This window comes from Pseudomonas sp. HMWF032 (assembly GCF_003060885.1).
Classification (GTDB): Bacteria; Pseudomonadota; Gammaproteobacteria; order Pseudomonadales; family Pseudomonadaceae; genus Aquipseudomonas.
Map to the genome: position 1 here is coordinate 148,103 of NZ_QAIG01000006.1, position 57,671 is coordinate 205,773.

Below are 57,671 nucleotides of genomic sequence, written 5' to 3' on the forward strand. Positions count from 1 at the left end.
GCTGCACCAGCATCGGTGCCTCATAAAATTCCGTCACCGGTCCCAGGCACAGCACCGCCAATGGCTTGCTGCCGGTCGGCATGCCGAGCAGATCCGCCAGGGCCTGGGGCTCGAACAGCGACACCCAGCCCATGCCCAAACCCTCTGCACGGGCCGCCAGCCAGAGGTTCTGAATCGCGCAGGCCAGGGATGCCAGGTCCATCTCCGGCAAGGTGCGGCGGCCAAACACATGGGCCTCACGGCCCTCCATCAGGGCCACCACCAACAGCTCGGCACAGTCGCGAATACCCTCGACTTTCAGCCGCATAAATTCATCACTGCGCTCGCGCAACGCCTCGGCAGTGCGCGTGCGCTCCTCCTCTACCAGGCCGTGGATCGCTTCGCGCAAGGCCGGACGGGTGATGCGAATAAATCGCCAGGGCTGCATCAAGCCCACGCTGGGCGCCTGATGCGCGGCTTCGAGCAAGCGCGCGAGCAACTCGGGAGCCACCTCGCCACCGCTGAAATGGCGCATATCGCGGCGCTCAGCGATGACGCGGTACACCGCCGCGCGCTCCTCAGGGCTGAAGGCCTGCTCGCTCATGCCGGCGCACCAGGACAAAACAGCGCAGCAGCGGCAACCGGGTCGGACGGCAGATAGAAGTGAATATAGGAGGCAGTCATCCGCCCCTGGCGATAGACCGCTTCACGGGTGCGCTTGTAGTTCGGGCACTCACCACGGGTCAGTGGTTGTAGTTCGCTGCTGAGCGCCGAGTAGTGAAAACTGTGGCCGCGCAGCAGCCCTTCTGGTAGCTCCGCCTGCTGCAGAGCCATGGCGGTCATGCGTGGTTGCAGGGTCGCCTCGCCGTTTAACAAACCGAGCATCTGCCCGCTGGCGCCCTGCTTGTCGGTCAGTTTGTCGAGTAGATAGAGCATGCCGCCGCACTCGGCGTGTATCGGTTTGCCTGCCTCGTGGTGAGCGCGGATTGCCTCGGCCATGGGCTGGTTGGCTTCAAGTGCGGCCAGGTGCAGCTCCGGGTAGCCACCAGGCAGGTACAGGCTGTCGATATCCGGTAACTGCTCATCTGTGAGCGGCGAAAAAAACTTCAATTCAGCGCCCAGTTCGCTCAGCAAATCGAGGTTGGCCTGGTAGAGAAAGGCAAAGGCACTGTCGCGCGCTACGCCAATGCGCACCCCTTTGAGCAAGGGTTCAATACCGCAAGACTCAGGCGCGGCGAAGCTGACTGGCGGCGGCAGACTGGTATCGGCACTGGCAGCCAAAGCATCGGCGGCGGCGTCCAGACGGGCATCCAGGTCGAGCAGTTCGCCCGCCTGAACCAGGCCGAGATGGCGGCTCGGTAAACCGACCTCGGCGCTGCGTGGTAATGCGCCGTACCAGCGGATCGAGGCCGGCAGCGCATCACGCAGGATATCGCCATGCCGCACACTGCCAACCCGGTTACCGAGCACGCCAGAAAACGGCAGATCCGCTTGGAAGGTCGCCAGGCCATGGGCCATGGCGCCGAAGGTCTGCGCCATGGCCGAACCGTCGATCACCGCCAGCACCGGCACACCAAAGTGCCGGGCCAGGTCGGCCGCCGAAGGCGTGCCATCGAACAGGCCCATCACCCCTTCAATCAGAATCAGGTCGGCCTCACCCGCCGCCTCCCAGAGCAGACGACGGCTCTCGGCCTCGCCAACCATCCACAGGTCGAGCTGATACACCGGCGCACCGCTGGCGCGGGCAAGAATCATCGGGTCGAGAAAGTCCGGGCCGCATTTGAACACCCGCACGCGCTTGCCCTGGCGTGCATGCAAACGCGCCAAGGCAGCGGTCACTGTGGTCTTACCCTGGCCGGAGGCCGGTGCAGCGATCAATAACGCGGGGCAAGAGCGGGCGCGGATCAAAATTCGACTCCCTTTTGCGCCTTAACCCCGGCCTTGAACGCATGCTTGACCAGGCTCATCTCGGTCACGGTATCCGCAGCCTCGATCATCCCCGGCAACGCGCCGCGACCGGTTACCACCACATGCTGCAGCAGCGGCCGCGCTTCAATGTCGGCGAGCACCGCGTCGAGTTCCAGATATCCGTATTTCAGGGCGATATTCAGCTCGTCGAGCACCACCAGGCCAATGGCCGGATCATTCAGCAGCTGCGCCGCCACCGTCCAGGCTTCGCGCGCCTTGTCGATATCACGCTGGCGATCCTGGGTCTCCCAGGTAAAGCCTTCGCCCATCACGTGGTAGCTGACTTCATCGGGAAAACGGCGAAAGAAGGCTTCTTCGCCAGTGCTGGCTGCACCCTTGATAAACTGCACCACGCCCACCTTGAGGCCGTGGCCCAGGGCGCGAGCAACCATGCCGAAGGCGCTGCTGCTCTTGCCCTTGCCATTGCCGCTGTGCACCAGCAGCAGGCCGTACTCATCCTGGGCCTGGGCAATCTTTTCATCGATAAGGGCTTTTTTGCGGGCCATGCGCGCCTTGTGCCGGGCGTCCCGTTCAATCGATTCAGTCATCGCACTGCTCCACCGCCACAGGGCGATCTGGCTGGAAAAAGCATGCGGGGATAGGGAAAGCGCGGGCCTGCGCACAGCGCACACCACACGCCAGCCATCGCCCTCCGCGATGCCGTGGACTGCAGCAGGCCGGTCTCCGGGCTTGTGAGCGAGCCGAATGGCTCACGACCGCACCTTCCCATGCATCACGCACAGTGGCTCTTGCGGCGTTTGACTCACTTACCGTTGCGGGGGCAGCGTCGGAATAGCGGGCGTTCACACGCACAGCGCACCGACTTCCCTGTTTCACCCCGCACACGCAATGCGTTGGGGGCACCTGCTACAAGGCGCGAAGGTTAGAGAGTTCATGATTAAGCGTCAAACGAATGCGCCGCCCATTGCGTCACGTGTACACAAACAGCGCAGCTCAGTGCCTCGGCATAAAGCCCGCAGGCTTGTTCGCCAGCCATTCGACAAAGGTTCGCAAACGCTCATCGCTGAGCAAGCTGTCGCGGTTGTTGTAAGTCAACGCCAGCTCCTTTTCGCTGAACAGCCGGTGAATCTGGTTGTGGCAGGCGCGGCAGACCCAAAGCGTGGCGCTGATGCGCTCACTTTTACCGAAGCGTTTCTGCACATAAACCTTGTTGTGCAGCGCCTTGGGGATCAGATGGTGACGCGTCAACGTGGCAGCGCGGGTGCAGAGCTCGCAGGCATCAGGTTGTTCGGGCAGACGAATCGGTTCAGGCATACGGGTTCAGCGTTTACGGCAAAGACTCAGGCCGTCGCCCAACGGCAACAGGGAGAGGTCGAGGCGCGGATCATCGCGCAGCGCCAGGTTGAGCGCCTGAATGGCTCGGGTGTCGGCGCTTTCGGGGTTTTCCTCAAGCACACGCCCGCTCCACAGGGTGTTATCGAACAGGATCAGCCCGCCCTGGCGCACCAGACGCAGGGCATGTTCCAGATAGGTTGGGTAATTGACCTTGTCGGCGTCGATAAACAGCAGGTCAATACTGCCAGCCAGACCTTCAGCCTCCAGTGCTGCGAGGGTTTGTAAGGCCGGAGCCAGGCGCAGCTTGATACGCGAGCTTAGCCCGGCCTCAAGCCAGTAACGCTCGGCCGTGGCGTTGTACTCGCCGGGGATATCACAGCAGATCAACCAGCCATCCTCGGGCATGGCCTGGGCCATGCAGATGGCGCTATAGCCGGTAAAGGTGCCGACCTCAACAATCCGCCGCGCCCCAGTCAGCTGTACCAGCAAGGCCATGAACTGTCCCTGCTCGGGGGCAATCTGCCAGCGAGCAGTACTGAACTGTGCGGTTTCCTCACGCAGGCGCTTGAGCAGCGGTGTTTCACGCAGCGAGACATCCAGCAGGTATTGGTACAGGCCGGTATCGAGATTGAGTGTTTGATTAGTCATGCCTACTCCCTCTGCAAACCAAGGCTGTTAGGGGTTGCGCGCCAGTTCCGGGGAGAACACGCGCTTGGCATTTAGATAAGTGCGCTGCCAATACGAATTGCTCAGGCTATCCAGGCGCACAGTGCCGCCGCTGGAAGGTGCATGAACAAAACGGCCATCGCCGACGTAGATGCCAGCATGGCTGACCTGGCTGCCGCCATTGGTGGCAAAGAACACCAGATCACCGCTTTGCAGGCGGTCGCGGCCGACAGCCGGGACGCGCATGCTGATCAGATCACGGGTCGAGCGCGGCAAGCTGATGCCCGCGGCATCGCGGTAGACATAACCAATCAGACCACTGCAGTCGAAGCCACCATCCGGAGTGTTGCCGCCGTAGCGATATGGCGTACCGACCAAGCCCAGGGCGCGAAACAACACGTCATCAGCATTGCCGTTAAAGTTGCTGTTGGGTGTTTGCATAACGGGTGGCGGGATTGGAGCAGGTGCACGACTGGAGCAGGCGCTGAGCAGCGCGACGACGACCAGCAGGCTGAAACGGGCAATAGCGGTCATGGATAAGGCGATCCTGAGCCGGGATGCGCCCTACTCTGCCGGCTTGCACATCGTAGTGCAAGCTTTAGCTTTACTTGGCAGGTTATTGAAAACTATCGAGATGCATCAGATGAGCAAACCTGAGAAGCGACTGCACATTGGACAGTCGTCCACAGGCTCAGGGGTGACGCACCAGGTTATCGCCGGGTGCCATGGCCAATGCACGCTTGGCCTCGATGAAAGTGCGCTTCCAATAACGGTCTTCCAGGCTGTCGACCCGCACACCGCCGCTGCGGCTGCTGCTGGAGTGGATGAACTGGTTGTCACCCATGTAGATGCCGGCATGACTGACGCGATTTCGCCCACTGGTACTGAAGAACAGCAGATCGCCCGGTTTCAACTCGTCACGTGATACCAGCGGAGCATCAATATTGATCATGTCCCGCGAAGAGCGCGGCAACTGCATGCCCGCTTCTTCTTTGAACAAATAACCAATAAAACCGCTGCAGTCGAAACCGGAACTGACCGAGACACCACCAAAGCGATAACGCGTCCCTACTAGTGACAGACCATGGGACAGGATGCTGTCAGCCAGCTGTGGCAGTTTGTAGGATTTTTCTTCGGTGAAATCGCCGAGAGCGGCTTCTTTGGCTTGTTCATCAAAGCCGGCCAGATCTGTTGAAGAGAAGACTTCGGGCTCACTACTCAATACGGATTGAGGTGCGTGGTTGGCACAAGCGGCCAGAACCATGGAAAGTGCGAGAGGCACGAGGGGTGCGAGGCGTTTGAGCATGGGCACGACCGTGTCGATGAATTTCACAAGTAAACGACTATGCCCTCTATGGCATACATTTGCAAATTCTATGGATCTAAATGTGACTCAGAAGTGCCGGCAAAACATCTAACGCCCGCCCTTGTAGATGCACGTCCACCCGCTCGCTCAAGTCGGTGCGCTGCGGGTTGATCTCCACGGTGAAGCCGCCCGCCTGGCGGGTGCGCAGCAGCGGCTCGACGATATACGGAAAGCTCGCGCTGGTGCCGATACTGATCACCACTTCAAAGCCTTTGCGCACTTCGGCATAGAGTGTGGTGATGGCCTGCTCAGGCAGCATTTCTTCGAACAACACCACCGGCGGACGCAGCACCCCGGCGCATTGCCGGCATTTGGGTGGCAGCGGCCGTTCAAGGTGCTCCGCCAGTTCGGCGTCGACAGCGCCGCAGGACTGGCAATACAGCGGCGCCAGCTCACCATGAATCTCGATAACCCGCTCCATCGGGCTACCTGCAGCGCGGTGGTAGCCGTCGATATTTTGGGTCAACAACCAGCACTGCGGTTTTCTGCGCTGCAGCTCGGCAATCGCGTGATGCCCTGCATTGGCTTGCGCGCCCAGGCAGGCCCTGCCCAGCTCCGCCAGGTATTTCCAGCACAACGCAGGATCACGCTGCAGCATCGAACCGGAGAGTGCCGCCTCAATCGGCAAACCTTCCGCTGTGTGGCCGTTATACAGACCGCCGAGGCCGCGATAGGTGGGCAAACCGGAATCGGCAGACAGCCCGGCACCGGTAATCAGCAAGATGCGATCAGCCGCTACGACTGCCTGGGCAACGCGGGCAATAACCTCGTCCATCTCGATCCCTCATGCATAGACAGCGCTCTTTTCGTCCCCTGCAACAGCGCCATGGCGGATGGAAACGCCTCATCCACCCTACACCTATCTGTTCAGTGATTGACCGTATGTGCCAGCATTACCGACAGCTGACACAACGGCCGCCCGCTTTGAGCCTGCCACTGGTTGAACGCAGCCTGCACTGCAGCCAGCTCTTTCAAGCTGGTCGGTGCCTTGTCGATGATCTGCTGCGCCTTCAGCGCTGCGACCACATCATCGGTCGGGACGAAGGTGTCCTTGCCGACCATGCGCAAAAAACGCGGTGCTGACAGCCCGCCCAACTGACAACCGTGCTTGGCCAGGTACTTCCACAACCCGACCACATCGCTCACCGGCCAGTCGGCGATCAGCGCACCAAAACTGCCCTTATCTTTTTGCACATCAAGAATAAACTGGGCGTTGCGCGGCACACTCTTGAGCTTGCCCAGGTGGCGAATGATGCGCGCGTCCTGCATCAGGTTTTCCAGGCGCTCAGCGCCCATCAGCACGACTTTCTCCGGGTCGAACCCGAAGAACACCTGCTCGAAGGCCGGCCATTTGGCGTCCACCAGACTGTGCTTGAGGCCAGCGCGGAAGATCCGCAGGCTGAGCACCGACAGGTAGCGATCATCAGTGATCGCACGCAACTCCTCGACGCTGCGCGGCTGCGGCAGGATCGACTCCAGCGCAGCGGCCGAGCCAAAGCGGTTCAGGCAGTATTCGTTAAGCCATTTGTAATCGCGCATCAAGCAATCCTTGAGCCGGGAAACCGCTGGATCAGAGGTTCATCACATCGAGGAAGCGCGGCGTGGCACTGTCGTCGATCTTCAGGCTCTTAAAGTCGAACAGGTTGCGGTCAGCCAGCTGCGAGGGCACCACGTTCTGCAGGGCGCGGAACATGATCTCGGTGCGCCCCGGCGACTTGCGCTCCCAGTCCTGCAGCATTTCCTTGACCACCTGGCGCTGCAGGTTTTCCTGGGAACCACACAGGTTGCACGGAATGATCGGGAATTCCTTGAGCTGGCTGTAAGCCTCGATGTCGCTCTCGCTGCAGTAGGCCAGCGGCCGAATCACCACGTTGCGGCCGTCATCGGCGCGCAACTTGGGCGGCATGGCCTTCAACGTACCGCCATAAAACATATTGAGGAAGAAGGTTTCCAGGATGTCGTCTCGGTGATGCCCCAAGGCCATCTTGGTCGCGCCGATCTCATCGGCAAAGGTGTACAGGGTGCCGCGACGCAGGCGTGAACACAGCGAACAGGTGGTTTTGCCTTCCGGAATTTTCTCCTTGACCACCGAGTAGGTGTCCTTCTCGACGATGTGGTACGGCACGCTGATGGACTCCAGATAGGCCGGCAGCACGTGCTCAGGAAAACCCGGCTGCTTCTGGTCCATGTTCACCGCAACAATCTCGAACTTGATTGGCGCGACTTTTTGCAGGTGCAGCAGCACATCGAGCATGGTGTAGCTGTCCTTGCCGCCGGACAGGCAGACCATGACCTTGTCGCCATCCTCGATCATGTTGAAGTCGGCAATGGCTTCGCCAGCCTGACGACGCAGGCGTTTTTGCAGTTTGTTCTGGTTGACCGAGAGGGTACCCATGGTGCGCTGGAATCCGGAAGTCGTTGAGGATGCGGCATTTTACGCAGAAAGCGTGACGCGCCCTACCCCACCGTGACGGAAATGCTAGGCTCGGCCGATGAACGACGATTTCGACACCAGCTTCGAGCTGCCCGAACAACTGCATGAGCTGCTGCGCACGGCCCCTGGCGGACTGGGCGAGTACCAGTTGATCCAACTGCTGAAAGCCCGCCAGTGCACGCATATCCCTAACCAGCCCCTGACGGACAAATTGGTGCTGTTTCGCACTCATTTTCTCCTGTTCAACGCCCTCTATCGCCTGCGCGACCAGCTCTTGGCCAGCCAGAGCGGCTACCTGCAGATCAGTGCGCTGAAGATCCAGCTGCTGCCCTATCAGCCCGGCAGCTGCGAACTGAGCGAACACGACCCGCTGCGCGACTATTACCTCAATCTTAGCCAGCTCAACGACACCGATGAACAGGATGTGGCCAACCTGCTGCTGAGCTTCTGGACGCGCATGCACGGCAGCGAAGAGAAACAGGCGGCACTGGAGCTGTTCGAGCTCGAAGGCCGCGAGCAGACGCTCAATCTCGCCACAATCAAACACCGCTACCGGCAACTGGTGAGTCAGCATCACCCGGATCGCGGCGGCAGCACAGCGCGCCTGCAGTCGATCAACAAGGCCATGGAAATCCTAGAACGCTATTACGGCCGCACTTGAGAGCACGATTTGCTCTAACCCAACCCCTTTGCCAATGCTTTTGGCTGCCTATACTGCGACATACGGTCGCACAGGTTTGGTACAGCACCTGACACCGCTGCACATGCGGCTCAGGCGTTCTACTGGGGGACGGCCGCTATAACAACAGGAGGTCTGACATGATCCATCATGTTTTGGGGCTGTTTACCCATCCCGATCAGGAATGGCAGGAAATTCGTGGCGAAGAAGAAACCATCAGCCACATGTACCTCACGCACATCCTGGTTCTCGCGGCCATACCCACCGTCTCTGCCTATATCGGCACCACCCAGGTTGGCTGGGCCATTGGTGATCGAGCACCGGTGATGCTGACCGAAGCGAGCGCGCTGCAAATGACCATCATGACTTACCTGGCGATGCTGGCTGGCGTAGCCGTGATGGGGGGGTTTATCCACTGGATGGCACGTACCTACGATGCCAGCCCTAACCTCACACAATGCGTGGTCTTCGCGGCCTACACCGCCACCCCCTTGTTTATCGGTGGATTGGCAGCGCTTTACCCGCACCTCTGGTTGGCCATGGTAGTGGGCACGGCGGCCATCTGTTACACGGTGTACCTGCTGTATGTCGGCATACCGACCTTTATGGGCATCCCCGAGGATGAAGGCTTTATGTTCTCCAGCTCGGTGCTGGCTGTAGGCCTGGTGGTGCTGGTGGCGATGATTGCCGCCTCGGTAATTCTCTGGGGCTTTGGAGTAGGACCGGTCTACACCAGCTAATACAACAGCTAATGACACAAGACGAAACCACCCGCGGGTGGTTTCGTCGTTTCAGGGCTGTGATCGCTGCGCGGCTTGGGCATAATCGCTGCCCCAGCCGCGATAGCCGCACTTATGCCCGAACACCTCCTAAACCGCGTAGAACACTGCTACCAACAGGCTGAAGCCTTTTTCAAGCGCCCCTTTGCCCGCGCCGAGATCAGCTTCAAGCTGCGTGGACAAAAGGCCGGCGTTGCGCACCTGACGGAAAACAAGCTGCGCTTCAACCCGCAGCTGTACCGGGAGAACCGCGAAGATTTTCTCAGGCAGACCGTTCCCCATGAAGTGGCACACCTGATCGCCCATCAGCTGTTCGGACTGAAGATTCAACCCCACGGCGAGGAATGGCAACTGATCATGCGCGGCGTGTATGAACTGCCGCCCAACCGCTGCCACAGTTATGCGGTACAGCGGCGCACGGTCAGCCGCTATATCTACCGTTGCCGTTGCCCGCAGGGGGAGTTCCCGTTTTCCGCCCAGCGCCATGCCCTGGTCAGCAAGGGCCGGCGCTACTACTGCAGACGTTGCAAGGTGACCTTGAGCTATACCGGCGAACAGCGCGTCGAATAACCCACTGGGCAATCAAAGAACGTAACGCTGCACCGCGACAAAGTGCATCAGACTGCCGCCCATGACGAACAGATGCCAGATGCCATGCCAGTGACGAAAGCGGCTGTCATAGGCGAAAAAGACGATCCCTACCGTGTACAGCACCCCGCCGCCGGCCAGCCAGATAAACCCCTCCATACCCAACGCAGCAATCAGCGGCTTGACCGCGATCAGCACAATCCAGCCCATCACCGCGTAGATCACAATCGACAGCACCCGCGCCTCAGAACGCGGCTTGATCTCCTGCAGCATGCCAATGACTGCTAGCACCCAGACAATGCCAAACAGCGTCCAGCCCCAGGCACCTTCGAGGGTCACCAGGCAGAACGGCGTATAGCTGCCGGCAATCAACAGATAGATCGACAGGTGATCGAGCTTGCGCATCAGCACTTTCGCCCGGCCCTGCACACTGTGGTAGAGCGTGGATATGCTGTAGAGCAGCACCAGCGTCAGACCATAGATTGCCACGCTGATGATCTTGCGCAACTCGCCATCCAGGCTCGCCAGCACTAATAGCCACACCGCCCCGGCGCAGGCCAGCACCGCGCCGAGCAGATGAGTCCAGGCATTGAAACGTTCGCCGTGATACATATTTCCGACCCCAATACACCCGTAGGCAAAATGCCCCAGGCTTATGCCGGAAAAATCAGCGTTTTACGAGCAACCTTTCAATCGGCACGAGCAAACCACACACCAGTCGACTTGAAACGTGTGCGCAAACTCAAACGACGACCTTGGCCGCCCTGAGCTGGTCAATCTGCTCAACGGTGTAGCCCAGCTCTCCCAGCACTTCGCTGGTGTGCGCACCCAAAGTGGCGCCGATATGTCGAGGTTCAGACAAGCCGCTGGAAAACTTGATCGGGCAGGCAATCTGCGCCTGCGGCTTATTGCCCGCACGCGGCACCTCGGTGACCAGACCGCGGGCCTTGATCTGCGGGTGCTCGACCGCCTCGCTGAGATTGAGCATCGGCTCCACGCAAGCGTCAAGCCCGGCGAACACCTGACTCCACTCGGCAAAGTCGCGTTTCTCGAACTCGATTTCGATCTCGTGCTTGAGCGCCTGCTGATCTTCCGGCTTCTGCGACAGCCCGCGCGCGGCCAGTTCAGGGCGGCCAATTGCGGCGCAGAACTGCTGCATGAATTGAGGCTCCAGACTGCCAACCGAGAACCAGCGAGCATCGCGGGTGCGGTAGTAATCGTAGAAACTACCGCCGTTCAGCGCCTGGGTTTCCATCGCCGGCTCCACCCCAGCTGCCAGATACCCTGCGCCGGCCATACCGTGCAGACTGAAGGCGCAGTCGGTCATGCTGATATCCACCTGCTGGCCCAGCCCCGTGGCCTGGCGTTGAATCACCGCCGCGAGCAGGCCGATCACCCCGTGCAGTGAACCACCTGCAATATCCGCCGCCTGAATCCCCAGCGGCAGCGGCCCGGCTTCACGGCGCCCGGTGTAGCTGGCGATACCGGCCAGGGCCAGGTAGTTGATATCGTGGCCGGCGCGGTCCTTGTACGGGCCGCTCTGGCCGTAACCGGTGATCGACACATAAATCAGTTTCGGGTTAATCGCTTTCAATGCCTCATAGCCTACGCCGAGCTTATCCATCACCCCGGGGCGGAACTGCTCCAGAACGATGTCGTATTCGGCTACCAGCTGTTTGACCATCTCCACCGCTTCAGGCTTTTTCAGGTCGAGGGCGATGCAGCGCTTGTTGCGGTTAAGGTAAGCATGACTGGCCGATACGCCGCCGTCATGCGGCGGCAGCACACGCACCAGATCCATACGGCTCGGCGATTCGACACGCAGTACTTCAGCCCCCATGTCAGCCAGCAATAAAGAGGCAAACGGCCCTGGCAACAGGGTGGAAAAATCCAGCACTTTCAATGACGACAGCGGGCCTTGCATAACAGCTCCTCAGGGAACTCAATCCCGTAGCCCGGATGCAATCCGGGGAATATCAACAAATTCCCGGATTGCATCCGGGCTACCCAGCGCTCACTGCCAATGCAGTGGCTGCCTGGCATCCAGTGCCGCCAGCTGATCGGCGAAGCGCGCTTCCAGTACGTTACGGCGAATCTTCATGGTCGGGGTCATGCAACCGTTGTCTACGGTCCAGGCTTCGCGCACCAGTACAAAGTGACTGACCCGTTCATGCGCCTGCAACTGCGCATTGAGCTGTTGCAAGGTCTGCTGCAAATCCGCCGTGATCTGCTCACGCGGTTGCTCACGCGCGGCGGGCGAGAGTTCAATCAACGCCAGCGGCTGGTCGAGATTACTGCCCATCAGGCACACCTGCTCAACCCACAGATTTTTGGCAATCTCGCCCTCAATCGGCGCCGGGGCGATGTACTTGCCCTTGCTGGTCTTGAAGATATCCTTCACCCTCCCGGTGATTTTCAGGTAACCGGTCGCGTCGACCTCGCCCTTATCGCCGGTGTGCAGCCAGCCGTCGGTGATGGTTTCTGCGGTTTTCTCCGGGTCCAGGTAATAGCCCAGCATCAGGCTCGGGCAACGCAGGAGAATTTCGCCATTCTCGGCGATACGCAGCTCATTACCCGGCATCGGTCGGCCCACCGTGCCAAAACGCACTTGCCCGGGACGATTGAAGCAACCATAGGCCAGGTGCTCGGTCATGCCGTAGCCCTCGCAGAGAGTCATGCCGATGCTTTGGTACCAGTCGAGCAACGCTCGTGGTATCGCCGCCGCACCACTGACCAGAATGCGTGCGCGGTCCAGCCCAAGCCCCTTGCGAATCTTGCGCGCCACAAGACCGCCGAGCAGCGGGATGCGTAGCAATCGCGCCAGCTTGGCCTGCGGCAGCTTTTCCAGCACACCCTGCTGAAAGCGCGTCCAAAGACGGGGCACGGAGAAGAACACCGTTGGCCGTACACGCTTGAGGTCGCTGGCAAAGGTTTCCAGGGATTCGACAAAGGCCACCCGAGCGCCACTGAACAGGCTGTTCATCTCCACCAGAAAGCGCTCGGCGGCATGCGACAGTGGCAGATAGGAGAAGAACTGATCCTGTTCGGTGATCTGCAGCTCCTTCACCGAACGCCCGCCGGCAACCGCAAAGGCCTTGGCCGAGAGCATTACGCCCTTGGGTTGGCCAGTCGTGCCGGAGGTATAAAGGATGCTCAGTAACTCATCCGGCGACTGTGCGTGGCCATCATGCAAGGGCTGATGCGCCGCCAGCAAGGCATGCCAGCCATGGTTGGCATCGATAGTCGGGTATGGCATGGCGATGCGCATTACCTCGGCCGGGATACCCGGCGCGAGCTTGGCCGGCTCATCCAGCTTGCCGAGGAAGATCACCTTGCACTGCGAATGACGCAGCACGTAGTCGATGCTCTCGGCCGATTGCAGCGGGTACAACGGCACGCTGATCAGCCCGGCGAGCATGATCGCCAGGTCGGCGATAAACCACTCGGCGCAGTTCTTCGCCAGCAGTGCTACGCGATCCCCCGGCACGCAACCCAGAGCGTGCAGAGCGCTGGCCATGCGCCGCGCCTGGTCATCGACCTGCGCCCAGGTAAAGTCATGCCATTGGCCGTTGGCCGGCTGGCTGAGCCAGACCGCATCCGGGCGTTTCTCGACCCAGAGCGCGAAACGCTCCAGGGGCAGTTGCTCGTTCATCGCATTCCCTCGTTTTTATTGTTTTCCAAGCATCACCCCTGATGCTCGGATTGCCTGTTGTAACAGACAACCACCACGCAGGGTCAAGATCGCCTGGCAGGGCCAGCGCCTTACAGTTTCATTCCGCGGCTGATGATCTCTTTCATAATTTCCGAGGTGCCGGCGAAGATGCGCTGAATGCGCGCGTTTGCGTACATCTTGCAGATCGGGTATTCCCACATGTAACCCCAACCACCATGCAGCTGCACGCCTTCATCGACCACCTTGCACAGCAGTTCAGTGGTAAACAGCTTGGCTTCGGCAGCCACTTCCGGGGTGAGTTTCTTCTGGTTATGGTCCATTACACAGCGATCGACGAACACCTGCGCCACATCGATTTGTGTGCGCATTTCCGCCAGTTTGAAGCGGGTGTTCTGGAAGTGTGACACCGGTCGGCCGAAGGCCTGACGCTCCTTCACATAATCGATAGTGGTCTGCAGCGCGGCTTCGGCACCAGCGACAGCGCCGCAGGCGTTGGTCAGACGCTCCTGGGCCAGCATGTTCATCAAATAGAAGAAGCCGCCCTTGGCGTCACCCAGCAGGTTGGCCTTGGGTACCTTGACGTTATTGAAGAACAGCTCAGCAGTGTCCTGGCTCTTCATGCCAAGTTTTTCCAGGTTTTTGCCGCGCTCGAAACCTTCCATCCCGCGCTCGACCAGGAACAGGCCCATGGCGTGCTTATTATTTGGATCGGTCTTGGCCGCGACGATCACCACATCGGCCAACAAACCGTTGGAGATAAACACCTTGGACCCGTTGAGCAGGTAGTGATCCCCCTGATCCACCGCGCTGGTACGCATGCCGGCCAGGTCGGAACCAGCGCTCGGTTCGGTCATTGCCACCGCGAGAATCAGCTCGCCGCGGATGATGCCCGGCATAAAGCGCGCCTTCTGCTCGGCATTGCCGTACTCGGCGATGTAGGGGCCGCAAAGTGCCGAATGCAGCGGAATCATGAAACCTGGCTCGTTAATCTTGGCCAGTTCTTCACACATGATCTGCTCATAGCGGAAGTCCTTGAGGCCCGAGCCGCCGTATTCCTCATCTGCCCAGGGCAGCAGAAAGCCCATGTCACCCGCCTTCTTCCACACTTCGCGGCTGACCACTCCCGCCGCTTCCCACTCATCCTGATAGGGCACCACTTCCTTTTTCAGAAAGGCGGCAAAAGCGTCGCGAAACATCGTGTGTTCGGTATCGAAAATAAGGCGCTGCATGCGAATGTGCTCCCTGGGGAATTGAAGTCGTGCTGCAGGTTAGGCCTCCCCCTGGCGCGCCTCAATGACCCATGCGCTCAGCCTGGATTGACCCATTCGGTCATCTCGCTGAAAGAGCGCCACGGTTTACAGGGCATAAAAAAGCCCGCCAAAAGGCGGGCTGAATTGCACCATAAAACTATCAGCTCAGTTCGGGCTTGGCCGTTACTGGCACAGGATTTTCCTTGCCACCGCTGGCCAGCTCGCGCTGTAGGGTGTCTTCGTCCAGCTCCTTGCACCACTTGGCGACCACGATAGTCGCCACGCCGTTACCAATCAGGTTGGTCAGCGCGCGAGCTTCGGACATGAAACGGTCGATCCCGAGAATCAGCGCCAAGCCGGCAACCGGCAGATGACCCACTGCCGACAGCGTGGCCGCCAGCACGATAAAGCCGCTACCGGTAACCCCCGCCGCCCCCTTGGACGCCACCAGCAACACCAGCAACAGGGTGATCTGATGGCCGATGTCCATCGGCGTATCGGTGGCCTGGGCGATAAACACCGCCGCCATGGTCAGGTAGATCGAGGTGCCGTCGAGGTTGAACGAGTAACCGGTCGGGATTACCAGGCCGACCACAGACTTCTTCGCGCCAAGCTTTTCCATTTTGTCGAGCATGCGCGGCAGCGCCGACTCGGACGACGAGGTGCCGAGCACGATCATCAGCTCTTCGCGGATGTACTTGATGAACTTGAGGATGCTGAAGCCATGGGCGCGGGCGATACCACCGAGCACCACCAGAATGAAAAACACGCAGGTGATATAGAAGCAGATCATCAGCTGGCCCAGCTGCACCAGCGACCCGACGCCGTACTGGCCGATAGTGAAGGCCATGGCGCCGAAGGCACCGATGGGCGCAAGCTTCATGATCATATTGATGATGCCGAACATCACTTGGGCGATACGCTCGATAAACTCCAGCACCGGGCGGCCGTAGTCACCCATGCGCTGCAGGGCGAAGGCGAAGATCACCGAGAAGAACAACACCTGAAGGATATCGCCATTGGCAAAGGCACCGACCACGGTGGCCGGGATCACATTAAGCAGAAAGCCGATTGTGCTCTGCTGCGCGCCTGCCTGGGCATAGGCGGCAATCTTGCTGGCATCCAGGGTGCTGGCATCGATGTGCATACCCACGCCCGGCTCCGCCAGATTGACCACAATCAATCCGATCAGCAGGGCAATGGTGGAGACGATTTCGAAATACAACAGCGCATAACCGCCGGTCTTACCGACTGTTTTCATGTCCTGCATGCCGGCGATGCCGCTGACCACGGTGCAGAAGATGATGGGCGCGATGACCATCTTGATCAGCTTGACGAAGCCGTCACCCAGGGGCTTGAGGGCAACACCGGTTTCCGGGTAGAAGTGGCCGAGCAAAATACCGATGGTGATGGCAACCAGCACCTGAACATAGAGCATTTTGTAGAACGGTTGACGGGCAACGTCGAGCGTCGTAGCGGTCATGGCAGAGTTCCTCAGCGGTGTTGCGGCGCATCATCCATCGACACCCGCAGCACCCTAATAAGCACTAACCCCCCTTGGCTGAGGGGACTTGTTGTAGGTGCGTCCAGCGCAGCCTTACATCGCCTATCGCAAGCCTTGTGCCATTTCTTTAAAACAATAAAAATCCTTATAAATCATATATATAAAAAATAAGCCCGGAAATCTTAGGCATGATCTGGCGGATTTCCGCACGCCCCATCCATCGCCGTTGGCGGATATCCCCCAACGGGTGGGTAGCGCACCTGTCGCGATCAAACCGAAGGGCCTGCTTGTTACACAGGCTGTCGCATGTCTACCATCGGCCCGCCTTCTTTAATGAGCGACCCCCATGCGCGAACGCACCATCGCCAGCCATTTTGTCCGTGCTGCCTTACGCGGCGCCGAACGCCAGGGCCACGACTGCACACCGCTGCTGCGCCAACTGGGGATTCAACCCGCCCTGCTCGATGAACCGCGCGCGCGAGTCGCCCCAGAGCAGTTCGCCCGCCTGGTGCAGCTGCTGTGGGAAAGCCTTGACGACGAATACCTGGGCTTTGGCCGCATGCGCAGTAAGCGCGGCACCTTCGCCATGATGTGTTACGCGATCATCCACTGCCATTCGCTGGAAAAAGCCCTGGGCCGCGGCGCGCTGTTCTACAGCCTGTTCCCCGCAGCCCCGGCCATCAGCATCCAGCGCGAAGGCGACTGGGCGCGGCTGAGTGTGGATGACTCGACCCTGTGGGACCCGGATCATTTCCTGGTGGAAAGCCTGTTGGTGATCTGGCATCGCCTTGGCAGCTGGCTGATTGGCCAACGCATCCGCCTGGAAGAAGCCACCTTTACCTACAGCCAACCGGCACATGCCAGCGAGTACGAACTGCTGTTCCCCAGCACCCGGCGCTTTGGTGCCGGGCGCACCAGCCTGCTGTTCCATGCCCGCTACCTGAGCATGCCGCTGCTGCAAGACGAACGCACGCTCAAGCAATTCCTCCAGCACTCTCCCGCCGACCTGCTGGCCCGCCCGGATGGCGGCGACAGCCTGATCAGCCAGATCCGCCGCCTGCTCGGCCGCGACTGCAGCAACTGGCCGGACTTAGATGCCGTCGCTCAGCAATTGCATATGAGCCCGCAAACTCTGCGTCGGCACTTACGTGAAGAGGGGTCGAGTTTTCAGGAGTTGAAGGATCATCTTCGCCGGGATTTGGCGATCTATCACCTGGGGCGCGATGAATTGACGATCCAGGATATTGCCGAGCAACTCGGTTTCTCGGAACCGTCGGCATTTCATCGTGCGTTCAAGAAATGGACAGGACTTACGCCAGGGGCATACCGGGCGCAGGAAGGCTAAGTCCAAGGGCCACGCAAAGATACGATCACTATCCCAGTGTCTGGCGAACGCCCGGCATGCACACCACCTGAGATGCCAGCAAAACAGTGTGGCGGCTGAACAATCAGGTGCCTGAGTCAAAAATGAATCAAGGCACCTGTGACTTAATCTGGACCTGCCATCACAAATCTTCGTTAGCACGAAGAACACACTCATGGCGTAAAGTCGCGTTCTCTGGCATGGACGCCCATCAATGCAACTGCGGATTAAAATTGCCGGCCAGCCCCGAAAATCAGCGCGAATATCTACCCTCTACTCATGCCCGTAAGGCGTGATGACAATGCTTGCATGGCACTGCTGACCTGATCGAGTGCCTGAGCGTCTCGTGCATTTTCTTCGCTGATACTATGAATACGAACCGCAAGCTCGTTTATTTCCTGAGTAACATGGCTCTGCTGCTGCGCAGCCACGGCGATTTGCTGAGCACGCTGTGAAATATCATCAAAACTCTGCACTGAACTCGACAACGCCGAAGCTGCGCCCTCTGCTTCAACTACCGCATGCTGAGTACGTGCCTCACCCGCTTGCATGGCCTGCACTGCCTGACGCGAAGCCTGTTGCAAGGCATTGATCATGTTGCCTATCTCATTGGCGGAAGACTGTGTTTTCCCCGCCAGCGTACGCACTTCATCAGCCACTACGGCAAAGCCACGCCCTTGCTCGCCAGCACGCGCGGCCTCAATGGCAGCATTCAATGCGAGCAGGTTTGTCTGCTCGGAAATTGCCTTTATTACATCCAGCACTGCACCAACCTGTTGGCTGTCTTTCTCCAACCGGCTGATCACCGAAGCAGCGTCAGCCATCTCCGCCGACAGCGCCTGAATCGCCGCACTATTGGAAGCAACTTTCTGCTGCCCCTGCTGCACCACCACCAATGAGCTCTGCGCTGTAGTGGCACAGTCATTGGTATTTTGAGCCACTTCATGAGCGCTGGACGACATCTCGGTAATAGCAGCTGCCAGTTGCGTATTTTCTTGCCGCTGCTGCTCCGCGCGGCCGGCCAGCGTACTGCTCAAACCGCCCAGTTGTGCAGCTTCAGCCTGCAGGTGTTCAGCCTCCTCGGCAATGCGCTGCAGCATGGTACGTAATTGCCCAGCGTAGCGGTTGACCGCATGGCGCAACGCGCCAATTTCATCTTCACGCTGCACGATAAGCGCAACATCGCGGCTGGCCGATCCACGGCCCAACGAATCAATCTGAGCGGTGGTCTCCTCCAGTTGGCCAATCAACTTACGCCCGGCTAACCAGGCCAACACCAGCACCCCTGCCAATAACGGCAGCAGAAATAGTAGGATTTCCCGGGTTAGCTCATGGGCCAGCCCAGTCACTCGATCTTGCGGGGTTGCAAGACCTATTACCCAACCGGTATCGGGCATCACGAACAAACTGATACGGCTTGCTTGATCGAGTTGCTCATCATATTGCAGATCCAGGTTTCGAATGGCCCCTGAGCTGCCACTGGCCAGCGCCTCCTGTACCGGCTTCAGCCAATTATGCTGCTGCACCAGGTCGTCGAATTTGATCATTGCACTGCCTTTGCCACCGGCCATGTTCGGGAAATGCAGAACGTTGCCTGCCTGATCAAGGGCAAAAGCATAGCCATCAGTCACTTGGCCCTGCTCGGTCAAAAATCGCGCAAGGTCATCCAGCAGCAGGTCTAAGGTAGCGACACCTGCAAATCGCCCCTCAAGCTGATAAGGCACACTACAAGTGACCATCGGGACACCCGTCACAGCATCCTGGTAAGCCTCCGACCACAGGCACTCCCCCGCCTTACTGCTGCGCGCGCCGGTATACCAGGCATCATTGTGATAACCGGGACCACTGTCAGCGTTGTAATCATCGGAATAGGCCAAACGACCATCTGCGCCGCGTGCCCAGAAGAAACTTCGACGTACAACCCCGTCACTGAATGCATTTGGCTCCGGCCAAACACCTCCTCCTGCAATCGCTCTGTCACCTTGACTGTCGATCAAATTCGGCAGGCTATTGAGGTAAAGCGCCTCGTCACGCGGCAGCACCTCTGCAAGATGCGCCAGGCTGGCCGTCACACCTTCAATGCGCGCCAGTTGCAAAGCAAGTTGACGCACGATGGCGCTACCGGTCTGTTCAATCAACTCGCCACTGGCTGCAACAACACGCGGCTGCCCTCGCAACGCCATCACAGCAAAGACGGCAATTGCCGTGAGAATCAGCAGAACGATACACCCAAGGGTCAAACGTTGAGACAGTCGAACGGGAACTAGGGCCATGCCATCACTCCTGCTTGTATTAAACGTTACGTAGGGACGACCAGAACTGCTTTTAAACTGCTCCTCATTCCAACAGCAAGATCAGGCACCACATCAACCCTGTAGGCAGAACCGTACAAAGGGTGACAAAAATCAGGCAACGTGCTCAATCTTTTATGAAGCGGGCTGCTGCACGGGTTACTCTCCTATCGGCTTGGCTGCGCTTGACTTTAAGCAGGCTCAAGCTTGACGCACATAGAAGGTAATCTGGATGCCATAGGCTAGCGCTGTAAACACTGAGCATTAGCTTAGTGACCCTCACGGTTTTATTTGAGCATAGCGAGTATTTCATTTACCCGTGGTATGGGCTTAAAAATCTACCCTTCAAGGCCTCAACCCCAAAGAGGATGTTTCGAGGCGATTCATCATCAGACCAAGCAGCATGAACTGGGCAGTAGTTGTTGGGGGTAAAGGTGAATAGCTGGTTCTTACGAGTCGTACTGTTGCTGATGTTTTTACCACTGACGTCACAGGCATCCACCTTGAGGTATGCCGTGACCAACGAGAGCTGGGAGCCTTACTGGATTGTTCGCGACGGGCAGGTAAGTGGCATTCTCAGTGATGTCATGCAGGCTCTCGACGCGCACCTGGACGAGACCTTCGAGGCGGACAGCCCACAACCGCCTCTACGCGCGCAAAAACACTTTCAAGAGGCCCTGGTTCTGATTGAGTGTTGCGTCAATATCGCGTGGCGCGCCTCCCCCGAGCAAGCAAAGGTTTCACTCTGGAGTGATCCACTTCTCAGCGCAGAAGAGGTGATTATTTTTCCTCGGGGACGCCAGTTCGCCTTCACCAGTCTGCAAGACCTGCAAGGGCGCACCATTTCAACAGTGAGAGGCTACGGTTATGCCGGCAACCAATACTTCACCCGTATAGACAGCCCTAACAGTATTGCCCAAGTCAATAGTGTGGCTTTAGCTCGAACAGAAGCAGGCATCATTGATCGTCTTGAACTGGCCTACCTCCTCGTCAGCCACCCAGAAATTCGAGGGCACGCTGTAAGGATTGAACAAGGGCCAGTGGTGAATCGCTCTGAGCTGCGCATTCGCCTGCACAGTTCTCGCGCCGATATGCTTAAACCCCTCAATGCAGCTATTGCCCGCATTCGAGCCGATGGAACACTGGCGAAAATCGTACTGCGCTATACGCACCCAATTAGGTCATAGATAGACATAAAAATGCCTACTGAGCATTCAACCGGGCGTGAGACTATTTCAGAACCCCAAGCAGCTTCCATAACCGCCGTGACTCAGCATCGGCACTGATCAGCTCATCCAGCAGATCACCCAGCGGTTGGTTACCCCATTCAACAGCGCGGCGAATTACGTAAGGAACCGGACTGTGAGGCTCAGTACGCGCCAGGAAATCAGCAATTAGCGAAAGCTGCCGGTAGGCCTGCTCACGGTTGAGGGGGCCGCCATTAACAACCACCGAAACGCTAACACCATTCGAATCAGCTTCCGTCACATCAGCATCGGCACTCAGATTTGGGGATAAGCCTTGGTCTGCCATGGGAACAAACTCCTCCATCTGCGTGCGGACAGTTTCCAATGTTTGACGCAATGGTCCAAGGCTGGGTGCCAGGTCCGCCAGCCAATCGTTGCACCATCGATCTAATCGTTCCAATGCCGCCAGAGAAGCTTGTATAGCTGTGTCTGCCTCAACGAAGCGAGTTGCAGTGGTTTGCTTAAGAGCTGCATGAAGCTTGCGATAGTCTGCGCGAGCCTTCTCCGCAGCGGCTTTGTCCTGCTTGCTCTCCGTAACCTGTACCTGACGTTGATGTAATTGCAGCCAATCGTGCAGGGTCACAGAATCAAACTCAGCGGCCTCAATGCCGAATAATGGAACCTCAGTCATCAAGCTACTGCTGTATTGACGCGTCATCCACTCCAAAGGGAAAACACGCCATGACCGATCCCCTTCCACAGGCTGTGGATGCAGCGTATCGGGATAGCGCGCGCATAACTCAATAATCAATTCAAGCGCAGAGGCCAGACCTGCCAGCTTATAACGCTGTATCCACGCTTCTCCGAGCCAAACTGCAATCATCAAGTCTTTACTGCGATCCTTCAGTAAAGCCCCGGCAAGCTTTTCAAGTTCAGCCCAATCGGCGCGCTTAAGATCACTCTGCCAGACACCCGTGGGCAAACTCGCGTCATCCTCTCTGCGAAGCTCTCGTAAACGATCCCATTCACTTTCGTAACGCAAACTGGGCCCACAATCAGCCTCGCCTGCAATAGGCTGTAAAAATGGCTCAACGGAAAAAGCTGTCATGGCAATACCGCACCGCTAGAAAAGTGGCTGTTTGTAAAAGGCGAACTGGGTGCCACAACCGGTAGCGGCTGTATCGCAAGAGGCAGCTTACTTCCTTGGCTCAAGAGCGAAAGACGCATAAACATTTGCGCAGACTCATTCGCATCCAACGTTCCCCTTACAGGCACCTGCAAGGTCAAGGGAAAATCGGTGTAATCCATATTCAGTAGGCGTTGTGGGATCACATGGGTTCGCAGCAGGCGTAATAGTGACCAGGCCCCCTGATACTCCCAGCCAGCCTCGAGTTCATTCACAGCCATGCTCGGCTGCAGCGGATCACTAGCCGGGCGCTGGTTGCTGTCACGCGCCCACCGGAGAGCCAACTGCAAAGGATCTCCCACTAGCCAACGCAATCGTTCTCCAGAGTCACCGGGATAGCCAAGCTTCTGGCTTGCGCCGCGAATGGTCCACGCAATAACTTGATCAGCGCCTCGCTCCTCTTCCCTATCCGTTCGCCAACGAACCTCTAGTTCAACCCCGAGAACGCCCGACTTATCACGGATGAGTAAAGGCCCCAGCCAACTTCTGGCCTGCTTCATCCTTGAAAGGAAGTCTTGTGCCGCAAGACGGTTATTGGCGGGAACCAATTGCAGCCCTTTTTCAGCCGACTCCACATGGGTGTCGATCAGTTCCAAAAGATGCTTAACACGGGCAGGATCTGCATCGGAGCTTTCTAAGGAGTAGGCGAAAGGAAAACGCCCTGCCAGGTACTGGTTGAAATAACTCGTCAGCGTGTCCCAAGATTCAAAAGCACTCTGCAATTGCAATTCATGGCAGCGTGCCAGCGTCTGGTTAAGCAAGCCGTTGGCATAGCGGGAAAAATCACCCTCGCCTTGTGGCAAGCTGGCAGTCGACAGCACTTGATTACAACTGCTCAGATCAATATCAATCAGGTCACGCGTGACCAATTGCGAAAACAGCGCTGGCGCGCTGGCAGGATTCTGAGCTTTATACTTAACCATCTCTTCCTGGATAGAAGCCAGCCGCGCAACCTTATCCTGGATGGCCAATGGAAGATTGCGTTGACTGCGCAGCCAATTCAACTCTTGCACTACAGCGTCGCTGCTATTACTCACCGCAACAAACTGACTATCCAAAAATGACTTCAAATCTTGGACATCTGTTGCACGATACAATTGCAGGCCTAGGTTTGGACTCCCATTCCAGTCTGAAACTTCAACTCGTTGCTTAAAGAGCGCAAGCGAGTCAATTGAGCTCAGTGCCGATTCAACATTGGCCATGGCCTGCAGTGTCAACTGCATTTGTATGTCACTCGACAGGTCACTTCGACCCAACTCAGTTAGCCCTTGAATGACGTACATGGCTTGCTCACCGAATGCGCTGGTGTCATGCATACCCGAGTCGTATGTCCGTTCAGATGAACGTGTGAGCGCCGACCAAATAGCCAGAGCCGCAGTATCTCCGGCCGCCTTAAGCATTCCAGCGCGATAGTCGGGGGATATAAGAGCTAACTCTTTAGCAACGTAATCGCGATAGCTTTGTTGATAAGCCAATGCCTGAGCGATTCGCTGTTCAGTCATGACAATGGGCGAACCTCGCCTGAGTAAGGCTTCAGGATCACGAAGCGCGACAAGAGCAAAATCACGCTTGAGCAGAGAATCAATGCTGCGTGATAGATCGCTGATTGACTCTTGTAACATTAAAGTGCCGCCAGCTTGGCGTTGCAGCAAGCTTCCTCGACTTGCAGTGTGCTCAATCCACTGAGTATGAAAGTCTTGGCGTAATTTTTTAGCTTGCTGATCCAACGCATCCGCCGTTGCAGGGCCTAACAGGCTGCTTTGCCGTACATCCTCCATAAGCGCACGGTAACCAGGCGTCAGTTCATCATTGTTACCGTGACTCCATGCAGAGTTGGTCAACACAATCAAATCTTCGAGATAAGCGATATAGGCATTAATCTCTTCGAGTCGATTGAGCGTGATATCTCGGCCACCCTCCATATCACTTAGGTAGCGTTTTAGGTAGCCAGCAGGTTTAACAAAGTTATCGGCCAGAAAATATTGCGCTAACCAATACTTCATCAACCCCTGAAATTGATCGGCAATCTCTACACGCATCGACTCCAGATCAGGTGGAGCCAAGTTCGATGAGCTAAGGTCACGCAGTGTACGGTCGTAAAAGGCCCTGTTTCTTAAGCTGGTGGGGTCTAGGTTCAGCCCCAATGAATCGTTACCCAATTGAGCCAGCGGCTCCACCACGCCCTGTTGACCAAGTAACAAGCTGTTAAGAAGACGGTTGTCTCGCTCCAATTTCATTACGCTGTTTACCAGCATGCGTGCTTTCACAAAACTTGGCCATTGATCGGGTATTGCACCTTCAACATTCGAACGACGGTCGGTAATACGAATGGCCTCAACACGACTCAATTCATCGACTTGAAGTTGCCTGAGCGGCGTAACAACTGACCGTTTCGCCATGGCGCTGAGTAACCGATCAAGCTGATCATCAATAGAAGTGCCCCACGAAGTAGGGTATACAAGCGATGCGTAATGCCAGCGCGGTGCTTGTTGCAATAGCAACCAGAAGCTTTGAACGTTGTGTCGTGTGTAGGCCTGATTGCGCTCACTGGAGACAGTACTGATGCTTTGGTGCGTCGCATGGGTCTCTTGTAACAAGCGACTGAGCACACGTGCATCGGCAAGCCTTTCTTGCCAGACCCAAAGCATCGCCACACCCCATCCGATGCCTATAACTATTGCACTGAGCGCCACTGTCTTCTGCCATCGCTGACGTAACTGCAGAATACGCGGCACAGCTTGAGCTAACCCTTGTTCAGCTTGAAAACGCTCGATCCATAGCTGACGGGTAAACACGCCACGAAGCCCGCTCTGGTCGACAGCGCTTAGCGGGTCATCCTCTAGAGTTGCACGCGCTCCACTGAGATAGATGCCACGTAAGCGTGGTGCCTCACCTTGAGCATTACCCTGGAAAATGGGTTCTAACAGCATGCGTAGGCTGTTCTTGAGGTCGATCAATTGGTCCGGTAAGCGGTACAGATCCTCATTCAACTCGCCACGTAGAGCAGCAGACTCTAAAACAGCCGCTTGCGTGGCCTGGACCAACTGATCCGCTGCATCATCCAGCCAGTAGCTTTGCCAATTGGCATCGAGTGCATATGGTGATGACCAACCAAACGCCTGATCATGGCTATCTTCTGGCAAAACACTCAGCAACTCCTGAAACCCAGGTAGGGCTTCAAGGCCGCTGACAATCACATAAACAGGCAGGCTTAGCCCTAAGCGTTGCAACATCTCAGCAAAGCGGCGGCGCATGACCAAAACATCCGCGGCCAGTTGCTCTTCATCTTGGAGCTGAGCAAGGGGGATAACCCATATCACGCCATCTAGCGGGCGCTGACCGCGCAACCGCTGCAAAATGCCCAGCAATCTGCGCCAGATGAATGTCGGTGCCGTGTTGTTGTCGTGGGGGAGAAAGATGCTTTGTGGCACCACCAATACAGCGCCGTCAGGATCAGCCCACCATCGTCCAAACCAGGATGAACGACCTACTGGGGACAGCTGCCAATCCGCACAAAGCTGAGTGCCCTCACGAGGATCTCCCAGCAACATAAACCACGGAACCTGGTAACGGGATTCGATACCGTGGTCATGCTCCATTTTGCGCACAGCCGCATAAAAACTACGAATTGCAGTACCTGACTGGGTGCGCAGCCACCAGAACAACGCAATTAACAAGACAATTATCAGCAATGCGCCGAGTACGTAGAGACCAATCGAGACTGCACTCATTCGACCGAATTCTCGGTCTGTGGGGCATTGAACAAATAAAGTGCCGGGTCAAGCTCAGAGCCAATATCAAGCCATAACACATGGCCAGCAAGCGTCAACAACAGCACCAGGCCCATAACGCCGAGCATCAGTCTTAGGCCGTCAGGCAATGCACGTCTAAATGGCAAACGCATCGGCGGTGTAATGGCCGGACCTTCCAAACTGGTAATGACCCCAGACATACTTGGTTCATGTTGCCAGGCCAAGGTAAATAAGGCTTGAAGCCAGCGAGCATGCAGCGCCCGACCACGCTCACTTCGTAAAGCCCCATAAAAACCCAACAACAAACACTGCAAGTAAACGTTGGCAAGATCGCGGGTACTGGGTGAGCGATTTTTAAGCAATTCATGAATGGCTTTTGGTACGCGCTCTCCAGCACTACGCGAACCATACAGCCGGGCCTCCAAAGGCCTTGACTGCCAAGCACCGCGACCTTGCCAATCGTCGAACAGTAAGCGTTCATCAAGCAATGCAACAAAGGCATAGACCATGGCTTTGACTTGGCCGGGCGCGGAAGCCCCGACGCTGGCAAAGGCGTCACGCCAAAGATGACGAACCGTGCGTGTCGCGAGCTCAGCGGTCAGCTCGACCAACTTCGCTTCATCTGTCGCACTTTCTTTTATCGACTCGCGCGCATCGCACCACGTCAACCACGCTTGGCGAAACGCAAGACTTAAAGGCGCTTCACCGAAAGAAGAGGGATAAAGGTTCATGCTCCTTGCTGACATCTAAGCATCCTTGGCTGACTAGGAGAGTCAATCTGAGCTATCTGTAAAAAGAACGACCTGCCAGGGTGCAACCACTCCTGCTTGTGCAGACACGACTAAGCAGAGTGGTATCTCAGGATCAAACCACTCGCCCCAAGCTTGGATAACAAATAAATGGGTGTCCTCTCCGAGGCCATAAGAGACTTGCTCTTTGCGGCTCATGGGTTGATGAGGAAGCCCCGACATTCGTTGCCGGCTCAGCGTCGCAATGTGATTTTCAGACGCAATCACAGCGTGCCCTAACCATTCTTGTGCGGCTTGTTGACCAAACCCTGCGGACATTCGTAGCCCAATCACCAAACGCTGTCGTCTTGTGGCCGTGTCAGGTAAGTGAATCGAAAAGCCTTGGTTTATGGCGATAAAGGACAGGCAACGATAACCAACACGGACATTGTCGAGTATCTGAACAAGCCATTGAATGATCTCGTCGAAGCCTCGTTTTAGTTCAAGAAAATCAAGGGGGGCAAATGCCGGCACGCCGCTGGCTAAATCAAGTGCACTCCAGGATCCGGCCATACCGGCCAGTAAGCCGTGGAGACCAAGAGGCGGAGCGACTCTCGAATTTAGCAGCGCTTCCACCTCTGGAAGACGAGCCCAAAGAGCGGCAAGTTGGCGGCGAATTTCCTCGACATCGTCAGAGTTATCCGCCAGCTGCGCCTGACGCAGGCGCCCTGCCAGGAAAATACATTTCTCTCGTCCGCGCGCGCAAAGCTCTGAAATCTCCTGTCCAATCAAAGATTCAGGAAGCACAAGCGGGCACGGTGGCGTGTAAGGCTGGCGAACAAACCCTCCACCTTCCTTACTGATTTTTAAGAGAGGCAGGCAGACAGAATCGGCACGCTCTGTTTCTGGCACCAGGCGCAGATTTGGGTGCCACACAGTAAGAGGTTCCGGGTGCTCCCCGCTGGCAAGATCAGGCATCGCCTCACCGACAACAGATCGCAAACGCCCTTGCAATGGAAGTATCTGACCACTTCGCGTCAGCGGGCTAACGGCCAGGTATACAGTGACGGTATACCCCTCCGAAGTGGCAACGGATGCACTGATGTCTAACTCAAGCTTAGTCCCGCTACCGGGTTCCAGCCTCACAGGCAGCCCGTCAGGCAAAATCGCATCAACATACTGTATACGCACCAAGCCGGCACAGAGCGCGACGGGGTCAACATCAAGTTGGCTTACGCCCCAGAACCAAGGATTAGTGGTTTGAGCGAAATGTGCCGCCAACATCTCAGACCGCAAAGCTTGTAACTGAAAATGTTGAGGTAATAACTGCATTCCCTCATGCCAGCAAACTGCGTCCGGCAATACCTTCATCCCACTTCCCTCAACGTCCGATGTTTAAAAAGCAAGCTCTTATCCGGTCCAATCTAGCGATTCTGATCAGTCAGAAGTCGCATCTCCCTGCTGTCGAAACGAAGCCAGACTCTACCCGACTCATTGAGGCGCAAACGGTGCGCACCTGGAGTGTTATAGCCGGCAAACACTAAAAGTCCAGAAGCCTTATCCCCTGAAAAAGGGAATTCCCGAACATCACGAAACTGTCCCGGCACAAGCTCTAGACTCCAGACTGAGAATAGCTGCCGGTAATCGCGTTGGTACTGTTCACGCTCTGAAAACCATTGGCTCGCGGTGATGCCTGAAAGCAGCTTAAGCAAAGCAGGGTCTCGTATGGCAACAAAATCGACGGCGATTGGCGTGTCGTTATTGGCACGCTCAGCAACGTCTAATGTGAGGCTACTGAGGCCCACTCTCTCCGACCGAAAAGAGCAGCCACCCAGCAGCATCAAGCCGAACAGAAGCGCCAGTAGCGTTGGTGTCAAACGTCCTTGTGTCATCGCATCCTCACAAAAATTCGCATTTGCAAATTTATAGACCTGATCTAGCGTCTATGAAAGTTCGTTGTCACGACGAGCGCGGATGGATCGCCAAGGACGGGCACGCTGCTAAAACTGCCCCGTATCTTTCGTGGTCCTGCAAGGGAGTGCGAACACGGAGTTTGTCCGTTGCATTGCGCTCCAGGTACTGTCCCGGAGTTCAAACAACATGGCAGAAAGTACGCAGCACAAGCTGGATCGGATTCGTCCTCCACGAGTTCAAATCACCTATGACGTTGAGATTGGCAGCGCTATCGAGAAGAAAGAACTGCCTCTCGTTGTCGGAATTCTTGCAGACCTTTCGGGAAAGCCCGAACAGCCCCTTCCCAAGCTCATTGACCGTCGTTTTACCGAAATCGATCGCGATAACTTCAATGAAGTACTCGCTTCTATTTCGCCACGCAGCACCTTGCAAGTGGAGAACACGATCACGGGTGATGGCAGCAAACTCAACATCGAGTTGAATTTCAGGCACGTTGACGATTTCGACCCTGTCAACATCGTCAAGCAAATCACCCCACTGCGCCGCCTTTATGAGGCTCGCCAACGGCTGCGTGATTTGCTCACCAAGCTCGATGGAAACGACGATCTCGACAAACTCCTTCAAGACGTTGTGAGTAACACCCAAGGCTTACAAGAAATCAAAGCGACACGACCTGAAGCTCAATCGGCTTCAGCTGAAAGCACCCCAAGCAGTGCCAATGCAGCTCCAAAATCTGAGCCGGAGCCAGCGCCTGCTGCTGCCCCAGACGCGGATACTCCGACAGAACCGCAGGCCTAAAATCCACCACCTTCCGGAGATAACGTAATGGCAACACAAACAGGTGCTTCCAGCGAAAGCTCGACTCAAACCCTGAGTTTGCTTGACCGCATCATCGCGGATGGCCGGATGGCTCACGATGAAAGCCAACAAGGCTATGCGCGCGACATGCTGGCTGAATTTGCTACACAGGTCCTTGATGAAGGCATGGCCGTCGATAAGGACACTGTGGCGATGATTAATGATCGAATCAGTAAGATAGATAAGCTAATCAGCGACCAACTCAATGAAGTTTTGCACCACCCAGAGATGCAAAAACTCGAAGCCACATGGCGTGGGTTGCACATGCTGGTCGACAAGACCGAAACCAGTACTCGCCTGAAATTGCGCTTGCTGAACGTCACCCAAAAAGAGCTGCAGAACGACCTGGAAAAAGCTGTTGAGTTCGACCAAAGCGCACTCTTCAAGAAAATTTATGAAGAGGAATACGGCACGTTTGGCGGGCACCCGTTCAGTCTTTTGGTAGGTGACTATAACTTCGGTCGGCACCCACAAGACGTGGCGCTTCTTGAGAAACTCTCCAATGTCGCCGCTGCAGCTCATGCGCCATTTATCGCTGCCGCAAGCCCAAAACTGTTCGACATGAACAGCTTCACTGAATTAGCTGTCCCACGTGACCTAAGCAAGATTTTCGAGAGCCTAGAACTGATCAAATGGCGCAGCTTCCGTGAAAGTGAAGACTCACGCTATGTATCCCTGGTATTGCCAAATTTCTTGCTTCGCTTGCCATATGGCCCGGATACCAAACCAGTTGAAGGCATGGACTACGTGGAGGACGTCAATGGCACTGACCATTCCAAGTACCTGTGGGGAAATGCCGCTTGGCTGATGGCGATCCGTATCACCAATGCATTCGCCAAGTATGGTTGGTGTGCTGCAATTCGTGGTGCTGAAGGCGGTGGCGCAGTTGAAGGCTTACCAGCGCACACGTTCCGAACCCTGTCAGGGGATCTGTCGCTTAAGTGCCCGACCGAAGTCGCCATCACTGACCGCCGTGAAAAGGAGCTCAACGACTTGGGCTTTATTTCCTTGTGCCACAAAAAGAACACCGATATTGCGGTTTTCTTCGGCGGCCAGACCACAAACAAGGCCAGGCTTTACAACACCAACGAAGCCAACGCCAACGCACGCATCTCGGCAATGCTGCCCTACGTGCTAGCAGCCTCACGCTTCGCCCATTACCTCAAGGTGATCATGCGCGACAAGATAGGCAGCTTCATGACGCGTGACAACGTGCAGACCTACCTCAATAACTGGATCGCTGATTATGTGTTGATCAATGACAACGCACCTCAGGAGATCAAGGCTCAGTACCCGCTGCGTGAAGCACGTGTGGATGTCTCAGAAGTCGCGGGAAAACCGGGCGTTTACCGCGCCACAGTATTCCTGCGACCTCACTTCCAATTGGAAGAACTGACTGCCTCGATCCGCCTGGTTGCGACCCTGCCGCCGCCGGCAGCCGCCTAGTCATTAACCTCCGCCGGTATGCCGGCGGAGGTCTTAGCACAGATGCTTATTTCAGTTTTTAGACTCAGGAGTTTTCCGCGATGGATGCCATTATTCTCGACTTTGGTGACGACATTAAAGGCGACAGCCTGCTTGAGGGCTACACCGACAAGATCGAATTGATGTCTTACAGCCACAACGTGGCCATGCAGGTCACCAACGATGTGAGTAACTCAGAACGTACCTCGGGTAAACCACATATCGGCGAGTTCACCGTCACCAAATTTGTCGATACCTCGACCCCCTCGCTCAACGAATACTGCTGCGCCGGTAAACCCATCACGAAAGCCACCATCACCATCGGCCGCAACGCCTCCGAAAGCGACGGCAAGCTGCTGCCATTTATCGTCTATACCCTCGACAACGTGGTGCTCTCCAACGTCAGCGTCAGTGGTGGGGCCGGCGGTAAACCGGTGGAAACCCTGTCACTGAATTTCACCAAGATCAAATGGGAGCTTACCGCGCAGAAGGACGATGGCACCAAGGAAGGTACTGCTGCGTCTACCTGGGATCTGGCAGCCAACAAGCTTGTCAAGTAAGAAGGTCACGCTGTGCGTGCGCCCCTTCTCGAGCGTCTCTCCGCCCAGGCGGATGAGGCGCCGATCTTTGACCACAAGGTCTTGGCCGAATCCGTTTGCCAGGAGTTGATGCGCTTGCTCAATACCCGTCGCCCGCAGCGTGTTGCGGGTCAACCACTGACGCTGCTCGATTATGGCATTGCCGACTGGGCCGCCCTGCAAGCCTTGCGCGCCGATGATCGGCGTCTTCTGTTGCGCGAGGTACGTGCCGCCGTGCAACACTTCGAGCCGCGCTTGCAACTCAGCAACATCGACGTCGAGCCCCTGCCTGGCCAACCTCAGCGCTTGACCATTCGCCTGACTGGAAAACTGCGCAGCGGACAACGCACCTGGCCGGCCTTGTTTCTCCTCAGCCCGGGCGAGGACGGCATGGAAGTCCGCCATGAGTGACTCGATCGATGCCGAACTGCTCGACTATTACCAACGCGAACTGACTTGGCTGCGCCATGCCGGCGCAGGCTTCGCTCAGCGCCACCCCAAAGTGGCCCGGCGCCTGGAACTGTCACCCGGAGAATGCCCCGATCCACACGTCGAGCGTTTGCTGGAGGGCTTCGCCCTGTTGACCGCGCGACTGCACCGCCGACTCGATGATGACTACGCCGAATTCAGCGACGCGCTGCTGGAACAGCTCTACCCTCTGGTTCTGCGTCCCCTTCCCTCCTGCGCCATCGTGCAGTTTGAGCCCGATCCGACCCAAGGCAATCTTGCCGAGGGCTACAGCCTGCCACGCGATACCCCGCTGTTCGTCACCACGCCCGATCAGGCCAGCGTGCACTGGCGCACCAGTGCACAGGTCGACCTCTGGCCGCTGCGCATCAGTGAAGCCACCTTGCTCGATGGCGATGCGGCGGTGGCTTTCAGTGGCCACCCGCTGGCCCGCTCGGCCCTGCGCCTGACCCTGGAATGCCTGGGCGAGTTCGACTGGGCACAATTGCCGGTACGCAGCCTGCGCGTGCACCTGGCGGCGTCCCCCATGACCAACGCCATCCTCTACGACCTGCTCGCGGCCCACTGCCTCGGGCTATGGAGTGGTGTAGCCGGTAAACCACTGTGCCGCGTATCCGGCACCGCCGCGCCAGTGGGCTTCGCCGACGACCAGGCCTTGCTGCCTGATGAGGATGGCCAACACCCCGGCTTGCGTTTGCTGGCAGAGTATTTCGCTTTCCCCGACAAATTCGCCTTCTTCGACCTGCCACTGCTGCCACCGACAGACGGCGGCCATACTTGCCAACTGGTGATTGCCTTCGACCGCGCCCCCACTGGCCGACCTCACCTGCAAGCCAGTGAACTGCGCCTGGGCTGCACCCCGGCCATCAACTTGTTCCCACGTACCTCAGAGCCCTTGCGCCCGGATGGAACACGTAGCGAATACCGCCTGGTGGCCGACGCCCACCGCGAAAGAAGCGTGGAGATCTACAGCATTCGCAGCATGCGTGCGGCTACACCTCAGGGCGTGCGCCATGTCCCAGCCTATTACGGGCATAACCATGGCGCTGAAGGCTTCTACTGGCACGCTCGCCGGGTACAGGGACTCAACCCCACGCAGCCTGGCAGCGATCTGTTGCTGAGTTTGGTGGACACAGCCTTCGACCCACGGCAGGACGCCCCCGAATACAGCCTCACCGCCGAGTTGCTATGCACCAGTCGGCATCTGGCCGAAAACCTGCCAGCCGGCACCCGCCTGGGTTTCGAGCGTCCTGGCCCGGTCGCGCAGGCCAGCCTGCTGAACACGCCCACCGCGCAAAGCCTGCCATGGCTGTCCGGCCCTTCGCGCTGGCGCCTGGTTTCGCAACTGAGCCTCAACCACCTCTCGTTGGTCGAAGGTCCCGATGCCCTCGATGCCCTGCGCGAACTGTTGCACCTGCACAACCTGCGCGACGAAGCCGGGCCTCGGCGCCAAGTGGAAGGCCTGGTGGAGTTGACCTGTGAGCGCGTGGTAGCGCGCGTTGGTGATGACGCCTGGCGCGGCTGGCGCAATGGCCTGGAAGTACGCATCCGCCTGGATGCAGAGCATTTTGCCGGCAGCAGCGCCGTGCTGTTCTCCGCCGTTCTGGCGCAATTCTTCTCCCTTTACGCCACGCCCAACCGTTTCGTACGTACGGTGCTGGTGGATCACGACAAGGAGGTGCGGACATGGCAGCCCCAGGCCGGCAAGCCCCTGCACCTCTGAGCAAGCGCCTACGCGAGGCACCTCAGGCCTTCGAATTTCTCCAGGCCCTGCTGCTGCTGGAGCGCGAGAAACCCAATGCCACGCCTCTGGGCCAAGGCAGCAGCCCCGAGCAGGAAGCCGTACGCTTGCGTGGACCATTGACCCCCACGTTCGCACCCAGTCAGGTCGTGCGCCTGGAGGACGTTCCCGGCCAGCCACCCACATTGAGCACCGCCGTCTTTGGCCTGGGCGGCCCCGATGGCCCGCTGCCCTATGCCTATCAAGAGTGGCTGCAACAGCGTGCACGCCTCAAAGATCACGCCCCGGCAGACTTCCTTGACCTGTTCCACAATCGCCTGCTCGCCCAGCTCTATCGGGTGCTCGGTCGCCACCGTCTAGCGCTGGGTTTTCAGCGTCCGCAAGAGGCCCCGGTACAACAACTGCTGTTGGCACTCAGCGGCCTGCTTCCACGCAGCTTGCAAGGGCGCATGGCATTACCCGACGCTGCCATCACCACCCACTCCGGCCTGTTTAATGGCCCACGTCGTTCCCTGGCCGGCTTCGCCGTGCTGGTCCGTCATCAGTTCGGCGTCACGGTGAACTACGACGCCTACCAAGGCGCCTGGCGCGAGATTCCACCGGCCAGCCGCAGCCGCCTGCAACGCGGTGGGCGCAACCTTGGCCTGGGCCGCAACGCCGTCGCCGGCACCCGAGTCTGGGATGAACATGCCGGTATTCGCCTCACGCTTGGCCCACTGACAGCCGAACAAGCCCAGGCCTATCTGCCTGGTGGCGAACAGCATGAACGCCTGGCTGATCTGGCCAGTTTCTATCTCGGCCCGGATACCGACTGCCACCTGCGCCTGCTGGTACGCCCCGGCAAGCCCTTACGCCTGGATCGGCAACAACCGCCGCGCCTGCGCTGGAGTAGCAACCTGCAGTACGCGGGAGCGACCACCCTACAACGTATCGACACCCGCCTGCGGCATAAGGAGACGGTCTGATGGAACTCGCCGGGCTGATCGGTCGCCTCAATGCAGACAGCCGCCGCGCGCTTGAACGCGCCGCCCAGCGTTGCCTGCAACGCAGTCACCATTACGTGGAAATCGAGCACCTGCTGCTTGAACTACTCGACATAGAAGGCGGTGACTTCGCCTGGCTGCTGCCGCGCTTCGGCCTGGAACGCGACAGCCTGGCCACCGAAATCAACCGCGCCCTGGAACTGTTCAAGGCCGGCAGCACCCGGACCCCTGCCCTCTCTGCACAGACCATCGGCCTGCTCGAAGACGCCGTGGTGCAGGCCAGTGTGCAGGGCCAGACGAGCATCCGCTCCGGCCTGTTGCTGCTCGCCCTGCTCGATCGCGACGAACGCCGTAGCCTGCTGCTCAACAGCGCCTCTTCGCTGCTGCGCATCCCCCGCGAAGCCCTGCGCGCCAATCTGCTGGAATGGACGCAAGCCTCACGCGAATACAGCGGTGGCCCCGGCCCAGCAAGCAAGGTCCGCCCCGTACAGGAAGCCGCGCAGGACAGCGTGCTCGACCAGTACACCCAGGATCTAACCGCTGACGCCCGCGCCGGGCGCATCGATCCCATCGTCGGGCGCGATGGTGAGATCCGCCAGAGCATCGACATTCTCCTGCGCCGTCGGCAGAACAACCCAATTCTGGTGGGCGCACCCGGTGTCGGCAAAACAGCTGTGGTCGAAGGCCTGGCCCTGCGCATCGCCGCCGGCGACGTGCCACCGCCCTTGCAGAATGTGATCCTGCGGGTGCTCGACCTGGGTTTATTGCAAGCCGGTGCCGGGGTCAAGGGTGAGTTCGAGCAGCGCCTCAAGGGCGTGATCGACGCCGTACGCAATAGCGAGCAGCCAATCATCCTGTTCATCGACGAGGCCCATACCCTTATAGGAGCGGGGGGCAGCGAAGGTGGCAGCGACGCCGCCAATTTGCTCAAGCCGGCTCTAGCCCGTGGTGAACTGCGCACCCTCGCCGCCACCACCTGGCTGGAATACAAGAAGTACTTCGAGAAAGATCCGGCTCTTGCTCGCCGCTTCCAACTGGTGCAAGTGGAAGAACCCGACGAGGCCACCGCCGTGGAGATGCTACGCGGCGTCGCCGCCAAGCTGGAACAGCATCATGGCGTGCAGGTGCTCGACAGCGCTATTCAGGACGCGGTCAAACTCTCCCACCGCTACATCTCCGGCCGCCAGTTGCCGGACAAGGCCATCAGCGTGCTCGACACCGCCTGCGCCCGCGTATCCCTCGGCCAGCATGACGTACCGCCACCGCTGGAAAGCCTGCGCCACCGCGAAGTGGCAGTGGCCGAAGAACTGCAACGCCTGCGCCGCGAACAGACCACCGGCCTCGACCACCGCGAGCGCATCACCGCCCTGGAGCTGGAATCCGTCAGCAACCGCAGCGCCATTCGCGAACTGGAAACCCGCTGGGGTGAAGAACGCGAAGCCGTGCGCGAACTCCTGGAAGCCCGCCGCGAACTGCTCGCCCTGAGCGAAAACGCCGACACCCGCCAGCCCGACGAAGCCCTCGATGAGCGTAGCGACTACCTGGCCGCCGAACTGGCACGCCTGGAAGCCGGCCTCGACGCCATCCGCCAGGACGACCCGCTGGTGCCCGAACAGGTGGACTCACGCACCGTAGCCGCCGTGATCGCCGGCTGGACCGGCATCCCCATCGGCAAGATGCTCGCTGACGAAGCCTACGCCGTGCGTACCCTCGGCCAGCGCTTGGGCCAGCGGGTCATGGGCCAAAACACCGCCTTGGGCACCATCGCCCAGCGCATCCAGGCCTACCGCGCCGGCCTCACCGACCCGGCCAAGCCGGTGGGCGTGTTCCTGCTGGTTGGCCCCACTGGCGTCGGCAAGACCGAGACCGCCTATGCCCTGGCCGACGCCCTCTACGGCGGTGAACGCAACCTGATCAGCATCAACCTCTCCGAGTACCAGGAGGCCCACACCGTCAGCCAGCTCAAGGGCGCCCCGCCCGGCTACGTCGGCTACGGCACCGGCGGCGTGCTCACCGAAGCCGTGCGCCGCCGCCCCTACTCCGTGGTGCTGCTGGACGAGATCGAAAAAGCCCACCCCGATGTGCTGGAAGCCTTCTACAACGTCTTCGACAAGGGCGTGATGGAAGACGGCACCGGCCTGGTGGTGGACTTCAAGAACACCGTGATGCTCGCCACCAGCAACGTCGGCGCCGAACTGGTGCTGGACACCCCCACCGACCAGCTCGGCAGCGATGCCTTCAACGAACGCCTGCGCAAGGTGCTGCTCCAAGCCTTCCGCCCCGCCTTCCTCGCCCGCATGACCGTCGTGCCCTACCGCCCGCTAGACGAAGCGACGCTGGAAGGCATCGTCCTGGCCAAGCTGGAAAAACTGCGGGAACGCTACAAGGCCGCCACCGGCAAACAATTCGACTTCGACCCCGCCATCGTCAAGGCCGTGCTCGCCAAGTGCAGCGCGGCAGGCGCGCGGGATATCGAGAACGTGTTGATGGCGCAGGTGACGGGGAAGTTGGCGGAGTGGGTGTTGGAGTGAGTTCTATTCTTTAATGAGCCCGTACAGGAATATAAGGAATAAAAATGCCCACCATATTAAGAAGCTCTACCTATATTGGATCACAGCAAGATTATCTCGCCATAAGTCAGTATTTTTCAATGCTCGATTGGCCAAGCAGCGTGCACACCGTATACATAAGCAATGGATGGCACACAGGCTTCGAGAGCAGGATTTTTATAGACCCACAAACAGGGCAATGTGTAACAAGAGGTACAACAGTCACTTATTGCGGATATTATGCAAACTCAGACAACGGAGCAAAAATACATTTTTACGCAAATTAAAATCCGTAAACTTAAAACTCAAGAAATCTCCCCAACTACAAGAAGCTAAGAGTGCAAATTTATAAGCAACTCTTATAGCAGGAGAGAAAATGGACGATGCCTTCGATTTCTCAGATATAGGTAGCAGGCGCGAAAAGAACTCAACGCTTTTTAAGGCTAAGCAATCGCGCTATTACGCAATAAAGCATGTGCCAGTAAAAAAAATTCAACTAAGGGGCGACTCCTACACAACGGGAGTTCATCATGAGCTAATGATCCTCCTAGAGAACTCAACAAATATAAGAATATCACGAACAAACGGCTCAGACACACTTCAGCTAGATGCAGCAATCACAGGAAAGCATGACAAAACCGTATTATTCGAAAAAATGATCTCCGACAAAAAAATAAACACACAAACCGTTTTCACTGCATTTTCAGATGCAAAGAAAGCCAGGCCCTACTACGATCAGGCAGACTGCCAAAGCTTTGCCAGTGAGGTTTACAAAAGAATAACTGGGGAGTCATTGAATCCAAAATCAGATGAGGATGACTTTATGTAAATGCACCTATTGAAATATAAAAAATAAAACCAGGCACCCTAAAACCAACATCAAATAAAACGCCTGCCAAATGAAAGGGTTAATCGATTTACCCAATAAAAAGCTATAGCCTCAAGCGCTAAAGCGCTGCGGGCAGAGGAGGGAATAATTGCTAAAGTGCGTAACATGGAATATGCAGGGCGGCACTGGGGCAAACTCAATAGTGGAGCAACTAATCCAGCGCGACGGGGCTGATGTTGTTTTTCTTCAAGAGTCTGCAGAAAGAGGAGATGCCATTGGTAATATTTACGACTACGTGGGTAACTCTGGGCGCGGTGAAAACAAGGTTCACTATGAAGGATCCAGGATGCGCTGGCATGGCGGGTACCAGGGCGCAACATCAATAGTATTGAAGCAGGGTCTAGGCGCAACTATTTCTGGCACCATACCCCATCCGACAGGAGATGGCCGCGGAGTTCTTTATACGACAATTCCACGAGCCGGAATGGCGATATACCTTTGTTCTATACATGCTTGGTCGCCATCAGGAAATGACTGGGACAAAGTCGCTGGATGTTTACTTGATGAGATAGTCAATCTCGCTGGTAACAATCCGGTGATAGCTGGTGGTGACTTCAATAAGGCAGCTGGACGAGAGAAGAATATAGGTTCGTGGGAGTTGGCTGGTGGCTCGCAAATGTCTGGAGGAACTCTTGACGGCTTCTGGCTATACAATCTCCCTCAGAATGGTTACGGGGACGTGAATTCTGTCGGCGTTTATAACTCAAAAAAAGGTGACCACTTTCCCGTCTGGATGCAAATTAATCTTTGAATATATTGAGAATAGAAACTGTAGGGAAGGCTTACTAATGACGCTCCACGCTTAACGATTGGCCCATGAGGTTCTAATGCCCCGCCCCACCGACACCAATACCAGCCTCTCCATCAGCGCCTCGGCACTGACGAATCTTTATCCCCAGACGCTTTCCGGGGACGAGGCGTTGAACGAGCTGGGCAGCCTGACCCTCAATGGCGATAGCGCCACCGCGCTGACGTTGAGCAATGTCGTGGCAACGCATATCACTGCCACCCTCCACAACGACGCCAACCAGCGCCCGCTCGACGCCCTGGTCGCGGAGATCCGCCAGCTCCCCGCCGATGCCACCGCCGACCGCTATCAGGTGGTGCTACGCCCCTGGCTCTGGTGGCTGACCCTGGCCAGCAACAACCGGGTGTTCCAGAACCTGTCCACCAGCGACATCGTCACCACGATCTTCAAGGCCCATGGCTTCACCGACTTCAAGCTGTCGCTCTCCGGCAGCTACGAGCCGCGCGAGTATTGCGTGCAGTACGGCGAAACCGACTTCGCCTTCGTTTCGCGACTGCTGGAGGAGGAAGGCATCTTCTGGTTCTTCACCCACGAGGCCGGCAAACACACGCTGGTGCTAGGCGACAGCAGTGATGCCTTTGTGCAGATTCCCAATGGGCCGAAGGTGCCCTACCTGGGCCAGGGCATCGGCGTGCGTGAGCTGCACGGCATTCGCTCGGCGCAGTACAGCGTGCAGGCGGTGAGCGGGGTGTACAGCGCCACGGACTATGCCTTCACCACCCCCACCACCTCGCTCTACAGCAAGGCCGAGGCGGTGGCCGGGCCGCTGTCGATGTACGAGCACCCGGGCGGCTACATCGCCAAGGCGCGCGGCGATGCGTTGACCAAGCAGCGCGTGGACGGGCTGCGCAGCCAGGAGAAGCGCCTGATCGGCGAGAGCGACTGCCGCTGGCTGGTGCCCGGTCACTGGTTCACCCTCACCGGGCATGACGACGCCAGCCTCAACATCGACTGGGTGGTGACCGCAGTCACCCATGACGCCAGCCACGAGCACTACCGCAACCGCTTCGAGGCCATCCCCAAGGCCACCGCCTACCGCCCGCCCCGGCTCACGCCCAAGCCGCGCATGCACACCCAGACCGCGCAGGTGGTGGGCAAGTCCGGCGAGGAAATCTGGACCGACCAGTACGGCCGCATCAAGATCCAGTTCCCCTGGGACCGCGACGGCAAGAACGACGAAACCTCGTCCTGCTGGGTGCGCGTGGTACTGCCCTGGAGCGGCAAGGGCTTCGGCATTCAGTTCATCCCGCGCATTGGCCAGGAGGTGATCGTCACCTTCATCGACGGCGACCCGGATCGCCCGCTGGTCACCGGCTGCGTCTACAACGGCGACAACACCCTGCCCTTCGCCCTGCCGGACAACCAGACCCAATCCGGCATCAAGACCAATTCCTCCAAGGGCGGTGGCGGCTTCAACGAGCTGCGCTTCGAAGACAAGAAGGACGCCGAGGAAGTCTTCCTCCAGGCGCAGAAGGACATGAAGATCAACGTGCTCAACGACAGCACCGCGACCATCGGCCACGACGAAACCCTCACGGTGCAGAACGCCCGCACCCGTACGGTAAAGGAAGGCGACGAAACCATCACCCTGGAAAAGGGCAAGCGCACGGTGACCATCCAGACCGGCAGCGACACCCTCGACGTGAAGGACAGCCGCACCGTCAGCGTCGGTGCCGACCAGACCCACAGCACCGGCGGCAACTACAGCCACACCGTCAGCGGCAACTACGAGCTGACCGTGGACGGCAACCTCACCATCAAGGTAACTGGCACCCTCACCTTGCAGAGCAGCGGCGACCTCACCGCCAAGAGCGACAAGAACCTCACCACCCAGGCCGGCATGGCCCTTACCGACAAGGCCGGCACCTCGCTCACCAACCAGGCCGGCACCTCCCTGGACAACAAGGCCGGCACCACCCTGACCAACGACGCCGGCGTCAGCCTCACCAACAAGGCCGCCGCCGAACAGACCGTGGATGGCGGCGGCATGCTGACCATCAAGGGCGGCCTGGTGAAGGTCAACTGAGGCGCCCATGGCCAACGGTAATCTCGACCTCACCCGGGGTGACAGCCGCCTCCAGGGTAAATTGCAGGACGGTGCCCTCGATGGCCCGGTGCGCATCCAGGAAGCTGGCCGCCCGCAGGCCCAGCTTGGCTACGCCAATGGTGTGCTACACGGCCCCAGCATCCTCTACCACCCCAACGGCCAGGTATCGGCACACCTGCCCTACGCCGACGGGCGCTTGCATGGCGTGGCTCAATACTTTGCCGCCGAAGGCTGGCTACAGCGCAAGGTCGCCTACCGCCAGGGATTGATCCATGGAGAGGCCAGTAGCTATTACCCGGATGGCCGCCTGGCCGAACTTGAACACTACCGTGACGGCGTGCGTGACGGTCTTTATCAGCGCTTCCATGGCAACGGCCAGTTATCGCATCGCAGTCGCTACCTCAACGGCAAACCAATGGACGAAGGCCAGGGCTTCGCCGAAGACGGCCGCCCACTGGACGCAGAAGGTAAGCCCATCTCGCGACTACGCTGGTGGTGGAGGCGATGGAACGAATCGGCCGAGACCTAATAGGCGAAAGGCCATCTGCGTTGGCGTCGCTGCCTCGCTAACGTTTTCCAACGGTTTACTAGGGAATCAGCATCTGCATCTGACCGGGCATGACTATCTTGATCACCCCGGCCCAGTTGCACATCAGCGAGCAGTTGGCATCCAACGAAGGCATATTGCCCAGCAACATGGTCGGCGCACCAGGTATCCAGGGCGTTGCCGTAGCCGGTATACAAGGCATGGGAGTCAGCACCCCAAGTGCCGCTGCAGTGGCAGCCGCCACCATCGGATTGGCCAAACTCTGGCACATGCCAAAGGGCATGATGTTCACCAGAGGGATGTGATCCATGATATTCGCCGCCGGCATGCCTGTCGTCAGTGTGCGGTTCATCGGCAACACGTTCAACACACTCGGGGCAACGCCAAAACTGCACTGCAATGTCGCACCACTGCATACCTGCGGGCAGCCCATCTGCACCCCCGATTAAGGCAACTAGCTAAGAAGATGAACTGCAGATTTAGTCAAATGGCCAACGTGGGTCAACACCCAATTTACATAATCAAAAAGCCTACTTTCAGGCACAGGCTTACACACGCTGGCAGCGATCCCCTCTCTGTGACCATAGCCGTAGAACCTCATCTAATCACATCAACTGAAGCGCAGGACGCGCTCAGGATCACGGATGATCGACCATAGCCAGGATGGCTATCGACAGGATGCTGGAATGGTCTTGAAAAACCGCTTAGGCGGTTTTTTGGTTTTTCCTCAACGTCATGATGTAGCAGATTGGCGTAAGCCCCCCTGCTCGCGAACTGAATAAACGTAAGGCCATATCGTTCATTGGGCTGGCGAACGCGCCTGCATGGCCTGCATGGACATCTTTAGCATCAGGTTATTTGCGGTTCGGTCATAGGCAGGCCATAAGCGTTCTGCGCTAAAAAGCTCGGGATTGGCGGTAAGCATCGGGTTATCCACACTGGAGACCACCGCCACCATGTTCAGCTCCGTTACCACTCGGTGCTGCACCTCCTCGGAGAGAAAGTGGTCTATCACCAGATAGGCGGCCCGCAGCTTTTCACCACTGACGCCTTTGGCAATGTTCATGGTGTCCAACCAGGCAGTATCGCCTTCGGCAAACTCTACCCGCTGCCAGTCCTCACCACGTGCGCGCTGGGCTGCTATTTCTGGGCCGTAGCTGGCGACTAACAATTGCTCGTCGCGAAACTGCGGAGCGCTTACCCAAAATTCGTCGACCTGTGCATACAGGCGATCAAGGAAATCTTGCGCTGGGCTGTCCGCTGCAGCAAACAGCTTGGCGTCTTTGCGTTTACCGCTGCGCATCAGGTCGTGCAGCAGAAAGGGCGACTCACCCAGAGCGAGAAAGGCCATGGCGATGTTGGGCTGCACCTGGCCGCTGGTGAGCGCCAGCTTACCCTTCCAGCGTGGCTGCAACAGATCGCTCAGGTGCCTTGGCAATTCGTCCTTGCTGAGTTTTTGCATATTTGCCCAGATGCCGTAAGTACCCCCGCCGAAGGGCACGTAAAGTAGGCGCTCGCCATCCATCCCCATGTCCAGATGAGCCAGTTGCGGCAATAGCTGTTTGAAACGGCTCAAGCGCGTGGAGTCGATTGCCTGCAACAAGCCAGTCATTCGGCCTTGCTGCATTTTCAGGTAGTTGAGGGTAAGGAAACTCAGGTCGGCTCTGCCGGCGCGCAGCAGCATGAACATCTGTTCAGGGCCTTCGGCGTAGGGGGCGATGACTTCAGCTTTCACTGCGAGCCCATGCTCGGCCAGGCTGCGGTTAATAGCCACCAGGTCCTCGGCGCTGACATAACCCTCCCAGGCGAGGATACGCAGGGTCTGTTCAGCCACGGCGCACTGCACCATACCTAGAGTTAGCCACAGAGCAGCCATCAGCTTGAGCATGGACGATCCTAAAATGCAGGAAGTGTTTTGATACTAGGTGATAGTGAGGCTACCTGCCTACCACCTGACCAAAGGAGTGAATCGTCCAAATTTTGTAGGCAAGTGACTGTCCGTATATGGACGCCACCTTATTGCAAGCTTCCTCACTTTGGTGCCCGTACCGACTGCGTAGGTATAGTCGGCCTTATATATCTGCATCGTTTCGATGGGAACCATCGATGGGCTATTCGGGCGCTGGCGCCCAATCGCGTCCAAGAGCTTCTCGCGGATGGACATCTGAGTGGTTTCCAGCGCCGGTTCGACCGGTTTATCGTCCCCGCTTAGCTGCCAATCACCCCGCCGTCATTTTTGGTGATCAGCACCGTAGTAGAGCGCGGCCGGGTTTGGCCGTCGCTGGCCGGGTAGCTGATACCAGGGTGCTGCACATTCGCCCACATCGCCTTGCCATCCGGACTCCAGGCCAAGCCGGTGATTTCGCAGCCGCGCGGGCCGACCAGAAAACGTCTGACCTCACGGGTGCTCGGATCAGCACACAGAAGCTGGTTGCAGCCCATGCTCTGCATCGCCGCTTCATCGTCGCCGTAGTCGGTCTGAATCCAGAGGCGGCCGTGGCTGTCGAAGGCCAGCCCATCGGGTGAGGAAAAGATGTCGCCATTGATGGTGCCAGTAAGGTTGGCGGGCACCACGTTGCCGTTGGCATCCTTGGTGCCTTTCTGCTCGCCCGCCAGCAGGAACAGCTCCCAGGTGAAGGTTTCAGCGCTGGGGTCGGCGTCCTGCTCCTTGAAACGCAGAATTTGCCCATGCAGGTTCTGCGGACGCGGGTTGGCTTTGTCGGTGGCTTGTTTGTCGCCGCGACCATCGTTATTGGTCAGGGCCACATACACCTCACGGCTGGCAGGATGCACGGCCGCCCACTCGGGGCGATCCATCGGCGTTGCGCCGACCAGGTCCGCCGCAGCGCGAGCGTTAAGCAGCACTTCGGCCTGGCTGGCAAACCCGCTGGCGCTGGTCAGGCCGTTTTGCCCATGCACCAGCGCCAGCCACTGACCGGAGCCATCAACATCGAAACGCGCGACATAAAGAGTGCCTTCATCCAGCAGGGTGCGGCTGGTCTTGGGGTTGGCTGCATCAAAACGCCCGCTAGGGACGAATTTGTAGACGTACTCGCCCTTGGCATCGTCGCCAGAGTAGAACGCCATACGGCCGTCATCGCCCAGGCTCAGGGCCGCACATTCGCGGCTAAAACGACCGAAAGCGGTGCGTTTGACCGGCTGCGCCTGTGGGTCGAAAGGGTCAATTTCCACCACCCAGCCAAAGCGATGCGGCTCGTTGACGTAACCGCCGTGGGCTTGCGTTGGATCCGGGCTGGCATTGAAGCGCGGATCGGCGGTCTCCCAGGCGTAGTTCTTACTGGTGCCTTCTTTGGACAGACCATAGCGTTTGTGCGACACGCGGCTGGCGTAGTCGGCCTGATCACGGTTGATGAAGTAGTTGTGCCAGTTTTCCTCGCAGGTGAGGAAGGTGCCCCAGGGCGTGATGCCCGTGGCGCAGTTGTTGATCGTGCCGAGCACTTCAAGGCCTGTTGGGTCGGCGACGGTTTGCATCAGTTCATGCCCGGCCAGCGGACCGGCAATGCGCATGCTGGTCAGGGCGCTAATGCGGCGGTTATAGGGCGAATCCATAACCCGCTGCCACTGCCCGTTGGCGGCCTTTTTCACTTCGATAACCGACACGCCATGGGCGGCTTGTTCCTTGCGCACTTCGCTTAGCGGCCGAGGCTTGCTCTGGTCGATCAGGTTGCCGGGATGCAGCGGCGGGTTGACATATTCGTGGTTCATGACCAGCAGACCACGGTCTGTTTCGCCGTCAAAGGCGAAAAAATCCATGCCATCGTGGTTGTCGCCGGCTTGCTTGAGCTGCGCCTGCCAATCGTCGCTGGCATCCGGGTTCCAGTGCGGCGCGCCGGCCTCGACCGGGTCACCCCAGGAGAAGAACGGCATGGCGCTATAGCCTTCGGCGACCAGCACGCGGTCGAATTGCGGGTCGATCTGCACTGGCACGCCCTTGAAGCCCAGCAGCGGGCTGCCCCCGACACTGCGGCAGGCACTGATGCCGCCGGCGAAGAAACCGAGCGCGGCAAGGGTGAGCCCGCCCTTGAGCACATTGCGCCGCGCAGGGTTTAGCAAATCGCTCAGCGCCGAGTTGGCACTGGGGTTGATCGCTACATCGTCGTGGGCTTCAAGGCTGGCGTGAAACTGCTGGTGATTCTGGTTCATCACGGCTCTCGCAAAAAGCTGGCGCGCATCGGCCCGCGCTGCTCAACACAGAGCAGCCTGGACAGCGGGCCTGGGTTTATTCGATGCGGTAGTTAAAGGTGTTTTTCACATTGGGTACGGCAACGGCGCGGCCATCGATCACCCGCGGTTGGTAACGAAAGCTCTGTGCAGCGGCCAATGAGGGGCGGATGAACAAGGGATGGCAAGCACCCACCACCTCAGGCTGCTCTACCCGACCCTGGGCATTAACCGTGTAGCTGACCGTGCATTCGCCCTCGATGCCCTTGTCCAGCGCGCGCTGCGGATAAGTCGGTGCCTGCTTGGCAATCGGCAGATACTGACGACTGGCAGCAGCAGCTTGTGCCTGCCGCGCCTGTTCGGCAGCCGCATCGGCGGCCTGTTGACGTTGCTGCGCGGCAAGCTGTTCGGCGTCTTGGCGTTGTTGTGCCTGCTCGCGCTCTTGCTGTTCTTGCCGAGCCTGCTCCTGACGCTGGTGCGCTAACCGCTGGCGTTCCTGCTCAAGCCTCTTCTGCTCCACGCGCTTGCGCGCCAAGGCTGCTTGCTCCAGATTCTGCTGGGCGAGCCGTGGCTCGACCTGCGGCTCCACCGGCACGCGCACTTCCGGCGTCGGGGCTACGACAGGCACGGTCGGCGGGACTTCCACCACCGGCACAGGGGGCGGCAAGCTGAGCAACTGCATACTGATAGTGTTGATGCTTGGCGCAGGCGGTTTTTCCACCGGCCAGTTGGCCAGCAACAACGCCAGCACCAAACCATGCAGGGCCAGGGTCAGTAGCGCAGCCTGGGCATTACGCAGGCGCGAGATTGGCAATCTGGGCCAGGCAACAGAAGCGGGATTGTCCATCAGCGCGCTGCTCACTGCGGGGTCTCAGTGATCAGGCCGAGGTTACTCACCCCGCCCTTCTGCAAGGCGGCGATACCGGCGACCACGGTGGCGTAGTCGACAGCCTGGTCGGCGCGGATATACACCTGGGTGTCGCCGCGCTCGGCGATGATCTGCGTGACCTGAGCGGTCATTTCCTCCAGGCCCACGGTGCGGTCGGTCTGCTGTTCGGTGTTCAGCTCGCTGCCCAGGTTCCAGTAATAGCCACCGTCCGCCTGCACCGAGAGCGTAAGGATCTGCTGTTGGGTATCGGTGGGCAACGCTTCACTGGCGACCTTTGGCAACTCGACCTTGACACCCTGGGTAAGCATCGGCGCGGTGACCATAAAGATCACCAGCAGCACCAGCATCACGTCGATGTAAGGCACCACGTTCATCTCGGCCTTGGGCGCGTGTTTATTGATCGGCTTGCGCATGACGGGTTCCTCAGGCGACGGCGCTGACGTGGCTGCTGGCGGCGTGTAGCTTGCGGTGCAGCCGCGCCTGCAATTCGTTGCCAAAGCCGTAGTAGCGCGTGGTCAGGGTGGCCACACGGGCGCTGAAGCGGTTGTAGGCGATCACTGCAGGAATCGCTGCAAACAAGCCGATAGCCGTGGCGATCAGCGCTTCGGCGATACCTGGGGCGACCGTGGAGAGCGTCGCCTGCTGCACCTGTGACAGGCCGATAAAGGAATTCATGATCCCCCACACGGTGCCGAACAGGCCGATATAAGGGCTGACCGAACCGACCGTGGCAAGAAACGGCAGCCCCTTTTCCAGGCGTTCTTCCTGCTCGCTGATGGCCACCAGCAGCGAGCGCTCGACGCCGTCGATCACCAGTTCACCGGCAATCCCCGGCTCGCGCTTGAGCTGGACATACTCGTGGTAACCGGCCTGGAAGATGCGCTGCAAGCCGGCATCCTCATCCACCCCATCGCTACCTTCGCGATACAGCTGAGCCAGATCGTGGCCACTGCGAAAACGCAGTTGAAAGTCTTTCATCAGGCGCTCGTTACGGCGCAATACGGCACTGCGCTGAATGATCAGGTACCAACTAAGCAGCGAGGCCATCAACAGGGTCAGCATGACCGCCTGCACCAGCAGACTGGCATCACTGATCAGGCTCCAGACGGTCATCTGTTCGAGGGGGTTGTGCATGGGTGTCTCCTTGCATCGCGCGCCGAGGAAAGCCCTCGCCACTATTCGATTACGTTTGTGTTGCCGATTGATGACGACAGCGCGGGCTATTCCAGGCCGAGGGCTTTAGCCACGGCGGTCCAGGGCAGGTACTTGTAGTTCTGCCGGTCTTCGGGCATACGCTTGCGACCGTCCTGTACCACCAGCATGCCGGCGCTCCAGATGCCGCCGAGGTTGGCCGAAGTAACGTCCAGGCCATCGGTTTCCGAGGCGCCGTCGATACCTTGTTGCGCGTTCAACCCGATGCGGAACGCACCGCGCACGGCATAGGGCGCAGTGGCATCAAGCACCACGTAGCTGTCGTTGCCCTGGCTGGAAATCACCAGGTAGTTGCGGGTCGCGCCTTGATAAATAGCCAGGCCTTCGATGTCGTCGTGGACCACATTGCCGGACGCAATCACCTGTTCAAGCCGGGTCGGCGCATCGGCGCGAGCGTCCAGCGTCCAGACGGCGACATCCTCTTCGCCGACGAACAGGCGCTGGTTGCGGTCATCGGCGACGCAGGCTTCTGGCTGGCTCTCAACCTTGAACTGGCGCACCAGTTCACCCTTGATCTGCTCAGCGTCCGCACTCAAGCGGTACTGCAGAAAGGTGCCGTCCTTGGCATTGGGAATTGCATAAATCGCCCCGCCGGCGTCCTTGAACATGCACAGACCGTAAATCTCTTTGAGCGGTGTTGGCAGCTGGCCCAGGTTGCGCAACTCGCCGCTGCTGCGGTCGATGGCAAATAACTGCAGGCTGTTGTGGTCACGGTTGCTGGCCACGGCCAGATCGACCAGTTGGCCATTAAGGTCGAAGCCTGCGCGCACATCGACGTTGTTCAAGCGCCCAACGCGCAGGTCCTGCAATTGCTTGCCAGCCAGGTCATAGGCCAACAGGCCGCCCTGCTTGTCGGTGCCGAGCACGCGGCTTTTGCGCGGGTCACTCGGGTGTACCCAGATCGCCGGGTCATCGGCGGCATCGCCCAAACTCGGTACCGGATCGGTTTGCACCTGCACCGGCAGAATCGGCAGCGCCGCCTGCGGCTCAGGGGCTTGCGCCTGCCAGGCCAGCTGACCGTGCTGCAGGCCATCGTCATCGCGCACCAGCAGTTCCAGGCCGCCCGCAACCGTGCGCACGCTGAGGCCTTCCGGCTCATTCAGCTTACCCAAAGGCAGCACCGGCTGAGCCTGCCAGCCCTTTTCGCCTCGCTGATAGCGGTGCAGGCTGTTGCGTTCCGGATCCAGCGCCAGCACTCCACCTGGCACCACGGCCATACCAGCGAGCGCCTTGCCGATATCACCGAACGGCTGCACCAAGCCTACCGGTTCGCGTACCAGATCAGCCTCGGCATGGGCGGCGTAGGCCCACAGACCGACGCCCTCCTCGTTGACATACAGGCGCTCGGCCAGATCATCGACCTGGCAGTGCTCGCTGGCCGGCGGCAGGCTCATGCCGCGCACGCGCTTGGGCGTTGCCAGCGGCACTTCGTCCTGGGCGACCAGCCACTGCTCGCCGATCCCTTCCTCACCGACCAGAAAGACAAACGCATTGCTCGCAGCATCGCGGTACAGGCACAGGCCATCGATTTTGTAGTTCGGGCGCGGCAGGTACAGCGGCTCTCCCCAGCGCTGGTCTGCCAGGTTGACCAGCATCGCCTGTTGACGGTCGACATCCAGGGCCGCCACCAGCAAGCCACGCGGGCCAACGCGATGATCGATGCTAGCAAAGGTGCCGGGTAGTTGGCTCAGGGTCGCGCCTTGGCCATCAAGTACGAACAGGCCCTGCTTCTCACTGCTTTGCAGACGTTCAGCGCCGGGCCAGAAGCTATCGCTGGCCAACCATTGCGCCGCCTCAACCGATTTCATGCTCGGGCTGGCAAGCGCCTGCAGGTTCAAAGCTGCAGCAGGTTTATCGGTCACCGTGCTCTGGCAGGCGCTCAAGGCGATCAGACTGGCGAGCAACAGGTTTCTCTTAACAAACGAAAGGGGCATACGGGCAAATCCTTACTGAAAACTTAACCGCCAACCGGGCACGACCATGGCGCACCCAGCCGACACACAGGTCAGAAGTGGGTGAAGGTCAGGCCGAGCTTGTAGGTCGGGCCGTACTCTTCGTACTGGGCGTTGAAGTCGCGGCGGCCGCTGTAAACGTAGTAGGACTCATCCGTCAGGTTCTGCGCCTGGAAGGTCAGCTGCAGCGCAGGGGTGAGGAAGTAACCGGCGCTGAAGTCGACAAACAGCTGCTCATCGGCGTAGAGGTCATGGGCCTTGTCGTCGATGGCGGCCACTTCGGCCAGGTACTCGGACTTGTAGTTGGCGGACAGACGCAGGCTGAGCTTGTCGTCTTCCCAGCCGAACATCAGGTTGCCGACCGTTTCCGACTGATTCGGCAGGTCGATGTCACGGCTCAGGCCCTGCGCTTCGATGCTCGCATCGGAGCGGCTGAAGGTGGCGTTAGCGCCCATCAACAGGCCGTTCCAAGGGGCGGGCAACCAGTCAAATTTCTGCGAATAGGCCAGTTCCAGGCCGTACAGCTCGGCGCTGTCGCCATTGGCGAAGGTCAAGGCTTCATCGAAGGCCAACCATTCGCCGGTGCCGGCCAGGTCGGTGTTGTAGACGAAGCTGTCGATGTCTTTGTAGAACACGAAGGCCGAAACCACGCCCGCACGGCCCATGTAGTGCTCAATGCCAAGGTCGAGGTTCATCGACTCCAGCGGGTCGAGATCCGGGTTACCAAAGCTGGCATCAGCGCCATCGATGACAAAGCCCGGTGCCAGTTGGCCAAAGGTCGGCCGCACCACGGTGTTGGTCCAGGCGGCACGCACTTGCGTGCTGGCATTCAACTGATAGCGCGCATGCAGGCCTGGCAGCCAGTGCTCGTAACGTGTGTCGCTTTGGGTCGCCTCGTATTCGCCATCGCGAATGCCGGTGCCTTTGGCATCAAACTCGGTGCCCTCGTAACGCATACCCGCGATAAAGCGCCAGTCGTCAACGTCGAGGCTGTTCATCAGGTAAGCGGCGTTGATGTCTTCGCTCATCTCGAAGTCATTCACCCGCGACTCTTCTTCGTTATAGAAGTCGGCCTTGTTCAAGCCGCCGAGCAGGCGTTCGATGGCCTTGTCGCTGATACCGGGACCGAAGCGGCCGAGGCCGTAATCCACCGAGCCTTTGCTGAACTGACTGAGATTGAGTTGAGCGTCCGAAAGGCCAAAGGTGTCGAAGTCCTCATAGCTCCAGGCTTCCAGGTCGTTGTCCTTTTCCCGGCGGCTGAGCTTGCCACCGAATTTGACCTGGGAGGCATAACCGTTGAGGTCGTAGTCACGCGCCAGATCGAGTTTGATGTTCTGCTCGGTGTCGGTGGTCTTCTGCTTTTCCCAATCGACGCTGTCGAGGGTGAAGTTGCTGGGGTCATAAAACGCCGAGTCAATGCTCAGGCGCGGCTTCTTGGTGTCGCCAAAGCCGGCGTCGGTGAAGTCGTCGTTGCCGTCGAAGGTCGCGCCGGCAATGCCTTCCGGGCTGTCTTCGCTGGAGCGGCTGTAGCCAGCCTGGGCGCCGACCGTCCACAGGCCAAGCACGCGTTCACCACCGAGCACATAGGACTGCACCTCTTGGGTTTCCTCACGGCTTTTCAGCTCGCGATAGCCTTCGGCATCGCCCCGTTCACCGGCCAACTGGGCATCGGCAAACTTGACCCCGGCGGCATTGCGCGTTTCAGTGTCCTTGTAGCGGCTGTAGAGGGTGCGCAGGTAATAGCTGGAGAGGTCATCGGGTTTGTAGTCGAAGTTCAAGCCAAAGCCCGTGCGCTCGCGAGTGATTTCGTAATCGCGCTGCTCCAGCTCTTCCAGCCGAGCGCCATTATCAAAGTCCCAGGCGCCGCCAGTCTCAACGTTGTCCGACCCAAAGTCGCGCTCCTGCCAGCTCAACGCGGCGGCCACGCCGAAGTTGTCGATACCGTCGCCCAGGCTGAAACGGTCGCTGATCGCGCCGGAAAATTTCGGGCTGGTTTGCTCGGTGTTCTCGTCGTAGCTGCCTTCGGCGCTGCCGGTGTAGAACAGACCTTCGTGATCAAAAGCCGACAGGCTCTCCACCTCCACGGTACCGCCAAGGGAATTGGCGTCCATGTCCGGGGTCAGCGACTTGACCACCGTCAGCGACTGCACCAGCTCCGAGGGCAATACATCCAGAGCCACGGCGCGACGGTCACTTTCCGGCGAGGGCACCAGGGTGCCGTTGATGGTCACGCTGTTCAGGTCCGGGCCAATACCGCGCACGCTGACAAAACGCCCCTCACCCTGATCGCGCTCAACCGACAAGCCTGGAATACGCTGCAGTGCTTCGGCGGCGTTGTCGTCCGGCAGCTGAGCGATGCCATCGGCGTGCACCACGCTCTCAACGTTGTCGGAACTGCGCTGCTCTTTCAGCGCCTTGTCGATGCTAACGGCCTGACCGACCACCTCGACGTATTCGGTGGCCGGTTCAGCCGCCATCAACTGGCTACTGGAAGCGATTGCCAGGGCCAATACGCTGATATGCAAACCCGAATTGCGAGCGGAACTGCTGCGAACCTTCATCACCTACCCTCCCCAAGATTGATCGCTGCCAGGCTGCAATGGCCGGGCTATTGGGGAGCGAAAGCTAGGCAGGAGTGATGACGCTTCTGTGACAACACATGCGGCAATACCGCTAAATCAGTGGGTTTCAGCGGGTTATTACACGCAATTGAGCTGAAATGACCGCAACGTCGCAGCCGAGCGGCCAACTACCCGCCAGGCCGGTACGCTGTTTAGCGCCCCCCTTCATTTATAGCGCGGCAGAAATGCGTCATCACGCACCGGCATAAACCGCCTGATCGCCATAAAGCTCAATTAACCGGCGAAGAACCCTGAGCCAATTTGACCTCCCCCATTGCAACCAAACCGTCATAAGCATCTGTTGTGCTGGCGGCCATTACTCTCTGCGGAGCCTATTGGCCATGCCGCCACTGCTGAAATTGCACGTATGGAAACTCACCGGCCTATTGCTGGCAGCCAACTTCGGCCTGCTCGCCTACCTCGGCGCTGGCACACTCAAAGCATTGGGCGAATGGAACTGGACTGATATCGGCGGTGAAGGCGGCTCGGCTTTGCTGGTGCTGGTGTGGATCGGCCTACTGCTGAAAAGTCGCCCGGCCGGGCAAGTCACTACTCTGCTGTTCTACGGCCTGGCATGCCTGTTCTTCTCGCTGTGGATGGATACCCTCGACGAGTTCGTGCAACTGTCGGAAAGCATCGCCTGGGACAAGTGGCTGGAGTCTGGCCCGATGCCCGTGGGGTTTATCCTGATGACACTGGGCATCTACCACTGGCACCGCGAACAGCTGGCCATCAGCGGACAAATGGAAAAGCGCGAGCGGCTGTTTCGCGAGCATCGCCTGTTCGACAAAGTCACCCCGCTGGGCGGAGCTGACTATCTGCGCCTGCAGTTGCAGCAAGCCTTGCAGGAGGCGCACAGCGAGCAACTGCCGCTGTCGCTGATGATCCTCGACCTGGACGATTTCAGCCGGGTCAATCGTGAATACGGCCACGCCGAGGGTGACCGCGTATTGCAGGTAGTGTCGCAGGTGATGGTGCTCAACCTGCGCCGCCAGGACCTGCTCTGTCGCTTAGCTGGCGACCGATTCGTCGTGCTGCTGCCCAATACCGGTGAACAACAAGCTCGGCATCAGTCTTTGGAGCTACAAGCTGCCATCCAACACCTTGCCTATAAAAGCCACCTGCATGGCGAACGGCTGCAACTGAGCGCCAGTGTCGCGGTTGTCATGGCGCAACAAGACAGTCCCGAGGGCTTGTTGCAGAGGTTAAATCTAGCGCTGGCGCGGGCAAAACAACCGCCCTTTATCAAGCGCGCCTGAGGCGGATGCCATGACCGTAAAAACTCCCTGGTACGAATGCGACAGCCGCTTTATTGCCGCCCATTACCAACCTGCGGCATTGATCGACTTGGCCATCAGCCGTGAGATCGATACCCATCGATTGTTGCGCGGCACCGGCTTGTTCTATGACGACATCCTGGCAGGCCAGATGCGCATCTGTCCGCAGCAATTCTTGGTACTGATCGATAACGCGCAACACCTGCTGGATGCCGACGACACCAGCTTCCTCTTCGGCCAGCGCCTGTTGCCTGGCCATTACGGCGCGGCCAGCCAGGCGCTGCAACAAGCTGGCAACCTGCAGCAGGCGCTAGAGCTGCTGATCGAGATGCGCGCGCTGTTCAGCCCGTTACTGGCGCCAAGGCTGTTGCTCGACGAACAACACGCCTACCTCTACTGGGTCGACAGCAGCGGTGCCGGACCGCACTGGCGTTTTCTGGTCGAAGCCTGCATGACGGCTGTGGTGGCGATGGCACGCTGGCTGTCCGGGCAAAAGCTGCCGTGGCGTTTCCACTTCGCCCACGCGCAGCCACGCTATATCGAGCAATATTGGGTGCACTTGGGCGAAGACGTGCATTTCGATAGCCAACTGGACATGCTGCGCCTGCCCCGCGAAGTCATGACCGCCGCTTGGCCCAACGCCGCACACACCGCCGGTGCGGTGGCCCGCCAGGAAGCTGCGCGGCAACTGCAGGGCCTTGGTTATCAAGCCAGCCTGCTGGACCGTTTATATGCCTGGCTGCAAGCCAACGTGCGTCAGTCACCGAGCCTGGAGCAGGCCGCGCACGCCTTCGAGATGAGCCCCGCGACCTTCAAACGCAAACTGCAGAAACACGGCACGCACTATCAGGAACAGCACGACCGTGTGCGCAAGCACGTGGCGCTCTACCTTTATCGGATCAAGGCGTACAGCAATGAGGAGATCGCCGACTTCCTGAGCTTTCACGACGCGACCAACTTCCGCCGCTCATTCAAACGCTGGACCGGGCTGTCCCCCAGCGCGCTGCGGCAGTTGTGTGAAGCAAGATAACCCAAATCCCTTAAGCCTCACTGAATCGACACCAATTCGCTGCCTGCTGACCGCGTGACGACCTCCGTCTGACGGCTATGTAACTCGCAGGCATTCATCCAGGTGGTGATGAAGACGAACGGGCCTTTCAAAAGTCCGTTTGTCACTGAGCTCAATGGAGTGTTTTCCTGCATTTGGAAGGACCTCTCCATCAACCCGGACAGCAAGAAGTAAAGGGTGGAATCTGGTTCGCGCAGAAGACGGAGCTGTTTTTGTTTTACGTAGCAACACCGAGATCGAGCGATTTTTTAGCTGCCGTAATGAGCTTACTCACAAACCGGCTTTATCAACAAAATCGACCGCCAACTGACGCTAGCCCCCTTCTATTACTTGCTTTTCAGACTGCACTATTCGCTGCACGGCACATCCCCATTCAGCCCAAAACTCGCGGCACCGCTAGCTATCACTGTTCCAAAATAGTGTGTGCCACATAGCCCTTTTCACCCCATTTAAATTGCTGTGCCATACGGGCCATAAAGGATTAATCGCGAGAATTCCACGCAGCATTACCACTTGGGATACGGTATCAAATGAGATAAAATCCCATCACCATTACCTGCACGCAAGGATTGCCCATGTTCCGACTCGACGCGGTCAGTTTTAGCCTGGCTGAGCGAATCCTGCTGCATCCGCTGACACTGGATATCCCCCAAGGTCAGGTGGTGGGGTTAATTGGGCACAATGGCTCCGGTAAATCCACTCTGCTAAAAATGTTGGCTCGCCAGCAACCGGCCAGTTCCGGCCACCTGCTGCTGGACGATTTACCGCTGGCCGCCTGGAAGGACCGCGACTTTGCCCGCCAGGTGGCCTATCTGCCGCAGCAACTGCCTCCCGCCGAGAGCCTGACGGTGCGCGAGCTGGTCGGCTTCGGCCGCTATCCCTGGCACGGCCTGCTCGGCCGCTTCGGCAGCGAGGATCACGCCAAGGTGCGCGAGGCCATGCTTCTGACCGACACCGAGCGCTTCGCCGAACGCATGGTCGACAGCCTCTCCGGTGGCGAGCGCCAGCGCGTCTGGCTGGCCATGCTGCTGGCGCAGAACAGCCGCTACCTGCTGCTGGATGAGCCGACCTCGGCCCTCGACATCGCTCATCAGGTGGATGTGCTCGGCCTGGTGCATCAGCTCAGCCGCCAGTTGAGCCTGAGCGTGATCGTGGTCTTGCATGACATCAACATGGCCAGCCGTTACTGCGACCGCCTGATCGCCCTGCACAGCGGCCGCCTGCTGCTGGATGGCAGCCCGGCCGAACTGATGACGGACAGCAATCTGGAGGCCATCTACGGCCTGCCCATGCAGGTGCTCAGCCATCCGCAGGGCCAGCAACCCATCGCCGTGGTGGTGTGATGCGCGGGCTGCTCTGTGTGCTCGCCCTGCTGGCGGGCCTGGCTCAGGCCGATGTTCACCAGCCGCGCATCGCGGTGATCGACTGGGGCTTGACCGAAACCCTGCTCGGCTTGGGTGTGACGCCCATCGCTGTGGCGCAAACCGAAGGCTATCGACGCTGGGTGCAGGCGCCCGAACTGCCGGCGCAGGTGGTCGACCTCGGCCTGCGCATCGAGCCCAACCTGGAGCTGCTCAGCCAGCTCAAGCCGGACATGATTCTGATCACCCCGCAGTTCGCCGCCAGCCGCGCGCAGCTGGAGCGGGTGGCACCGGTGCACACGCTGGCCATTTACACCCCGGAAACCGAGGCCTATATCGGTGCCCAGCGGGTGACCCGCGAGCTGGCCGAACTGCTTGGGCGGCAGGCCGAAGGCGAAGCGATGATCGCCCGCATCGACGCCACCATGGATCGGGTCCGCCAGCACCTGGCAGCGCAGGCGTTGCCACCTTTCTACGTGATGACCTTCCTCGACCAGCGCCACGTGCGCCTGTTCGGCAAGCAGAGCATCTACCAGGGCGTGCTCGATCGCGTCGGCCTGCGTAACGCCTGGCAGGGCCCGACCAATTACTGGGGATTCAGCCAGCAGGGTATCGACCGCCTGGCGGAGACGCCCGAGGCCGCCCTGCTCTACCTCAAACCCATGCCACCCGGCACCCAGGATGGTCTGGCCAGCAGCGCCCTGTGGAACCAGCTGCCCGCCGTGCGCGCGGGGCGTCTGTATGACCTACCGCCAGTCTGGAGCTTCAACGGCCTGATGGCCGCCGAGCGATTCGCCAACCTGCTGGAGGCGCGCCTGCTGCCGGAGAGCACGCAATGACCGACCTGGCTCAAGGACTACTGCCCGTGCGCACTCATCGCGGCTTCTCCAACCATCCTGCCTGGCTGTGCGGCCTGCTGTTGGCACTGACCTTGGCCCTTGCCTTCACTCACCTGGACCAGCGTCTTCCGAGCGGACAATGGCTGCAGGCCATGTTCGCCCCACAAGACGGCGATATGGCGCAACTGATCCTGCATTTCAGCTGGTTGCCACGCCTGTGCATCGCCCTGCTCTGCGGCGCCGTGCTGGCCTTGGCCGGCACCCTGATGCAGCAGGTGTTGCGCAACCCGCTGGCCTCGCCGACCACCCTGGGCGTGGCCAGCGGCGCCCAGCTCGGCCTGCTGGTAGCCACTTTATGGGCGCCCTGGCTACTGGATTTCGGCCGCGAATGGGTGGCCCTGGCTGGCGGCGGCCTGGCCTCCCTGCTGGTGTTCGCTCTGGCCTGGCGACGTGGCCTGGCGCCGCTGACACTGATCCTCGCCGGCCTGGTGGTGACGCTGTATCTGAGCGCACTCAACGTGACCCTGATGCTGGTCCAGCAGCAGGACCTCAACGCGGTGTTTATCTGGGGCTCCGGCTCGCTCAGCCAGAACAGCTGGAGCGGCGTGCAGTTCCTCGTGCCACGCCTGGTCGTCGGCCTGCTGCTCCTGCTGCCGTTGCTGCGTCCGCTGGCCCTGCTGGAGCTCGACGACAGCGGGGTGAAAAGCCTGGGCGTACCGCTGCGTTTCCTGCGC

49 protein-coding genes, 2 pseudogenes and 1 riboswitch (1 of these 52 cut by a window edge) are annotated in these 57,671 nt (G+C 58.8%); of the genes and pseudogenes, 21 read left to right on the plus strand and 30 right to left on the minus strand.

What is annotated here, in order from left to right; genetic code table 11:
- The 10 genes and pseudogenes from bluB to ttcA form a co-directional block, all read right to left on the minus strand.
- Positions 1 to 583, minus strand: a pseudogene (gene bluB, locus DBR00_RS10555) (5,6-dimethylbenzimidazole synthase); the annotation flags it as partial.
- On the minus strand, positions 580 to 1,887 hold the full coding sequence (locus DBR00_RS10560) for a cobyrinate a,c-diamide synthase (RefSeq protein WP_177479968.1): 1,308 nt from the start codon (positions 1,885 to 1,887) through the stop codon (positions 580 to 582). The pseudogene bluB and the gene DBR00_RS10560, both read right to left, overlap by 4 nt.
- Positions 1,884 to 2,495: a cob(I)yrinic acid a,c-diamide adenosyltransferase gene (gene cobO, locus DBR00_RS10565; protein WP_090253090.1), complete on the minus strand. Its 612-nt coding sequence runs from the start codon at positions 2,493 to 2,495 to the stop codon at positions 1,884 to 1,886. The genes DBR00_RS10560 and cobO overlap by 4 nt, the downstream gene beginning before the upstream one ends.
- 109 nt (positions 2,496 to 2,604) lie before the next feature.
- Positions 2,605 to 2,830: riboswitch (cobalamin riboswitch) on the minus strand.
- Between the two features lie 71 nt (positions 2,831 to 2,901).
- Positions 2,902 to 3,222 (minus strand): hypothetical protein, encoded by a 321-nt coding sequence (locus tag DBR00_RS10570; protein ID WP_108487505.1) that lies wholly within the window; start codon positions 3,220 to 3,222, stop codon positions 2,902 to 2,904.
- Positions 3,223 to 3,228: 6 nt separating this feature from the next.
- Entirely contained in the window at positions 3,229 to 3,891 is a 663-nt protein-coding gene (locus DBR00_RS10575) for an O-methyltransferase (protein ID WP_108487506.1), read from the minus strand.
- 27 nt (positions 3,892 to 3,918) lie between these two features.
- On the minus strand, positions 3,919 to 4,443 hold the full coding sequence (locus DBR00_RS10580) for a C40 family peptidase (RefSeq protein ID WP_108487507.1): 525 nt from the start codon (positions 4,441 to 4,443) through the stop codon (positions 3,919 to 3,921).
- A gap of 157 nt (positions 4,444 to 4,600) precedes the next feature.
- On the minus strand, positions 4,601 to 5,215 hold the full coding sequence (locus tag DBR00_RS10585; RefSeq protein WP_108487549.1) for a C40 family peptidase: 615 nt from the start codon (positions 5,213 to 5,215) through the stop codon (positions 4,601 to 4,603).
- 76 nt (positions 5,216 to 5,291) lie between these two features.
- On the minus strand, positions 5,292 to 6,056 hold the full coding sequence (locus tag DBR00_RS10590) for an NAD-dependent deacylase (RefSeq protein ID WP_371920648.1): 765 nt from the start codon (positions 6,054 to 6,056) through the stop codon (positions 5,292 to 5,294).
- A gap of 86 nt (positions 6,057 to 6,142) precedes the next feature.
- Positions 6,143 to 6,814, minus strand: coding sequence for a DNA-3-methyladenine glycosylase I (locus DBR00_RS10595; protein ID WP_108487509.1), 672 nt, complete (start codon positions 6,812 to 6,814; stop codon positions 6,143 to 6,145).
- A gap of 31 nt (positions 6,815 to 6,845) precedes the next feature.
- Positions 6,846 to 7,670: a tRNA 2-thiocytidine(32) synthetase TtcA gene (ttcA, locus tag DBR00_RS10600; RefSeq protein ID WP_108487510.1), complete on the minus strand. Its 825-nt coding sequence runs from the start codon at positions 7,668 to 7,670 to the stop codon at positions 6,846 to 6,848.
- 97 nt (positions 7,671 to 7,767) lie between these two features.
- Here ttcA and DBR00_RS10605 point away from each other — a divergent pair, with 97 nt between their 5' ends.
- The 3 genes from DBR00_RS10605 (at position 7,768) to DBR00_RS10615 (ending at position 9,737) form a co-directional block, all read left to right on the plus strand.
- Positions 7,768 to 8,370 (plus strand): DNA-J related domain-containing protein, encoded by a 603-nt coding sequence (locus DBR00_RS10605; protein ID WP_108487511.1) that lies wholly within the window; start codon positions 7,768 to 7,770, stop codon positions 8,368 to 8,370.
- 158 nt (positions 8,371 to 8,528) lie between these two features.
- Positions 8,529 to 9,128 (plus strand): Yip1 family protein, encoded by a 600-nt coding sequence (locus DBR00_RS10610; RefSeq protein ID WP_108487512.1) that lies wholly within the window; start codon positions 8,529 to 8,531, stop codon positions 9,126 to 9,128.
- Between the two features lie 114 nt (positions 9,129 to 9,242).
- A complete protein-coding gene (locus DBR00_RS10615) occupies positions 9,243 to 9,737 on the plus strand; it encodes a SprT family zinc-dependent metalloprotease (protein ID WP_108487514.1) in 495 nt (164 codons plus the stop codon).
- A gap of 12 nt (positions 9,738 to 9,749) precedes the next feature.
- Here the strand turns inward: DBR00_RS10615 and DBR00_RS10620 are convergent, their stop codons facing one another.
- The 5 genes from DBR00_RS10620 to DBR00_RS10640 form a co-directional block, all read right to left on the minus strand.
- Complete coding sequence (locus tag DBR00_RS10620) at positions 9,750 to 10,367, minus strand: hemolysin III family protein (RefSeq protein WP_108487515.1); 618 nt, start codon at positions 10,365 to 10,367, stop codon at positions 9,750 to 9,752.
- 130 nt (positions 10,368 to 10,497) lie between these two features.
- The gene (locus DBR00_RS10625) at positions 10,498 to 11,679 is read right to left on the minus strand and encodes a CaiB/BaiF CoA-transferase family protein (RefSeq protein WP_108487517.1); all 1,182 of its coding nucleotides are present in this window, start codon (positions 11,677 to 11,679) and stop codon (positions 10,498 to 10,500) included.
- 90 nt (positions 11,680 to 11,769) lie between these two features.
- The gene (locus DBR00_RS10630; protein WP_108487519.1) at positions 11,770 to 13,407 is read right to left on the minus strand and encodes an AMP-binding protein; all 1,638 of its coding nucleotides are present in this window, start codon (positions 13,405 to 13,407) and stop codon (positions 11,770 to 11,772) included.
- A gap of 110 nt (positions 13,408 to 13,517) precedes the next feature.
- Entirely contained in the window at positions 13,518 to 14,657 is a 1,140-nt protein-coding gene (locus tag DBR00_RS10635; protein ID WP_108487521.1) for an acyl-CoA dehydrogenase family protein, read from the minus strand.
- A 181-nt stretch (positions 14,658 to 14,838) separates the two neighbouring features.
- The gene (locus tag DBR00_RS10640) at positions 14,839 to 16,161 is read right to left on the minus strand and encodes a dicarboxylate/amino acid:cation symporter (protein WP_108487522.1); all 1,323 of its coding nucleotides are present in this window, start codon (positions 16,159 to 16,161) and stop codon (positions 14,839 to 14,841) included.
- A 367-nt stretch (positions 16,162 to 16,528) separates the two neighbouring features.
- On the opposite strand from DBR00_RS10640, the gene DBR00_RS10645 reads away from it, so the two are divergent.
- Positions 16,529 to 17,527, plus strand: coding sequence for an AraC family transcriptional regulator (locus tag DBR00_RS10645; RefSeq protein ID WP_108487524.1), 999 nt, complete (start codon positions 16,529 to 16,531; stop codon positions 17,525 to 17,527).
- 284 nt (positions 17,528 to 17,811) lie between these two features.
- Here DBR00_RS10645 and DBR00_RS21465 read toward each other — a convergent pair whose 3' ends face one another.
- Together DBR00_RS21465 and DBR00_RS21470 are read right to left on the minus strand one after the other, a co-directional pair.
- Complete coding sequence (locus tag DBR00_RS21465; RefSeq protein WP_371920649.1) at positions 17,812 to 18,942, minus strand: methyl-accepting chemotaxis protein; 1,131 nt, start codon at positions 18,940 to 18,942, stop codon at positions 17,812 to 17,814.
- Positions 18,928 to 19,818: pseudogene (locus DBR00_RS21470) on the minus strand (cache domain-containing protein); the annotation flags it as partial. The pseudogene DBR00_RS21470 and the gene DBR00_RS21465, both read right to left, overlap by 15 nt.
- A gap of 533 nt (positions 19,819 to 20,351) precedes the next feature.
- Here DBR00_RS21470 and DBR00_RS10655 point away from each other — a divergent pair.
- Positions 20,352 to 21,023: an ABC transporter substrate-binding protein gene (locus tag DBR00_RS10655; protein WP_256582983.1), complete on the plus strand. Its 672-nt coding sequence runs from the start codon at positions 20,352 to 20,354 to the stop codon at positions 21,021 to 21,023.
- Positions 21,024 to 21,066: 43 nt separating this feature from the next.
- Here the strand turns inward: DBR00_RS10655 and tssA are convergent, their stop codons facing one another.
- From tssA to DBR00_RS10680, 5 genes are read right to left on the minus strand one after another with little or no spacing between them, the layout of a single operon-like run.
- The gene (tssA, locus tag DBR00_RS10660) at positions 21,067 to 22,131 is read right to left on the minus strand and encodes a type VI secretion system protein TssA (RefSeq protein WP_108487527.1); all 1,065 of its coding nucleotides are present in this window, start codon (positions 22,129 to 22,131) and stop codon (positions 21,067 to 21,069) included.
- Positions 22,128 to 25,940 carry a type VI secretion system protein gene (locus DBR00_RS10665; protein WP_108487529.1) on the minus strand — a complete coding sequence of 1,271 codons (3,813 nt, stop codon included), beginning with the start codon at positions 25,938 to 25,940 and terminating at the stop codon, positions 22,128 to 22,130. The genes tssA and DBR00_RS10665 overlap by 4 nt, the downstream gene beginning before the upstream one ends.
- Positions 25,937 to 26,707 (minus strand): DotU family type IV/VI secretion system protein, encoded by a 771-nt coding sequence (locus tag DBR00_RS10670; RefSeq protein WP_108487531.1) that lies wholly within the window; start codon positions 26,705 to 26,707, stop codon positions 25,937 to 25,939. Before DBR00_RS10670 ends, DBR00_RS10665 begins: the two co-directional genes overlap by 4 nt.
- A 27-nt stretch (positions 26,708 to 26,734) precedes the next feature.
- A complete protein-coding gene (tssK, locus tag DBR00_RS10675) occupies positions 26,735 to 28,060 on the minus strand; it encodes a type VI secretion system baseplate subunit TssK (RefSeq protein ID WP_108487533.1) in 1,326 nt (441 codons plus the stop codon).
- Positions 28,061 to 28,113: 53 nt separating this feature from the next.
- A complete protein-coding gene (locus DBR00_RS10680) occupies positions 28,114 to 28,581 on the minus strand; it encodes a type VI secretion protein (RefSeq protein WP_108487535.1) in 468 nt (155 codons plus the stop codon).
- Positions 28,582 to 28,789: 208 nt separating this feature from the next.
- On the opposite strand from DBR00_RS10680, the gene tssB reads away from it, so the two are divergent.
- From tssB to DBR00_RS10740, 11 genes are all read left to right on the plus strand, one after another.
- Positions 28,790 to 29,401 carry a type VI secretion system contractile sheath small subunit gene (gene tssB, locus DBR00_RS10685; protein WP_108487536.1) on the plus strand — a complete coding sequence of 204 codons (612 nt, stop codon included), beginning with the start codon at positions 28,790 to 28,792 and terminating at the stop codon, positions 29,399 to 29,401.
- Between the two features lie 27 nt (positions 29,402 to 29,428).
- Positions 29,429 to 30,907, plus strand: a complete 1,479-nt coding sequence (gene tssC, locus DBR00_RS10690; protein WP_108487538.1) for a type VI secretion system contractile sheath large subunit — start codon at positions 29,429 to 29,431, stop codon at positions 30,905 to 30,907.
- Between the two features lie 80 nt (positions 30,908 to 30,987).
- Positions 30,988 to 31,485 carry an Hcp family type VI secretion system effector gene (locus DBR00_RS10695; RefSeq protein WP_108487540.1) on the plus strand — a complete coding sequence of 166 codons (498 nt, stop codon included), beginning with the start codon at positions 30,988 to 30,990 and terminating at the stop codon, positions 31,483 to 31,485.
- A gap of 12 nt (positions 31,486 to 31,497) precedes the next feature.
- Positions 31,498 to 31,914, plus strand: a complete 417-nt coding sequence (gene tssE, locus DBR00_RS10700) for a type VI secretion system baseplate subunit TssE (protein ID WP_108487542.1) — start codon at positions 31,498 to 31,500, stop codon at positions 31,912 to 31,914.
- On the plus strand, positions 31,907 to 33,694 hold the full coding sequence (gene tssF / locus DBR00_RS10705; RefSeq protein WP_108487543.1) for a type VI secretion system baseplate subunit TssF: 1,788 nt from the start codon (positions 31,907 to 31,909) through the stop codon (positions 33,692 to 33,694). Before tssE ends, tssF begins: the two co-directional genes overlap by 8 nt.
- Positions 33,658 to 34,677: a type VI secretion system baseplate subunit TssG gene (tssG, locus tag DBR00_RS10710; protein WP_108487545.1), complete on the plus strand. Its 1,020-nt coding sequence runs from the start codon at positions 33,658 to 33,660 to the stop codon at positions 34,675 to 34,677. The genes tssF and tssG overlap by 37 nt, the downstream gene beginning before the upstream one ends.
- On the plus strand, positions 34,677 to 37,226 hold the full coding sequence (tssH, locus tag DBR00_RS10715; protein ID WP_108489772.1) for a type VI secretion system ATPase TssH: 2,550 nt from the start codon (positions 34,677 to 34,679) through the stop codon (positions 37,224 to 37,226). The genes tssG and tssH overlap by 1 nt, the downstream gene beginning before the upstream one ends.
- 394 nt (positions 37,227 to 37,620) lie before the next feature.
- Positions 37,621 to 38,073 (plus strand): hypothetical protein, encoded by a 453-nt coding sequence (locus DBR00_RS10725; RefSeq protein WP_108489770.1) that lies wholly within the window; start codon positions 37,621 to 37,623, stop codon positions 38,071 to 38,073.
- Between the two features lie 148 nt (positions 38,074 to 38,221).
- A complete protein-coding gene (locus DBR00_RS10730) occupies positions 38,222 to 38,884 on the plus strand; it encodes an endonuclease/exonuclease/phosphatase family protein (protein ID WP_108489769.1) in 663 nt (220 codons plus the stop codon).
- A 76-nt stretch (positions 38,885 to 38,960) separates the two neighbouring features.
- A complete protein-coding gene (tssI, locus tag DBR00_RS10735; RefSeq protein ID WP_108538057.1) occupies positions 38,961 to 40,967 on the plus strand; it encodes a type VI secretion system tip protein VgrG in 2,007 nt (668 codons plus the stop codon).
- Positions 40,968 to 40,974: 7 nt separating this feature from the next.
- The gene (locus DBR00_RS10740; protein WP_108486359.1) at positions 40,975 to 41,517 is read left to right on the plus strand and encodes a toxin-antitoxin system YwqK family antitoxin; all 543 of its coding nucleotides are present in this window, start codon (positions 40,975 to 40,977) and stop codon (positions 41,515 to 41,517) included.
- Between the two features lie 58 nt (positions 41,518 to 41,575).
- Here the strand turns inward: DBR00_RS10740 and DBR00_RS10745 are convergent, their stop codons facing one another.
- The 8 genes from DBR00_RS10745 to DBR00_RS10785 form a co-directional block, all read right to left on the minus strand.
- Positions 41,576 to 41,968, minus strand: a complete 393-nt coding sequence (locus DBR00_RS10745) for a DUF4280 domain-containing protein (RefSeq protein ID WP_108486361.1) — start codon at positions 41,966 to 41,968, stop codon at positions 41,576 to 41,578.
- A gap of 366 nt (positions 41,969 to 42,334) precedes the next feature.
- Complete coding sequence (locus DBR00_RS10750; RefSeq protein WP_108486358.1) at positions 42,335 to 43,423, minus strand: PotD/PotF family extracellular solute-binding protein; 1,089 nt, start codon at positions 43,421 to 43,423, stop codon at positions 42,335 to 42,337.
- A 320-nt stretch (positions 43,424 to 43,743) separates the two neighbouring features.
- Positions 43,744 to 45,699 carry a PhoX family phosphatase gene (locus DBR00_RS10760; protein ID WP_108486356.1) on the minus strand — a complete coding sequence of 652 codons (1,956 nt, stop codon included), beginning with the start codon at positions 45,697 to 45,699 and terminating at the stop codon, positions 43,744 to 43,746.
- Between the two features lie 76 nt (positions 45,700 to 45,775).
- Complete coding sequence (locus DBR00_RS10765) at positions 45,776 to 46,564, minus strand: energy transducer TonB (RefSeq protein WP_256582985.1); 789 nt, start codon at positions 46,562 to 46,564, stop codon at positions 45,776 to 45,778.
- A gap of 11 nt (positions 46,565 to 46,575) precedes the next feature.
- Positions 46,576 to 47,019 carry a protein TolR gene (gene tolR, locus DBR00_RS10770; protein WP_108486354.1) on the minus strand — a complete coding sequence of 148 codons (444 nt, stop codon included), beginning with the start codon at positions 47,017 to 47,019 and terminating at the stop codon, positions 46,576 to 46,578.
- Positions 47,020 to 47,029: 10 nt separating this feature from the next.
- The gene (tolQ, locus tag DBR00_RS10775; RefSeq protein ID WP_108486353.1) at positions 47,030 to 47,740 is read right to left on the minus strand and encodes a protein TolQ; all 711 of its coding nucleotides are present in this window, start codon (positions 47,738 to 47,740) and stop codon (positions 47,030 to 47,032) included.
- A gap of 86 nt (positions 47,741 to 47,826) precedes the next feature.
- Positions 47,827 to 49,752: a phytase gene (locus tag DBR00_RS10780; protein WP_108486352.1), complete on the minus strand. Its 1,926-nt coding sequence runs from the start codon at positions 49,750 to 49,752 to the stop codon at positions 47,827 to 47,829.
- 71 nt (positions 49,753 to 49,823) lie between these two features.
- On the minus strand, positions 49,824 to 52,331 hold the full coding sequence (locus DBR00_RS10785; protein WP_108486351.1) for a TonB-dependent receptor: 2,508 nt from the start codon (positions 52,329 to 52,331) through the stop codon (positions 49,824 to 49,826).
- A gap of 401 nt (positions 52,332 to 52,732) precedes the next feature.
- On the opposite strand from DBR00_RS10785, the gene DBR00_RS10790 reads away from it, so the two are divergent.
- The 5 genes from DBR00_RS10790 to fhuB form a co-directional block, all read left to right on the plus strand.
- On the plus strand, positions 52,733 to 53,650 hold the full coding sequence (locus DBR00_RS10790; RefSeq protein ID WP_108486350.1) for a GGDEF domain-containing protein: 918 nt from the start codon (positions 52,733 to 52,735) through the stop codon (positions 53,648 to 53,650).
- A 10-nt stretch (positions 53,651 to 53,660) separates the two neighbouring features.
- On the plus strand, positions 53,661 to 54,698 hold the full coding sequence (locus tag DBR00_RS10795) for an AraC family transcriptional regulator (protein WP_108486349.1): 1,038 nt from the start codon (positions 53,661 to 53,663) through the stop codon (positions 54,696 to 54,698).
- Positions 54,699 to 55,312: 614 nt separating this feature from the next.
- Positions 55,313 to 56,080: an ATP-binding cassette domain-containing protein gene (locus DBR00_RS10800; RefSeq protein WP_108486348.1), complete on the plus strand. Its 768-nt coding sequence runs from the start codon at positions 55,313 to 55,315 to the stop codon at positions 56,078 to 56,080.
- A complete protein-coding gene (locus tag DBR00_RS10805) occupies positions 56,080 to 56,937 on the plus strand; it encodes an ABC transporter substrate-binding protein (RefSeq protein ID WP_108486347.1) in 858 nt (285 codons plus the stop codon). The genes DBR00_RS10800 and DBR00_RS10805 overlap by 1 nt, the downstream gene beginning before the upstream one ends.
- On the plus strand, positions 56,934 to 57,671 hold the start of the coding sequence (fhuB, locus tag DBR00_RS10810) for a Fe(3+)-hydroxamate ABC transporter permease FhuB (protein WP_108486346.1). 1,275 nt of this gene lie beyond the right edge of the window; the window shows 738 of its 2,013 coding nt (coding positions 1-738); its start codon is at positions 56,934 to 56,936; its stop codon lies beyond the right edge, outside the window. Before DBR00_RS10805 ends, fhuB begins: the two co-directional genes overlap by 4 nt.

What these genes read in the sequence shown, in the direction of transcription:
- DBR00_RS10760 (WP_108486356.1), bottom strand. Translation starts at nt 45,699, where the DNA reads ATGAACCAGAATCACCAGCAGTTTCACGCCAGCCTTGAAGCCCACGAC.
- DBR00_RS10645 (WP_108487524.1), top strand. Translation starts at nt 16,529, where the DNA reads ATGCGCGAACGCACCATCGCCAGCCATTTTGTCCGTGCTGCCTTACGC.
- tssA (WP_108487527.1), bottom strand. Translation starts at nt 22,131, where the DNA reads ATGACAGCTTTTTCCGTTGAGCCATTTTTACAGCCTATTGCAGGCGAG.
- DBR00_RS10680 (WP_108487535.1), bottom strand. Translation starts at nt 28,581, where the DNA reads ATGACACAAGGACGTTTGACACCAACGCTACTGGCGCTTCTGTTCGGC.
- DBR00_RS10570 (WP_108487505.1), bottom strand. Translation starts at nt 3,222, where the DNA reads ATGCCTGAACCGATTCGTCTGCCCGAACAACCTGATGCCTGCGAGCTC.
- DBR00_RS10585 (WP_108487549.1), bottom strand. Translation starts at nt 5,215, where the DNA reads ATGCTCAAACGCCTCGCACCCCTCGTGCCTCTCGCACTTTCCATGGTT.
- DBR00_RS10750 (WP_108486358.1), bottom strand. Translation starts at nt 43,423, where the DNA reads ATGCTCAAGCTGATGGCTGCTCTGTGGCTAACTCTAGGTATGGTGCAG.
- DBR00_RS10670 (WP_108487531.1), bottom strand. Translation starts at nt 26,707, where the DNA reads ATGTCAGCAAGGAGCATGAACCTTTATCCCTCTTCTTTCGGTGAAGCG.
- DBR00_RS10800 (WP_108486348.1), top strand. Translation starts at nt 55,313, where the DNA reads ATGTTCCGACTCGACGCGGTCAGTTTTAGCCTGGCTGAGCGAATCCTG.
- DBR00_RS10785 (WP_108486351.1), bottom strand. Translation starts at nt 52,331, where the DNA reads ATGAAGGTTCGCAGCAGTTCCGCTCGCAATTCGGGTTTGCATATCAGC.
- tolQ (WP_108486353.1), bottom strand. Translation starts at nt 47,740, where the DNA reads ATGCACAACCCCCTCGAACAGATGACCGTCTGGAGCCTGATCAGTGAT.
- DBR00_RS10795 (WP_108486349.1), top strand. Translation starts at nt 53,661, where the DNA reads ATGACCGTAAAAACTCCCTGGTACGAATGCGACAGCCGCTTTATTGCC.
- tssC (WP_108487538.1), top strand. Translation starts at nt 29,429, where the DNA reads ATGGCAACACAAACAGGTGCTTCCAGCGAAAGCTCGACTCAAACCCTG.
- DBR00_RS10805 (WP_108486347.1), top strand. Translation starts at nt 56,080, where the DNA reads ATGCGCGGGCTGCTCTGTGTGCTCGCCCTGCTGGCGGGCCTGGCTCAG.
- DBR00_RS10790 (WP_108486350.1), top strand. Translation starts at nt 52,733, where the DNA reads ATGCCGCCACTGCTGAAATTGCACGTATGGAAACTCACCGGCCTATTG.
- tssH (WP_108489772.1), top strand. Translation starts at nt 34,677, where the DNA reads ATGGAACTCGCCGGGCTGATCGGTCGCCTCAATGCAGACAGCCGCCGC.
- DBR00_RS10640 (WP_108487522.1), bottom strand. Translation starts at nt 16,161, where the DNA reads ATGACCGCTACGACGCTCGACGTTGCCCGTCAACCGTTCTACAAAATG.
- DBR00_RS10620 (WP_108487515.1), bottom strand. Translation starts at nt 10,367, where the DNA reads ATGTATCACGGCGAACGTTTCAATGCCTGGACTCATCTGCTCGGCGCG.
- tssG (WP_108487545.1), top strand. Translation starts at nt 33,658, where the DNA reads ATGGCAGCCCCAGGCCGGCAAGCCCCTGCACCTCTGAGCAAGCGCCTA.
- DBR00_RS10610 (WP_108487512.1), top strand. Translation starts at nt 8,529, where the DNA reads ATGATCCATCATGTTTTGGGGCTGTTTACCCATCCCGATCAGGAATGG.
- DBR00_RS10740 (WP_108486359.1), top strand. Translation starts at nt 40,975, where the DNA reads ATGGCCAACGGTAATCTCGACCTCACCCGGGGTGACAGCCGCCTCCAG.
- DBR00_RS10615 (WP_108487514.1), top strand. Translation starts at nt 9,243, where the DNA reads ATGCCCGAACACCTCCTAAACCGCGTAGAACACTGCTACCAACAGGCT.
- DBR00_RS10765 (WP_256582985.1), bottom strand. Translation starts at nt 46,564, where the DNA reads ATGGACAATCCCGCTTCTGTTGCCTGGCCCAGATTGCCAATCTCGCGC.
- DBR00_RS10575 (WP_108487506.1), bottom strand. Translation starts at nt 3,891, where the DNA reads ATGACTAATCAAACACTCAATCTCGATACCGGCCTGTACCAATACCTG.
- DBR00_RS10580 (WP_108487507.1), bottom strand. Translation starts at nt 4,443, where the DNA reads ATGACCGCTATTGCCCGTTTCAGCCTGCTGGTCGTCGTCGCGCTGCTC.
- DBR00_RS10665 (WP_108487529.1), bottom strand. Translation starts at nt 25,940, where the DNA reads ATGAGTGCAGTCTCGATTGGTCTCTACGTACTCGGCGCATTGCTGATA.
- tssF (WP_108487543.1), top strand. Translation starts at nt 31,907, where the DNA reads ATGAGTGACTCGATCGATGCCGAACTGCTCGACTATTACCAACGCGAA.
- DBR00_RS10745 (WP_108486361.1), bottom strand. Translation starts at nt 41,968, where the DNA reads ATGGGCTGCCCGCAGGTATGCAGTGGTGCGACATTGCAGTGCAGTTTT.
- ttcA (WP_108487510.1), bottom strand. Translation starts at nt 7,670, where the DNA reads ATGGGTACCCTCTCGGTCAACCAGAACAAACTGCAAAAACGCCTGCGT.
- DBR00_RS10635 (WP_108487521.1), bottom strand. Translation starts at nt 14,657, where the DNA reads ATGCAGCGCCTTATTTTCGATACCGAACACACGATGTTTCGCGACGCT.
- DBR00_RS10780 (WP_108486352.1), bottom strand. Translation starts at nt 49,752, where the DNA reads ATGCCCCTTTCGTTTGTTAAGAGAAACCTGTTGCTCGCCAGTCTGATC.
- DBR00_RS10725 (WP_108489770.1), top strand. Translation starts at nt 37,621, where the DNA reads ATGGACGATGCCTTCGATTTCTCAGATATAGGTAGCAGGCGCGAAAAG.
- cobO (WP_090253090.1), bottom strand. Translation starts at nt 2,495, where the DNA reads ATGACTGAATCGATTGAACGGGACGCCCGGCACAAGGCGCGCATGGCC.
- DBR00_RS10695 (WP_108487540.1), top strand. Translation starts at nt 30,988, where the DNA reads ATGGATGCCATTATTCTCGACTTTGGTGACGACATTAAAGGCGACAGC.
- tssI (WP_108538057.1), top strand. Translation starts at nt 38,961, where the DNA reads ATGCCCCGCCCCACCGACACCAATACCAGCCTCTCCATCAGCGCCTCG.
- DBR00_RS21465 (WP_371920649.1), bottom strand. Translation starts at nt 18,942, where the DNA reads ATGCCCGATACCGGTTGGGTAATAGGTCTTGCAACCCCGCAAGATCGA.
- DBR00_RS10630 (WP_108487519.1), bottom strand. Translation starts at nt 13,407, where the DNA reads ATGAACGAGCAACTGCCCCTGGAGCGTTTCGCGCTCTGGGTCGAGAAA.
- tssK (WP_108487533.1), bottom strand. Translation starts at nt 28,060, where the DNA reads ATGAAGGTATTGCCGGACGCAGTTTGCTGGCATGAGGGAATGCAGTTA.
- DBR00_RS10625 (WP_108487517.1), bottom strand. Translation starts at nt 11,679, where the DNA reads ATGCAAGGCCCGCTGTCGTCATTGAAAGTGCTGGATTTTTCCACCCTG.
- tssB (WP_108487536.1), top strand. Translation starts at nt 28,790, where the DNA reads ATGGCAGAAAGTACGCAGCACAAGCTGGATCGGATTCGTCCTCCACGA.
- DBR00_RS10605 (WP_108487511.1), top strand. Translation starts at nt 7,768, where the DNA reads ATGAACGACGATTTCGACACCAGCTTCGAGCTGCCCGAACAACTGCAT.
- tolR (WP_108486354.1), bottom strand. Translation starts at nt 47,019, where the DNA reads ATGCGCAAGCCGATCAATAAACACGCGCCCAAGGCCGAGATGAACGTG.
- DBR00_RS10595 (WP_108487509.1), bottom strand. Translation starts at nt 6,814, where the DNA reads ATGCGCGATTACAAATGGCTTAACGAATACTGCCTGAACCGCTTTGGC.